Consider the following 56234-nt stretch of genomic DNA (forward strand, 5'->3'; position numbering starts at 1 on the left):
TTGACAGCCGGACCGCCGACCGGAAGGCCAAGGTCGCCGAGCGGCTCGCGCACCGCGCGTGCAACAGCCGCAAGGGCGCGGTCAAGGTGGTCATCACCTGGCCGGACCGCCTGTACGTGGCCGAACCCGCGCCGCTGATCACCGTTGCCGCGAGGCTGGAGCGCAAGGGCGGCCGCGAGATGGTGGGCCGTTGTCCGACCAGGCAGGACGCCCAGGAAGCGGCGGATTGGCTGGTGGACCGGTTCTCCCGACTGGCGCCGGGGCTGCCGGTGACCGCCGACATCGAGGCGGGCGGCGGCCAGTTCCTCGTCATCCTGTCCACCGGCCGCCGCTGACCGGGGACCACCAGCGCACACTCGCGTCGAGCTGAACCGTCGGCCCACATCGACCCGCCCCGACGAAGGCTGACCCACGGGCGCGTGACGGGCTGCGACTGCTCAACCGGCGGGCGACCCAACCGAGCGAGCCACCCCCGCGCGGGCGGAGCGGATGCTGGCGCCACCATGGCGATGGCACTCGACGAGAGCGCCGAACAGCAGATGAGTATCAGCGTCAATGTCAGCAGTGATCGCCATCATGGGGACATGAGCAACCCGAATCTGGCCACCGGCAGGGTCTGGCGGCTCCACCGCGGCGACCTTGAGGTTGCCCAGCTGGCGGTGACCGGCGCCGATTGGCCCTGGATGCACGCCGACGTCGAGACACTTCCCGGCTTTGAAGAGTTCCGTCCACTCTTCGCGGAGCAGGAGCGGGCCATCGACGAAGAGGACTGGGAGCAGATCGACGAGTGCTACTTCCGGATCCGCAGTGCGCTCACCATGACGTTTCCCGACGGAAGTCCCGTCGCTGAGTTCATGCTGCACATCCACGACGACGGCACCGCCGGCTGGCGATGGCACGACGAGCCCTTCGGCACGGTGAACCAGTGACGCGCTGGGTTCGCTGCTTCTGGGGTGAGGAGGCCGTCTGCTTCTACTTCGAGCTGGACACCGATGGGCACGTGATCCGGCAAGTCGAGTTGCAGGAGCCCGGAAGAAAGGCGCTGGCCGCCGCGTCGCTGGCCGAGTGGCAAGAAGCCCAAGGTGCCGGTCAGCTGGCCGAATACGAGAGTGTTTACGGTCTGACTGCGGAACTGCCCATCTCCCAGTGGGAGGGGCACGACCCGCAGTGGTTGGTGGCCGATGAGTTCGAGATCGTTTGGTCGACTGCCCGTCGGCAGCTTCAGCAGCGTCAGCGGCGACATCCTTCCTGAGCACCTCAACTGCTGCGGGCTCTGATCAGGAAACTGCCATCTTCAGTGCGAGACCGGGCGTCAAGCGTCTCGCCATCCTGACAACGCCCTGCTCAAGCGGCATCACCTCTGCCGTGATCGATGAGACACGTCATCAGCACCACCTTCGGGTCTTCCACAACGCCTTGTTACTCCATCAGGAAGTCGCCGGTCAACCTGTCACCCCGCAGGTCAACGGCCCCGCCTCTGCAAGATCTAATGAGGCTGGACAGGAGCTCACACCGAGTCATCCAGGTGATGGAAGGCCCCTTCGAACTCTCCCGAAGCAAGCAGCTCGGTGATCACGGTCACCATCTCCCGGATGCCGGGATCTCGAACGATCAGCCCGTCCGAGCACCAGAAGCTCTGTCCACCTGCCGCTTCTCCTGTCTCCTCCCATCTCTTCATCAACCGGCTGACCTCGGCGACGGTGAAGATCGTTGCGCTCCAGCGTGAGCCGTCGGGGAGGCGGACCTCGGTATCGACGTTGCAGACCTCGTCGAGTGCCTCATCGGGGTTCGGGAGGAAGGAAGCCTCGAAGCCATCGGTTCGGACGCGGTAGTAGGGGCCGTCCCATCCGGCCTCGGATCGCGGTTCCGTGCTCGTGTTGGTCACTGGGGGAGGGTCCCAGCGCATGACGCCGGGCACAACTGGCTTACGGGCAGCTGATCACACTGGTGACACCCCTGCCGGTGACCAGGTAGTTTGCGGGAGGACAGAGAGAAGAGTTCGCATGGACTCCCGGATCGCCCGCATCCGACGCAAGCTGGCCAAGGTGCCCTATGCCGCACTGCGAAGCCATTCCTTCGGTGAAGAGAAGCACGGGTTCCGCCTCGAACCCCCGTTGCCGGACGCGAAGGTCGACGAGTTCGAGGCCGATCACCACATCGAACTGCCTGATCCCTACCGCAGCTTCCTGACCACACTGGGCGGGGACGGAGCATCGCCTTTCTACGGCCTGCTGCCGTTGCCGTCATGTCGGCTGTTCACGATGGACCCGCAAGGCGAGCCCGGACGCCCTCGGGGGTTCACGTTCGCCGGCGGTCCGTCTCACCGAAGTGACCTTTTCCTGCACATCATCGAGGCAGGGTGCACCGACCTGGTGCTTCTCGGTATCACCGGTCCCCTGGCCGGCCGCGTCGTCACCGGAAACGCCGACGGCTTCTGGGGCCCCAACGTCTCATCGGCCACCGACTTCCTGGCCTGGTACGAACGCTGGCTCGACCACATGCTCGACGGCCGCGACAACCGTGACCTGGAACTGACCTCGCCCGCCCTGCGAGCGCCTCTCGACAGGGCCCTGAGGAAGCGCTGCGACCGAGAGGATCTGTCACGCAACCGAGAGTCCGGAGTCATGTCATCCGATTGAGAACGAGCCGGAGTCGCCGGCCGCCCCGCCGGTCCACCTCCGTATGGGCGGAGCGGACCTACTGGCCGATCCGTGGTATCCGGCACCGCCGGGCTGGATTCATGACGAGTGGATTCCTCGCCAGGTGGCGAGCCACTGGGCGTTGCCGCAGATCCTCGCCGGGCTGGGGTGGCCGTCGGTCGAGCGGCCGTGGAAGTCCGTGGCGCACCAGCTCGCGCAGATCCTCGGCGGCCACCACGGGGTGTTCGGTGAGGCGCTGTCCCCCGCTGCGATGGCCGATCCGCTGAAGGTGCTGCGCGGGCTGGGCGCGGACGGCTGGGCCGAGCAGCGGGAGGAGCCCGTCCGGGCGGTGTTCGGGCTCTGTGTATCGCCGACGGCGCCGGAGCGGCTGCTGCCCGCGGGTGCGGCGGCGGTGACCGGAGTGGTGGTGCCGGCGTGGAAGCCGATCGGATCGACTGCTGCGGACGGCGCTGTGGAAGCGTGCGCCGTCCCCATGCCCACCCCGAGCGCGGCCACCGAAGACGTCGCGACGGCCAAGGCTTTGAATTTCGCCTGCACGCGAAGAACACTTCCCGATTCCGGGGCCTCGCGATTCAAGCGATCCCCTGAACGACAGTATCGGGCCCGCCTGCCCGAGGCTGCGACGAAGTGACAAGTAGACAGCGGCGCTCCGCCCACGCTCGCGGCTCCCCTCTCGCCAGCGCGCACGGGACGCAGGCCGGACGCGCTGTCCGGTGCGCATCTCGGGCACCGCGGCGGCACGTCTCGAAGTGATGGAATATCAGTCGTCCTGCCGCCCGCCGACCGGGGCCTCTACGCCCCGCAGAGCAACCAAGTGACCTGGTATCTATGGGACATGAAAGATTGGAAAGAAGATCGGATCGCTGCGGCCGAGCGTGCTGAGAACCCCACGGTGCTGGCCCGGATGCGGACCGGCTGGGCTGTGATCGGCGACACGCAGCACCTTCCCGGGTACTGCCTGCTGCTGTACGCGGGCACTGCGAACCACCTGACGGATCTGCCCCGGGACGAGCGGTCCCGCTTCCTGCTCGACCTCTCTCTCCTGGGGGAGGCTGTCGAGGCTTCGTGTGGCAGGCGGGACCAGGCCTTCCGCCGGCTGAACTACGAGGTGCTCGGGAACTCGTGGGAGCACCTCCACGGTCACATTCACCCGCGCTACGAGTGGGAGCCGCCGCACCTTCTCCACAGCCCGGTGTGGCGTTACGGAGATGAGCGGACTGCCCCGAAACACCGTTTAGGTCCGCAGCATGAGGAACTGCGTGCGGAGATCGCCCACGCCTTGACGGGCATTCTTTCCGAGGCCTACGAGCAGGCGTAGCCCAAGCAGGCCGAATGGCCGGAGACAAAGTCCGCCGCCGAGACTCTGATCCGCACGGTTCGGCCGAGCACTGCCGACTGAACGCCGACCCATGAGGAGCCGGCACGACTCTGAGACTGGGATCGCCTGACACGGAGTGGGACAACCGGAGGTGTGCAGGTCAGGGCCTCGCCGGCTGACACCGGGGCCGACGAGGTGTAGCGGCGAGTGCGCGAGCACGCCCGTCCCGCCCGGCCGGTAGCCGCGCTGACCGGCGAGGACGGGGAGCTCCTCAACACCTGGTGGGACCGGCTCGGAAAGGCTGCCTGATGACACGCCCACGACCAGCGGCGTCGACCCGGCCCGCACCGCCCTGCGCGCGGCTCGCCCCACCACCCGCACGAACGGCGACGCCACAGGCTGCGTGCACGGCCAACCTTCTTTTTGTACGGGGGAGTTGGGAGTTGTGAGTGTGCGGTGGAGGCGATCGGGGCATGATCTGACAAATGCATGCCAGGTGTCGGCGGTGTGACCGCCTGGCGCCTCCCCTCCCCGAGGAGTCCTCTTGGCGAACACCTTCCTGCGGCGGCTGTCCTTACCCGCCGCGCTCGCCGTCCTGACCGTGGCGGCTTCGGCCTTCGGCGCCGGCACGGCCCACGCGGCCGAACCGGGCGGCCCGTGCGACCCCCGCGTGGACCGGTACGGGCTGTACGAGGTCTCGACCGCCGTCGTCGACCCGGTGCTCACGCACTGGAAGGGCATCACCATCGCCCCCGGCACCACCGGCTCCATCGAGACCACCGTGACCGAGGTCCAGAACGTCAGCACCACGTTCAACGCCTCGACCGAGATCAACTCGGAGGTGGGCGCGTTCTTCGCCAAGGTCTCCATCAAGGTCGGGTTCTCCGTCCAGAACACCAAGTCCAGCACCAGCACGTGGTCCCAGAAGGTCACGCTGAACTTCTCCCGCCCCGGCGACTACGCGGTGTTCAAGGGCACAAACCGCGTCCAGGGCAAGGCCGACGCGTACGTCTGCCTCCCCCGCTACCCCCCGAGCAGCGACCCCGGCGACGGCTACTGGGCCTACGCCTTCGGCTCCCACCCCACCTACAGCACCTTCGACGCCGAGATCGAGGGCACCGTCTCCTGCGACACGCCGGTCTCCCCCGGCACCGTCCAGGAGCTCGCACGCAACAAGCTCGTCTGCCACTGAGCGCCCCGGGGCCGGCCACACCCCCGGCCGGCCCCGGGCTGCGGCGGCGCGCGTGATCGCGAGGTCGGCCATGCGGTGCAGGACGACGGAACACTCGGAGGCCGGCCGGCGGCTGGAACCTGCCTCCGCCCAGCCCCGTGAATCCGATGGGGCAACTGCCGTTGTGCACGAGCACTGGTGTGCTGCCCGCCAGCACGTAGCAGGCGTGGACGGTTTCGACGGGTGATGTCGTACGCGGGCTGGGAGCTCTTCCCGCCCGCCTGCTGCCCAAGCTCGATGCCCGCCGCCGTCGCCTGCTGTGCCGATCCCATGGCGATCTTCTGACGGTCAGTCATAACGTTTTGGTCGCAAGGGGAACAGGGCGCGCCCTGCTGCCGTCCTATAAGGATGCGGAGCACTCGCGTCGGTTCGATCCTAGGGGGAATCGCTGTGGTGGAATCCTGGTTTGCGGTGGAAGCAGGCGGGCCCGATGCTGTCCTCGACCTGCGCGACTGGCTGGCCGACGAGCCGGCGTTCCGCGGCCGGGTTCGCGTCGTGGCGGCGACGCCCGGTCCGGGCGAGCTAGGGTCCTGGTCCGACACCCTCGTCGTGGCGTTGGGGGCGGGCGGCACGCTCACCACTCTCGCCGCCTCGCTCAAGGTGTACCTGAGCCAGCCCCGCACCAGCAGCATCAAGCTCAAGACCGTGAATCCGGACGGTACCCGCACCGAGGTGACGGCCGAGCACGTCGCGCGTGCCGATGTGGAGTCGGTGCTCAAGGCCGCCCTGCACTCCGGCCGGCGGACCGACGACGTCTCGGACTGACCGTGTTCCGGCTTCCCGACGCCTCTCGCTCGTGGGCCGTGCTGATCGGCACCACGCACTACTCGCACCAGGGCGGGCCTGCGGACGTACCGTCGATCACGAACAACGTGCTGGACTTCCGAGATGTCCTGATCGAAGGACAACCAGGCGCGTTCGCACCCGAGCGCAGCATCACCGTGCTGGACCCGCGACAGCCGAGGGACCTCGGGCTGCCGCTGCTGAACGCGGCGGCAGCCGCCGAGGACGTGCTCCTGGTCTACTACTCCGGCCACGGCCTGATCGGGTCCAAGAAGGGGGAGCTCTACCTCGCACTCACCGAGACCGACCAGAGCATGCCGTCCCTGACGGCCTGCCCGCTCGATGTCATCCGGGAAGCCTTCCAGGCCAGTCCGGCACGCGTCCGGGTACTCATCCTCGACTGCTGCTTCTCCGGCCGCGCGGTCGCGGGCGGGCTGTCCGGGGGCACCCCGCCGGTGGCCGAACAGTTGGAGATCGCCGGCGCGTACACGCTGGTCTCGTCGCCGCCCAACTCGCCCTCCCGCTTCGAGGAGGGCAAACGGCACACCGCCTTCACCGGCGAGTTGCTGCGCGCGCTGCGCAACGGGGTCGACGACGCCGGTCCCGAGGGAGTGTCGCTGGGCGCGCTCTTTCCCCACCTGAGACTCGCGCTGCGCTCGCGGGGGTGGCCGGAACCGGAGCAGTGCGGCACCGACACCGCCGCCAATCTGATCCTCAGCCGCCCGCGGACCAGACGCCCCGCTCGGGTGGGCCCGGGCGAAGCCGCCGACAGCCGCCGCGGACCGGTCACGGAAGGCCAAGGGCCGGTCACCGAAAGGCAGCGCTTCCAATCCCTCGTGCAGGCCGGGCGGCGACTCGGCCAGGGCGGCCACGCGCGGTCCGCCGCCTCGGAACTGGGCAACGTCCTCGACGAGATGACACAGATCCTGGGCTCCGACGATCCGGACACCCTGGCCGGGCGAATCGAGTACGCCCAGTGGCTGGGCGCCGCCGGCCAGGTCCGCGAGGCGCTGGACCTGTCCACGGCGGCGGTGGGCGCGTTGACCCGGGTGCTCGGCGTCGACAACCGGGTGACGCTCGTCGGCCGTGCCCAGCTCGCCCACTGGACCGGGGAGGCCGGGCAGCCGGTGGAGGCGGCGCGCCTCACCGGCGAGGTGGTCACCGATCTGGTCCGCGCCCTCGGCCCGGACGACCGCGAGACACTACTGGGCCGGGGCCGGCTGGCCCACTGGATAGGGGTCTCCGGCGACACCGGCTCCGCCGCCCGGCTCACCGACCTCCTGGTGACGGACCTGCACCGGGTCTTCGGAGCGGAGGATCGCGACACGCTGGTCGGGCGGATCAACCAAGCCCAGTGGACGGGACGGGCCGGCCAGACCCGGCAGGCCGTCCGCCTGCTCGACTCCCTCGTCCCCGACCTCTACTGGCTGCTCGGCGCCGACGACCTGCACACACTGATCGGCCGGGCCCGGCTCGGCCAGTGGACCGGCCTGTCGGGTTCGCCCAAGGGCGCCCGCGGGCTGTTCGCGGCGGTGGTGCCGGACCTGAGCCGGGTCGCCGGGCGGGACGCCCGCGAGACGCTCCTCGCACGCAGCCAGCACGCGCACTGGACCGGGGAGGCCGGCGACCCGCGCACGGCGATCGCCCTCTTCCGGCAGCTGCTCGACGACCTGGACTGGATCCTGGGAGAACAGGACGAGGTGGCGCTGGTGAACCGCGCCCGGCTCGCCCACTGGACCGGTGCGGACGGGGACGTCCGCACCGCGCTCCGCATCTTCCACGAGGTACTGCCGGACCTGCGCCGGACACTCGGCCCCGACCACCCCGAGGTCCGCGCGAACGAGGCTCTGCTGGCCCGCTGGCGCCGCCGGGCGGACCGGCGGCTCAGGTCGGAAATCCTCTTCGGTCGCGGACACCGGACCACCGACCGACGCGGTTTCGGGAAGTGGAGCGATGGCTGAACCCGACGACCGGACCGGCATGCCCGACGGGCTGGCGCCGCTCTCCTCCAGGGACCGCCGGGAGCTGGGTGCCTACCGGCTGCTGGGCCGCCTCGGTGCGGGCGGCATGGGGATCGTGTACCTCGCGCGCTCGGCCACGGGCCGGGCCGCGGCGGTCAAAGTCCTGCGCCCGGAACTGCTGAGCGAGCCGGAGGCGCAAGAACGCTTCCGGCGCGAGATCGCCGTGGTGTCACGGATCCCCGAAGACTTCACGGCGCCGCTCCTGGACGCGGAGGCCGACGAGAACGGCGTCTGGATGGCCACGGCCTTCATCCCGGGGCTCTCCCTCCAGCAGAGCGTCAACGCCTTCGGCCCGTTCCCGGCCGACTCGCTGTACGCGCTGTGGTACGGACTCCTCAGGGCCCTGCACTCCGTGCACGAGGCCGGCGTGGTGCACCGGGATCTCAAACCGTCGAACGTCCTGCTCACCGCGCAGGGCCCGCGACTCATCGACTTCGGGGTCTCGATCACGGCCGACTCGACCAGGCAGACATCGACCGGAGTGATCATCGGAACCCCGGGCTACCTGGCCCCGGAACAGGTCACGGGACGGCCCGTGCGGCCCGAGACCGACGTCTTCGCCCTCGGAATCGTGATGGCCTTCGCAGCGACCGGATCGTCGCCCTTCGACGGGGACAACCTCGTCAACGTGATCTACAACGTGCTCCACGGCGAGCCCCGGCTGTCCTCGCTGCCCGCGGACCTCGACGGCTGGGTCCGTACCTGCCTGAGCAAGGACCCCGCCCACCGGCCAACAGCCGAGGGCCTGCTCAGATCGCTCTCCGACCGCCGAATCACCACCGCACAGCGGCAGCTCGCCCACGGAGACTGGCTACCCGACGCCATCTCCCGCGCCACGCTGCGGCGCGCACAGCTCGTCCTCGACCTCGACCGCCCGTACCAGCTCTCACCAGACCGGGCCCTGGAACCGCCGCCGAATCTCGCCACGGCCGAGACACTCCTGCGACCCGCTCCAGGAGGGCCGACCGTACGACTCCGACCACTCGGCATGCCGACCGGGGCGGTCCTGCCCGTGCCACCTCGGGACACCACGACCGTGCGCCTCGGCACACACAGGTATCCGCAGCCCGCACCGCAGCCCGCACCGCGACCCGAGCAGCCGCCCGCGTTGCCGGCCCCCCCACCGAACCCCCCGCCGAACCCCCCACCGATTCCCCCCTCTGCCTACCTGCCCGCATTGCTGCCGCCGCCGCCCGCGGAGCCGCCGGGTGGGCCAGGCTCAGCCTCCGAGGTCCTTCTGCGCACCTTCGCCTCCCCCATGGAGGCCGAACTTCCGCCGCCTCCCCGCACCGGCCTGCGCCGCCGCTGGTTCCGCCGCCTGTCTGCCTGGCGCGCCCGAGGATGACCGCCCGTCCCGCTCGACGTCCCGCTCGACATCCATGCCGACAGCCCATGAACCGGCACGACCAGGTCTGAGCATGACGAACGCCCCGTACCAGACCGGTACGGGGCGTCGCGCTGCGAACGTCAGGCGGGGCGGATGTGCTCGGCCTGGGGGCCCTTCTGGCCCTGGGTGACGTCGAAGGTCACCTTCTGGCCCTCCTGGAGCTCACGGAAGCCCTGCGAGTCGATGTTGGAGTAGTGGGCGAAGACGTCAGGGCCGCCGCCGTCCTGCTCGATGAAACCGAAGCCCTTCTCGGCGTTGAACCACTTCACGATGCCGGTGGCCATGTGCTGCTCCCTGGTCGGGGACGGGATACGCGCTGGTGCGTACCCCTGGGGTTGAGGTGATCGCCCTGGTCCTCCGACTGCCGATGCTGCGGTACTTCGGATCCACGACTGCTGACTCAAACGATACCCACGACAGCAAGGATCATGCAGCCGATCGCCCCGCGAGATCGCCGGGGCAGTGGTGCTACTTCTGCCAGCCGATGGTCTCGGGCAGCGGGCTGTAGAAGATGGTGGCACCGACGTTGGCGAGGCCCTTCCTGATGCCGTAGGTGGAGGGGCCGCTGTAGAGCGGCAGGAAGGCGTACTGCTGGAGGGCCTTCTGCTCGACCTTGTTGACGGCCGCGATCTGCTGGCCGAGGTCGGCGATCTCGCCGGTGGCGCGGATCTCCTTGTCCAGCTCGGGAGTGCCGGTTCCGGTGATGTTGGAGTCGCGGTCCGAGCAGTAGAAGTCGCACAGGTAACGCGCGCCGAAGGGGTCCGTCGAGCGGTTGCCGGAGATGAACAGGTCGAAGCGGCGGTCGCTGAGCACCTTGGAGAAGTCGTTCTCGGAGACCTTGTTGACGTTCACCTTCACGCCGACGGCCTTGAGCATCGCGGTGAACGCTCCGGCGGTGGCCTTCTCGATGGGGTCGTCGCCGAGCAGGGTGTAGCCGAGTTCGAGTTGCTTGCCGTCCTTGGCGCGGATGCCGTCGGCTCCGGGCTTCCAGCCGGCCGCGTCCAGGGTCTTCCGCGCCTCCTGCGGGTCGTACTTCAGGACAGCGGCGACGTTGTCCTGGTAGCCCTGCTGGAAGCTGTAGAGCACCGCCGAGCCGGGCAGCGGCTCCGTGTAGTCGAGGCCCTGCAACCGGATCTTCGTTATCTGCGGACGGTCGATGCTCTCCTGCACCGCCTTGCGGACCTGGACGTCACCGAGGAACGGGGACTTGGCGTTGAGGTACAGCGCGTACTCGAAGGGGCTGCCGCCGCTGCGGATCTCGGCGTCCTTGACCGTCTTCACCTGCTTGAGGTTCTCCGCGGTCCCGACGGGGGCGTAGTCGAGTTCGCCGTTCTTGAAGGCGTTGATCGAGGCGGCGCTCTCCAGGTTGACGTAGACGCGCTTGTCGAGCTTGCCCGGCCGGCCCCACCAGTTGGGGTTGCGTACGAAGGTGATGTTGCCGGAGTGGTCGTCCCAGGTGCCCACGGTGTACGGTCCGGTGCCCCATTCGGGGTGGGCCGTCTTGACGTACGCCTTGTTGAAGTTGTCGACGGTGGCGGCCTGGGGGTGCAGGAAGGTGGTGAACAGCGCGGACCAGGAGGCGTTGACGCCCTTGAAGGCGATGACCGCCTGCTTGTCGTCGGCGCCCCGGGTGACGGAGGTGATGCGGTCGTAGCCGTCGGTGGAGGAGGCCGCGTAGTCCTTGTCCGAGCCGTTGTCGGCCTTCCAGGTGGCCTCGATGGCCCGCCAGTCGATGGGGGTGCCGTCGTTGAAGACGGCCTTGGGGTTGAGGGTGATGACGACCTTCTGGTCGCCGCCCTCGACGGAGACCTTCACGTCGCTGTAGTAGTCCGGGTTGTACTGGACCTCGCCGGTGGGCGAGTAGGTGATGGCGCGGGCGTTGTACCAGGACCAGATCCGCGAGGCGTTCAGGGTGCCGTTGACGTTGAAGGGGTTGCCCTGCTCGTCGAAGGTGCCCGCGGTGGTGTAGGTGCCGCCGTCCTTGATGTTCTCGTACGGCTGGGGGTTGTAGTCGGTGACCGAGGACGCGACCTTGGCGGCGTTCGTGGCGTTCGTGGCGTTCGTGGCGTTCGGCCCGGAGGATCCGGCGGAGGACGAAGAGGAGGAGGACGAGGAGGAGCACGCGGTGGCGGCGACCGCGACGGCTGCGGCGAGCGCGAGGGGCAGGGCGAGCTTCCGGCGCATGGGATGTCCTTGGTGGGAATCGGTGAGAAGGGGGCGGGGCGGGGCAGGGCGGGTATCAGACCGCGTGGCAGGCGTACTGGTGGTCGGAGGCGTCCGGGGCACCGACGGTCGCCGGCCGCTCGGTGCGGCAGCGGGTCCGTACGCTCTCGTCGGCCTCCCGGTACAGCGGGCAGCGGTCGACGAACACACAGCCCTCCGGCAGCCGGGTGGCACTGGGCTGCTCGCCCGCGAGGACGATGCGCTCGCGGTGGCGCTCGCGCTCCGGGTCGGGCACCGGGATCGCCGACAGCAGGGCCTGGGTGTACGGGTGCCGGGGCCGGGCGAAGATCTCCTCGGTGGCACCGGACTCGACGATGTGCCCGAGGTACATCACCGCGATGCGGTCGGAGACGTAGCGCACCACGGCCAGGTCGTGGGCCACCAGCAGGTACGCCAGGCCCAGTTCGCGCTTCAGCCGGGCGAGCAGGTTGATGATCTCGGCCTGCACGGAGACGTCCAGCGCGGACAGCGGCTCGTCCAGGGCCAGGAGCTTCGGCTCGCGGGCCAGGGCGCGGGCGATGCCGACGCGCTGGCGCTGGCCGCCGGACAGGGCGGCGGGGAAGCGGTCGCCCATGGTGCGGTCCAGGCCCACCAGGTCCAGGAGACGGGTGACCCGGGCCTGGATGGCCGTCCGGTCGGCACCGGCGGCCTGGAGCGGTTCGGCCAGCAGGTCGAAGACGGTCAGGCGGGGGTCCAGGGCGTCCGTCGGGTCCTGGAGGACGATCTGGACGTCGCGCCGCAGCTCGCGCACCTGGGCCGCCGACCGCAGCGTGGCGACGTCGGTGCCGGCCACTTCGATGCGGCCGCCCTCGGGGGCGCGCAGCCGCAGCACCTCGCGCAGCGTGGTGGTCTTGCCGCTGCCGGACTCCCCCACCAGGCCCAGGGTCTCGCCCGCGCGCAGTTCGAAGCTGACGTGGTTGACCGCGTGCAGGGTTCCCACCCGGCGCTTGAGGAGGGCCCCCTTGGTGACGGGGAAGGTCTTGACCAGGTCCTCCACGCGCAGGACCACCTCGCCCGCGGTCCGCTCTCCGGCGCGGGCCGGCGGCACGGCAGCGGCGTGCCCGGCCGGGTCGAGGGTTCCGTCGGCGATCTCCCGCGCACGGTGGCAGGCGACGTGTCCGATGTATCCGATGTGTCCGACGTGTCCGTGCTGCCCGCCCGGTACGGTCAGGGCCGGTGCGGTCAGGGCCGGTTCGGTGGTCCGGCACACGTCCAGGGCCACCGCGCAGCGGGGCGCGAAGGGGCAGCCGCCGGGCAGGCCGACCAGGGAGGGCGGCTCGCCGCCGACCGGGATCAGGGGCCGTTCGACGCCGCTGTCCACGGTGGGGACGCTGGCCAGCAGCCGGGCGGTGTAGGGCATCGTGGGACGGCGGAAGAGCTCGTCGACGCTCGCGTGCTCGACGATCCGCCCGGCGTACATGACGGCGACGTCGTCGGCGTGGCCCGCCACCACGCCCAGGTCGTGGGTGATCAGGACGAGGCCGGCGCCGGTCTCGCGCTGGGCCAGGCGCAGCACGTCGAGGATCTGCGCCTGGACGGTGACGTCGAGCGCCGTGGTGGGCTCGTCGGCGACGAGGACCGAGGGCTTGTTGGCGATGGCCAGGGCGATGACGACACGTTGGCGCATGCCGCCGGAGAACTCGTGCGGGAACGACTTGGCGCGTTCGCGCGGGTCGGGGATGCCGACCAGGTCGAGCAGTTCCACCGCCTGCTCCCACGCGTCCTTCTTCGACAGTTCCCGGTGCACGCGCAGGGCCTGGGAGAGCAGCCGGCCGACGCTGAAGATGGGCGTGAGCGCGGACATCGGGTCCTGGAAGACCATGCCGATGTCCTTGCCGCGCACCTGGGAGAGGCCCTTGTCGTCCATCGCCGCCAGGTCGCGGCCGCCCAGCAGGATCCGGCCGCCGAGGCGCGCGGTGGGCGGCAGCAGGCCCATGACGGCGAGGGCGGTGGCGGACTTGCCCGAGCCGGACTCGCCGACGATGCCCAGGGTGCGTCCGGGCAGCAGATCGAAGCCGATGCCGCGCACGGCCTCCACCGGTCCGGCCTCGGAGGGGAAGGAGACGCGCAGGTCGCGTACGGACAGGACGGGTGCGGGCTCGGTGGGCCCGGCCGGGGAGCCGGCCACGGGCCCGGTGCGGCGGTCGGGTGCGAGGGTCATCGTCGGCCTCCTGCCGCGGCGGTGGTGGACGTGGGGTCGAGGGCGTCGCGCAGGCCGTCGCCGACGAAGGTCATCGAGACGGTGAGCAGGACGGTCAGCCCGGCGGGGAAGGCGAAGAGCCAGGGGGCGCTGGTGATGGTGCCCGCACCGTCGGCGAGCATCGTGCCCAGCGACACGTCCGGGGTCTGCACGCCGAAGCCCAGGAAGGACAGCGCGGTCTCGCTGAGCACGGTGGAGACCACGCCCAGGGTGAGGTTGACGATGAGCAGGGAGCCCAGGTTCGGGATGATGTGGCGCACCACGATGCGCAGGGGGCGCACGCCCATGAACTCCGCGGCGCGCACGTAGTCGCGCTCGCGCAGGGACGTCGACACCGACCAGACCACGCGCGCGGTGGACATCCAGCCGAACACCGTCAGCACGAGGATGAGGACCCGCCAGTCGCCCGCCAGCCGGTGCGAGACCAGGGCCAGGATGAGGAAGGAGGGCACGATCAGCAGGAAGTGGACGACGGCGAGGGTGGCCTTCTCCACCCGGCCCCCGAAGTAGGCCGCGCCCGCGCCCACGACCGCGGCGATGGCGACGGTCAGCACGGACACGCTCACCGCGATCACCAGCGAGCGCTGGAGGCCGTGCACGGCGGCGGCGTAGACGTCGTTGCCGCCCTGGTTGGTGCCGAACCAGTGCTCGGCGCTGGGGGCCTGGGTCAGTGCCGAGAAGTCGGCGTCCGCGTAGCCGTACGAGGTGAACAGGTCGCCGAGCGCGCTGAACAGCACGAGCAGCAGGAAGATCACCACGCCGGCGACGGCGATCCGGTTGCGCAGGAAGCGCCGCAGGTAGAGACGGCGCCGGCCCAGGTAGTGCCCGTCGTGCCCGTCTTGCACGTCGCGCACGTCGCGCACGTCATGCTCAGCGTGCCCGGTGGGCCCGTCGTGCCCGGTGGGCGGCGGATCGGTGGCTCGCGCGGGTGCGGTGGCGAGTACGTCTTCGGAGGTCGCGTCGGGACTCACAGGGGTGCCCATCTCAGCTCACCCGCACTCTCGGGTCGAGGAGAACGGTGGCGATGTCCGCGAGGATCGCGCCGATCGCGGTCAGGGCGGCGGCGAATGCGGCGGTCGCCACGGTGCCGTGCACGTCGTTCTTGCTGATGGTCTGGATGAAGTACTGGCCCATGCCGTTCCAACCGAAGATCGTCTCGGTGAGGACCGCGCCGGTGAAGACGGCCGGGATGCTGAAGGCCACGGACTGTGCGGTGGGGATCAGGGCGGTGCGCAGGGCGTGCCGGCGGATCGCCTGGGCCCGGGTGAGCCCGGTGGCCCGGGCGGTGCGCACGAAGTCGGAGCCGATGACGTCCAGCAGCAGGGAGCGCTGGGTGAGGTGGTAGCCCACGTACCCCGTCAGGGTGAGCGTCAGCGTCGGCAGGATCAGGTGCAGCAGCCGGTCACCGGCCGTCGCCCAGAACCCTTCCACGCCGGGCGAGTTCTCCCCCGCGACGTACAGGAAGTGCCAACCGGCCTGCTCGTTCAGCTGGATGGCCAGCAGCACCAGGGCGAGGGCGGCGATGGACACCGGGACGTTGAACAGCGCCATGGAGAGGGCCTGGGCAGCCCGGTCCCTCCAGCCGTACTGGTGCGAGGCGGTGTGGACCGCGAGGGCGACACCGACGACGACCGACAGGACCGTCGCGCCGATCACCAGCTCGGCGCTGACGAGGGAGCGGTAGCCGATCTCCCCGTTCACCTGGACCCCGACCGGGGAACGGCCCCAGTCGAAGTGCAGGACCACGCTGGTCAGCCAGTCCCACCAGCGGTGGAGCAGCGGCTCGTGCGGGTCGAGGTTGTAGGGGGCCAGGGCCCGGGATATCTGCTCCTCGGTGCGGACCGGGCGCAGTTCCTTGAAGTTCGAGCGCGGGTCGAGGAACCAACTGGCGAGGAAGTACGTGGCGTTGGTGGCCATGGCGATCACCAGGAACCAGCCCGCCGCCCTGCGTGTCACGTACCGGAGCACGGACGGCACCTCCCCACCAGGTGCGGCGGGTGCGCCTGGGGAACGCCGGGTCTGGGGGGGGTACGCATGCCCGTAGAACTTCCTGGGGTGAGAGTCGAGTGCACGATCGTGCAGATGTGAGTCTGTGCACGACTGGTGCGCGACGCCAGTGATCTGGGCATATGGACATGGGAACGAAACACCCCCGCAGCAAAGAGGCGTTGAATCCGCTCCCCCGTTCACATTCGCAGGGGGGGGTGCCCTCGCGGAGGCGTGTCAGGGGGCGGGCCGGGTACGCAGGGTGCGGTCGGCGAGGGTCGTCACTACCAGGACGACGCCGACGCCGACCATGATCCAGGCGATGAGGTGCATGCCGGGGTCGGAGACGCGGGTACGGAAGACGATGCCGGTGGTTGCGGAAGCGGCGATCGAGCCGAGGTAGCCGAAGGTGCGCAGCAGGCCGGAGGCGGTGCCGAGTTGTTCGGCGGGGGCGTGGTCGTAGAGGGCGATCTGGTTGCCCGCGCCGGACGTGCCCATGGCGACGCCGAAGACGAGAGTGACCACCACGACCCATCCGATCCAGCCCGAGGCGCTGAGCAGCAGTACGCCGGCGGAGCCGATGAGGCAGGCCAGGGCCGCTGCTACGACCGGTCCGCGCACCCGGTTGCGCCGGGAGACGAGCGAGATCACCAGGCCGGACACGAGCGTCATGGGCAACAGGAGCAGTCCGGCTTCGGTCTCGGACAGGCCCCGGACGCTCTGGGCCCACTGGGTGACACCGTAGAGCACGACGTACGCGCAGAACAGGACCAGGCCGTAGCGAAGATAAGTACTGGTCAGGGCCAGGTTTCCGGCGAGCAGGCGCAAGTCGAGGAACGGAGTCCTGGCCCGCAGCTCCCACAGCACCAGGGCGATCCACAGCACGGCGGAGATCGCCAGCAAGTACCAGCGGGCGTCGGGCAGGGCGAACAGGAACAGCAGCAGCGCGATCATCGCGGCGGCGAACCCGGCGATCCCGATGACATCCAGGGCGGCCGCGATGTCACGAGCGCGTCGGCTGCGGTCCGGTGGGCTGTCAGGTCGGCTGTCGGGTGGGACCCAGGCCAATGTCGTGACCAGCGCGACGAGTGCGACCGGAACGTTGATGAAGAACACGGAACGCCAGCCCAGCACGGCCACCAGGACACCGCCCAGGGGCAGCCCGAGGGAGGCGGTCGCGATGCCGGCGATCTGCAGGCCGCCCAGCACTCCGCCCGGCGGCTTGTCCAGACCGGCGTCCTCGGCGCGGCGGCGGATCAGCAGCATGGCCGTCGGATAGGCGCACGAGGTGCCCAACCCGAGCAGTACTCGACTGATCAGGAGGGTCGGAAGGCTGTGGGCGGAGCCGCCCATGAGTCCTCCGACGATGACGAGTCCGATTCCGGCCAGGAACACCCGTCGTGGGCCGAACACCTCGGCGGCCTTGCCTGCGGTGGGCTGGGCGATCGCGCTGGCCAGGTACAGGGCCGTGACCAGGGCGGCGGTCCGCCCGATCGACACGCCGAGTCCGTGGGCGATCGGTACGAGGGCCGTGGCGATCAGCGAGCTGTTGATCGGGTTGAGCGCCGAACCGACGAACAACGGGGTGACGAATCGCCACGAGAACGGACGCCCGGGCGGTATCCCGTTCACCGGCGGGGCGTTGGTCGTCGGCCCGGGGGCAGGCATCAGCATCTCCAGTACGTGGTGGTCGCAGAAGTGCGCGGCCGTCCTCGACCGCCTCACCTTCAACGGCACCATCATGGCGGGGCGGCCGCCGAGGCCGGTCGGTTTGCCGGGACCGGCATCGCGGTGGTGCAGCTCGGCGTGGATGGCGGCCGCCGGAGGACCGCGCTACCGGGGTCGGTTCGTCGGGCCCAGGCCTGGCAGCGGTGTGGTCCACCAGCGGGCCTTGTACAGCTCGGTTCCGGTCAGGGCGAGCGTCCCGTCGGGGTGGTGGAAGGTGACGGCGGAGGTGCACCAGGAGCAGGGACCCGCGTGATCGGGCGTGATGGTGAGCAGGCGACCGGTAGCGGGCTCACTGCCCACGCTCTTGATCCCGCGGGCTGAGTCCTCCGCGCCCAGGCCGACGGCTTCGAAGCGGTCGAGGTGTGAGTCGTAGCGCCACAGGCGGTCGCCGGTGCTGAGCCAGAACGTCCCCGGCGCGGAGCGCACAGCTGCGAGGTCGTGTCCCCCGACTTCCGGAAGGGGGATGCTGCGTTCGGGGGTGAGGGACGGGATGTCGGGCGTGCCACCGACCCGAAGGGCCAGCAGGGTGTCGTCCCCGAGCACCCAGAGCAGCTCCGCGCCCTCGTCCCACTGCACGGCGTGGGCCCCGTCGAGTTCCTGCTCGGTATAGGTGGTGCTGCGAGGCCCCTCCGAGGCCGCGTACAGCCGCACCCATCCGGCGGTGCTGGCGACCACGGCGACGTTGCCGTCCGGTAGGAGCTCCGCACTGTGGGGGTTGACGGAAGTGCCGAGGTCCGTGGCCCAGATCGGCGTGCCGGTCGCCGTGTCGACCAGGGCTGCCAAGCCGCCCGAGGCGGTGACCAGGAGGGATCCTTCACCGTCGAGCACCACGTCCCTGGCCTCGGTGGGCCTGGCCCAGCTGCGGGCCGGCTCCAGGTCGGCCAGCCGATCGTCGCCGTCAGCGGTCCACGACCACACCACCGGCAACCGGTCGGCCTCGGGTCCGGCCTCGGGTCCGGCCTCGGGTCCGGCCTCGGGTCCGGCCTCGGGTCCGGCCTCGGGTCCGGCCTCCCGCGCCGTCTCGCCGTCCAGGACGAGAACCTGCCGGGACGCCTGATCGACCGCGACGATCAACGCACTGCCCCGAACGCCGGCCGGCCCGGACCCCGGATCGGCCGCATCACCCGACGCATCACCCGGCACGGCTGCCTGCCCGGGCGCCTGATCAGCCGCGATGACCACCGCACTGCCGCGAGGCTCTCCGCCGCTGCCGTCCACGGCATGCGGGGCGGGGGTCGAACACGCCGTCAACATCAGGCCGCCCAGGACGGATCCCAGCCTGAGGCCCGCTCCGGCTCTTGCGCACACTGCCACGTCCCCTTCGCGCCATTATTATCGGACTATCTACTCTGCGTCCCGGCGCCCCGGCCCGGCGCCATCCTCGTCGCAGCGTCCGGGTGAACTCGTCCGCACGGGGCTGTGGGAGGGCTCGCCCCTGCGGGCCGGGCGAAGCAGCCGCACGCCCCACTCGGCGAGCTCCCGTACCCGTGGTCAGCACCCGCATCCGCGCGCCGGCCCTGACACCGCGCGCCCGACGTGCCGCCCACGGCTGGAGCCCGCCACCTGGGGAGGGTGGCGGGCTCCTTCGCGTTCGGTTTCCCCGTGCGCGCTCAGGCCCGGCGCAGCACCCGGCGCAGCCAGAGGGCGCCGGCCCCGGCGGCCGTCAGGGCAAGACCGCCGACGGCGAGGCCCGCGGTGTGGTCGGCCCCGGTGGAGGCGAGCTGGACGGACGACGGCGCGGCAGGCTGCGCGGCGTCGGCGGCGCGGGCCTGCGGGGCGGACGGCGCGGTGGAGGTGGTGGACGGGTCCGCCGGAGCCGGGGCGCTCGGGGAGGACGCGGAGACCGGCACGGCGGCGCCGGCCGGGGCCGAGGACACCGGGGCCGACGGGGCGGAGGAGGCCGATGGGGCCGAGGAAGAGGACGGGGCCGAGGAGGAGGAGGACGGGCTCGGCCCGGACGTCTTCGTGGCGGCGGGCAGGACCTGAATCGTCGAACGGGCAGCGCACTTCGTGGTTCCCCAGAACGGCAGGCCCTCGTTGACGAACACGCACGGGCCGAGCGTGGTGGTGCCCGCCGGAGTCTTCGCGTCGTACGACACCCGCACCCGGGCGACGACCTTGCCACCCGACCGGAGGCCGGAGTCACGGCCCTGGAGGTACACGCCGTAGGGGTCGTCGGGCGCGATTCCGGCCACCTTGTCCAGCGTCCGCCAGGCCCCGTCCGCCGTACGCACCTGCACGGTCGCGTACCGGTCCACGAACAGGACGTTACCGAGGTTGGTGTAGTCGGACGGCGTGGGGTTGTCGAGGATGGCGTCGAACTCGACCGGCGCGCCGCCCGCGACGGCGGTGGCGGGAACGTGGTCGAGCGAGCTCGTGATCGAGGTGACCTTGATCGTGCTGGTCACCTCGGCCTGCGCCGCCTCGTGGGGGTCGACGACGACGGCGGAATGCAGGGCGATGGACCGGAAGCCGCCGTTGGTGGCGCCGTCGTGGGGCAGGCCCATCGGCGCGCCGATCCGCAGGTCGACCCTGAGGGTCCGCCCCGCCGGGACGGTGAGCCCGGGCACCGTCCCGTCGTACACGACACTTCCGGAGGTGTAGGTCATCCCCAGCGGCACCGACTTCCACGTACCGTCGGCCGGGTCCCTGTAGTCGATGACGATCGCGTCCGGCGGCGTTCCGACGTCGGTGACGGTCTGCAGCTCCAGGTGGTAACCAGTGCTCTCCTGGCCCGAGTTGGTGATGTTTTCGGTGAACTCGACCGGCCCACCGGCGAATCCGACCGAGGCCGGGGCCTGGACGGAGAGCGAGGTGTGCGACGGCTCCCCCGCGAAGGCCACCGGGGCGGCGGCCACGACCGATCCGCAGACTGCGGCTACGCCGAGGGCAGCGGCGACGACGATGGCACGACGGGTACGACGGGTGCGACGAACATGAACGATGGTGGACACAGTTCTCCCCTGAAACCGTTCTGCGGGCAGGCCGCAGCAGCGCGCTGATGACTGATGGCTGAATGACTGAATGACTGATGGCGAGCGGGCCGCAGCAGGTTTGTGTGCGGCCGGGGGGGCGACCATGGCCCCGCTTCTCACTGTCATAGACGTGGAGCCCGGCCAGGGGTTGCAGGCGATCGGAAAGAAATTTCTCCCCGTCTCCGAACACCCGCCGACGGCGGACGCCCTCGGCGCAGGAGAAGGCGCCTGGTGCCCACGCGCCCGCAGATCCGTCACGCCCGGCCCATCAGCCGAGCCCGGTCACAGCCGGGCCGTCAGTCCCAGCGGGCGGATCCCGACAAGCCCCTGACGCATCCTCAAGTTACTATCAGGTATTTTTAAGGGGCCTTTCAGGTGAACATTGCCACTTCTTGAAGGATTACCCGTGCTTCGTCACCCGTCCCACCGCCTCGGCCGCGCCGCCCGCACCACGCTCACCGCCGCTCTCACCCTCGGCACGGCGCTGGCAGCACTGCCCGCCACCCCCGCCTTCGCCTCCGCCTCCGCCTCCGCCGACACGCAGATACCTGCCCCGGCGGCGCCCGCGGCCACCGACACCCCGCACCTGGACGCCGTCGAGCAGACGCTGCGTCAGGTCTCACCCGGCCTGGAGGGAACGGTCTGGCAGCGCACCGGCGGCAACAGCCTGGACGCCCCCGCCGGTGACCCGGCCGGCTGGCTGCTGCAGACCCCGAACTGCTGGGGCGACCCGAACTGCACCGACCGGGCCGGCAGCGAGAAGCTGCTGGCCAAGATGACGGCGAACATCGCCGGCGCGACCCGCACCGTCGACATCTCCACCCTCGCACCGTTCCCCAACGGCGCGTTCCAGGACGCGATCGTCGCGGGCCTCAAGGCCTCGGTGGCGGCGGGCAACAAGCTGACCGTACGGGTCCTGGTGGGAGCCGCCCCGCTCTACAACATCACCGCGCTGCCGACCAGTTACCGAGACGACCTGCTGGCCCGGCTCGGCCCGGCCGCCGCCGGCGTCACGCTGAACGTCGCCTCGATGACCACCTCGAAGACCGCCCTGTCCTGGAACCACTCCAAGCTGCTGGTGGTGGACGGCCACAGCGTGATCACCGGCGGCATCAACAACTGGAAGGACGACTACATCGACACCACCCACCCGGTGTCCGACGTCGACCTCGCGTTGACCGGCCCCGCCGCCGCCTCGGCCGGCTCCTACCTCGACACCCTGTGGGGCTGGACCTGCAAGAACACCGGAGTGCTGTCGAGTGCCTGGTTCGCCTCCAGCAACGGCGCGCCCTGCCTGCCGAACCTGGAGAAGGACGCCAACCCCGGCCCGGTGCCGGCCACCGGCAACCTGCCGGTGATCGCGATCGGCGGCCTGGGCGTCGGCATCCGGAGCGTGGACCCGGCCTCCACCTACCAGCCGGACCTGCCGGCCGCCGCCGACGCCAAGTGCGGCCTGGTCGCCCTGCACGACAACACCAACGGCGACCGCGACTACGAGACGGTCAACCCCGAAGAAAGCGCGCTCCGGGCCCTGGTGGCCGGCGCCACCAGCCACATCGAGATCTCCCAGCAGGACCTGAACGGCACCTGCCCGCCGCTGCCGCGCTACGACCTGCGCCTCTACGACCTGCTCGCCGCCAAGCTCGCCGCCAACGTGAAGGTGCGCATCGTGGTGAGCGACCCGGCCAACCGCGGCACGGTCGGCAGCGGCGGCTACTCGCAGATCAAATCCCTCGCGGAGATCAGCGACGCGCTCCAGGCCCGGCTGGCGGCCCGGACCGGCGACGCGTCCGGCGCGAAGGCCGCCATGTGCCGGAACCTCCAGCTCGCCTCCTTCCGCGCGGCGCCGACCGCGAACTGGGCCGACGGTCACCCGTTCGCACTGCACCACAAGGTCGTCGCGGTCGACGGCTCGGCGTTCTTCGTCGGATCGAAGAACCTCTACCCCGCCTGGCTGCAGGACTTCGGCTACCTGGTGGAGAACCCGAACGCGGCCGCCCAGCTCGACGCGAACCTGCTGGCACCCGAGTGGCACTACTCGCAGGCCGCCGCCACGGTCGACTACACCCGCGGCATCTGCCCGAACTGAGCGCGTTCTCCATCCGCCAGGATCTTCCGGGCCCGCCCATGGTCTCGCGGGCCTCGGGGCGCTGGACGGTCCTGCCGACGTCGTAGCGGGGTGCCCGGTGTCCGTTCTCGGCACCGGGTGGCCGTTCTCGCAGGCAGGTGCCTTCCCACATCGCCTCGGGACCTCGGTGCTCCAACTCGGCGATCAGCCGGCGGCCGGCCGCCGGGGGTGGGCGGTGGCGACCGTGTCCTCGGCGGCCATGTCCACGAGGTCCTGCGGTGGGTGGCTGCTGCTCCTCCTGTCGTCCTGGGACGGTACCCGGACTCGCGCGCCGAGGTGCCGTGAGCAGCCGAAGCCTCGGGGGGGCTCGGCCCCGGCCGCCGGTCAGATGGGCAGGTTCCAGGTGGGGCCTTCTTCGGTGCCGATCCACACGCGCTGGCCGTCGCCGTCGACCGTGATGCCGAAGCCCTCCTGGTGGGGGGCGCCGTGTTGCTGCCAGGCCCGGATGGCGGCCTCGGCCTGGTCCCACAGGCGCAGGGGCCCTCGCTGGGTGACGGTCCAGCCGCCGTCGGGGTTCGGCGTGGTGCGGGCGTGGGAGCCGGTGGCGAAGTCCACGAGGATCTGCTGGTCTCCGGCGCCGATGATCTCGGCGGAGGGGGCGGCGAGTTGGGCGACCCACTTGCCGGTCCAGTCACCCAGGATCGCCGGGTCGATCTCGCTGGGCCGTTCGTCGCCGGAGAGCAGGGTGACGGGCTGGCGCGGGGGCCGGTCGTGCGGCCGGGCGACCATGAAGTTGACGTAGCCGGGCAGGAAGCGGCCGCTCGCGCAGCCGGGCCCGGTGACGGTGAGGAGTGCGAGGCCGAAGGCGAAGCTCCACCCGGTGAAGGTGGCGAGGATCCTTCCGCCGGGCCTGACCTGGTGGAGCCACGGGAGGGGGAGGTGGCGGACCGAGCAGGTCGCGATCAGCCGGTCGTACGGTCCGCCGTCGGCGTACCCGGCGAGGCCGTCGCCGATGACGAGGGTGGGAGAGTAGCCCGCGGCTTTGACCGCCTCCGCCGCCCGCACCCCGATTTCCGGGTCGACTTCGACACTCACGACGTTCTGTTCCCCGAGGCGGTGTGCGCCGAGGACGGTGGAGTAGCCGGTACCGGTGCCGATCTCCAGCACACGGTGGCCGGCCTCGACATCGAGCTGCTGCCACATCCCCAGCACGAGGGAGGGGAGGGTGGAGGAGGACGAGGGGGCGCCGGCCACCGGCCCCTGGACGTCGGAGGGGCTCAGATGGCCGTCGAGCTGGGTGACCAGCGTCTGGTCGCGGTAGACCCCCTCCAGGCGGCCGGGGTTGTCGCACAGGACTGGAACGTAGGCCGTGGGCGCGCTGGCGGGCACGGGCAGGAAGTACTCGGGGACGAAGGTCTCGCGCGGCACGGCGGCTGCGGCCGCGCGCCAGGCCTGATCGGTGAGGGCGCCGTCGGCGGTGAGCCGGTCGACGAGGGCGGCGCGCAGTTCGGCGGGGGTGCTCACGGGTTGGTGCCTCTCTGGAGTCGGTCGGCCAGGGCCTCGGCGATCAGGTCGGTCATCGGCGGCGGGAACCACGCCCACTGACCGTTCGGGTTGCACTCGAAGAAGTTCCAGCACTCGGCGGTGTCGACGGCGAAGTCGAAGGCGCCGAAGACCAGGCCGAAGGCGCCGAGGTAGCGGGCCACGGCAGCGGCGACATCGTCGGGCACCGCGACCTGGGTGTAGGTCAGGAGGTTCTGCCGGCGGCGCCAGTCGAGGTCGGGGCTGTCGATCCGGACCGCGAACAGCCGTGTCCCGACGGCGGTGAGGCGCACGTCGTACGCCTTGTCCACCTTGGCCTGGAACAGGTGGGGGCAGGCCGCGACCGCCTCGGTGATCTCCTGCGGCCTCACCTCGGACACCCACGCCTGCGCGGCGCGGCCGTCCTCTCCCCGGTACGGGCTGTTCCACAGCGGCTTGTAGACGGCGCCGCCGACTTGGGCCCGGCAGAACGCGCGGGCCTGGTCCGGGTCCGTCGTGATGACCGTGGCCGGGACGGTGAAGCCGCTGGTGAGCGCGGCATGGAGCTGGACGGGCTTGTGTTCGGCCTCGCGGACCCGCCAGGGGTGGTTCACGTAGTGGGCGCCGGGAAGCGCGGCCAGAATGCCGCCGACCCCCCAGTGGGCCTGGGCCCGGCAGAACGCCGCGTCCTGCCCCTCCATCCCGGCCGGGGCCTCGTACGTGGAGGGGCGGCGGTACCAGACGGATCCGACGCGGCCGAGGTCGAGGACCCGGGTGGCGGTGGTCAGGGTGCCGCGCTGTCCGTCCTTTTCGTAGCGGGTGGTCAGCGCGGCGCCCTGCTGGAGATCGGCACCGGGATCCGTGCGGACGACCGGCACGCCCCGCTCGGCCAGGATGCGGAGCACCACGTCCGCCGTGGCGTCGTAGGGGTTGGTCAGGACCAGCACGGTCCGTGGCCGATCTCCGGTCATCAGCCGGTGCCCTGGTCCTGATCGTTGCTGGTGATGCTGTCCATGTCGGTGGGCGCGGCCTGGCCCCCGCTGTTCCCGTCGCCGCCGCCCTGACCGGTGCTGGTCGGGCTGCTGGTGTCGGTGCTGGTGCCGTGCGCACCCATCGTGACCTGCCGACCTTCACCGTCGAAGTAGACGGCGACCTGGGTCTCCGGATCGATCACGGCGATCAGGCCGGGAACGGGCTCGGTGTCGGGGTAGGGCCTCATACGGGTGGTGCCCCACGGCGGTTCGGGCGATCGGGTCATCCCGGTGTACCTCCTTCACGGGCCGCGGCCGTACGGCCGTCAGCACAAGCAGGTTCCCACAGTACGTAGTTGAGAGAATGCTTACCGTAACGCGCATGCCGTTCGCCAGGGGTCCCGGCCAACTCGCGTGGGCCTGGCCGTGTTGCTCGCAGCGGGCGGGCGCCGGTCGAGGACTCCCGGCGAGAACCGGTGCGACGACGCGTCGCGTCCCGCGCCGACCTGCTGGACACCCGGGCGGCGGTGACCGGTGCCGAGCACCTGCGGCTGCATCACGCCCTGGGCACCGTCGCCCGGACACTGACCGCCCGCCTCGGCGCTGCCGCCCGCGCGTACGAGGGCTGAGCCAGGGACGGGGGCGCCGGGCAGCTCTCCCGGCTGGTGTGACCAGGCGGTGCGCAATGAAGCCGGGGTGTGGGACGTGACGGAAATGTGTTCGCCAGCGGGGGGTGTCGTTGCTATACGATCACTCGGCCGACCGTCGTGAAGCCGCGGCGGGCCCACCCGTGTTTCAGATCCCGAGGGACCGTTGAAGATCCGTCATTCGCTCGCTGCCGTCCTCCTTGCCGCGGCCGCCGCACCCGTCGCCCTGGGCGCCGCCCCGGCGTTCGCCGACACCGTCCCGGCGGGGCAAGGGCAGACCGACCCGGCCGAGACCAAGGCGGACGAGGAGAACCGGGCAGCGATCGAGAGGCTGCTCGTCTACCCGAACGACTACCTGCTCACGGCTCCGAGCGACTACCTGCGCGAGCACGCGGGCCAGGCCCTCGCCGGCACCCCCGCGGACCGGGCGCGCTTCCTCGCGGTGGAGGCGGACAGGATTCGCCGGGACGACGCGCGGATCGCGATCCTGTGGACCATGAACGCCGCCGGCCCGGCCGTCAAGAAGGCCGCCAACACCGTGTTCGGCTCGAACGACCTCGACGTGTTCCGCGCCTACCTGAACGTCGGCCAGTACACGGCCCGGGCCGAGGACGAGAACCGCGCCAAGGTGCAGCAGCTCCTCGACGACCCGAACAGCGGACCGGGTGTGCGCGAGGGCGCCCAGCAGGCACTGGCGGGAACCGCCGCGGATGTCGAGCGCTTCCTCAACACGGGGCTGAAGACGGCCGCCGAGCACGACGACCGGGTCCTGCTCAGCCAGATCATGTCCCGCGGCGGCCCGGCGGTGAAGAAGGCCGCCAACGCCGCGATGTCCGGCACCATCGAGGACGTCCGTGCCTTCCTGAAGACCGGCCAGTACGTCGCCCGGGCGGAGGACGAGAACCGCGCCAAGGTGCAGGACATCCTCGCCGACGCGGGCACCGGCCGCCACGTCCGGGAGGCGGCCGAGAAGGCGCTCGCCGGCAGCGCGGCGGACGTCGAGCACTTCCTGAAGGAGCAGTTGGAGCCGCTGCGGGCGGGTGACGACCGGATCCACGTCTCGCAGCTCATCGAGGCCGGGGGGCCCGAGGTCCGCAAGGCCGGCCTCGCCGCGCTCGACGGCGGCATCGCGGACGTCCGGGCCTTCCTGAAGGAGGGCCAGTTCACCGCCCGGGCCAAGGACCAGGCCGCCGCGAAGACCACTGCCGAGACCGCTAAGGAGACCTCGCGGGGCGGCTCCGGCACCACCCAGGCGGTCGCCGCCGTGACCCCCGACGCCGCTGTCGCGGCCGCCTCGGCCACCACCGGGACGACGACCACCGGCACGACGACCGCCGCCACCACCACGGACGGCCGGAGCACCGCCGGTGGCTCGCTGGCCGCCACCGGCACGACCGCCCCGCTCGGGCAGCTCGGCGCCGCCGCCGGCGCGGCCGTCGTGCTGGGCGCCGGCGCGGTCGTCGCCTCGCGCCGCCGCTCGCAGGCCTGATCACCCTCCTCCGCCGGCCGGCCCGCACCTCACACCGGCCGGCGGAGCGTTTCGCCCACACCCACGCCCCCAGCCACACCTACGCCCACGCCCCCAGCCGGGCCGACGGCGGCTGGTCGACCCGGCCGGGCCGCCGGCGTTGAGGCGCGGCGTGTCCGTGAGGCGGAGCAGCGGCGGTACCGGGGGCGCCGTGATGCCTTTGGTTGCCGGGGAGTTGGCGGCTTGGGCAGGCTCGGGCGCCCCGTGCGCGCCTCGGGACGCTCGTGAACGCGACGGTCCCTGCCGGCTGGCCATCGTCCGGCCGGTGTGAGCACGCCGGTCGGCCTGCCTGCATTGCCGACTCCCGGAGTCCTGCGGTGACTTGCGTTCCGGCGGCAGCCGAGGCCTTCCCCATCGAGGCGAGCCTTCGCGGCACTTCGTCTGTACTCGGCCGCAGCCGTCGGTGGGGACGGTCAGGGGCGGGCTGCGGGGACGGTCGTCGCGGGGCTGCGGCGTTGGGGAAGGGTGATGCCCTGGTCTTGGGCGGTCGGGCCCGGGCGGAGGGTCCATGGCACCTGGTCGGTGCTGGTGAGCCATCCGTTCGCCACGAGACGGTGCACGATGAAGAGGTTCACCTCGCGCAGGTCGGGGCGCGAGCCCAGCCCCTTGCAGAGCTGTCTGAACGACGGACCGTGTCCGTGCTCGGCGCGGAAGGCCACCGTGAACTGCGCGGCCTGCGGCCCGCGGTCCGGGTGCGCGTCCTTCCACCGCTTGTACGCGGTCTGGCTCCTGCCGTCCAGGGAAGGCTGCTGTGACGGTCGGGGCGGGGGCAGCGTGAAGGCCATCGCGACCCGTTCCGGGCCCAGCGCGCACAGGGCGCAGTACTCGACGCTCTCCGCGTGCCGCCGCAGGGCGGGCGTGGCCGCGTCCTTCCATTGCGTCCACGCGGCGGCGTTGAAGTCGAATCCCGGAGTCACGGTCGTGCTGGTGCCGGTGCCGGCTTCGGGGTCTGCCGCCTTCTCCTGGGCGGTGGGCGGACGCATGCCCGCGAGGTGGCCCACCTGGGGATCCAGGCGGTAGCGCCCGTCGGCGAGTTCGGCGAGGAAGCCCTTGGCCAGAAGGTCCGGCAGGGCGGCCCGGCAGGCTTCGGGAAGGTCGGGCGGGATCTGTCCGAGGAGCGTGGAGGTGCTGTGTGCGGCGGCGAACAGGGCCGCCAGCCGGGCGGCCGGCGGGAGTTTGCGGACCGGCTTGGCCGACAAGGCCCGTGTGGTCCACCCGGATACGCGCGAGCGCACCGCTTTTCCGAACGGCAGGGGGTGGTCGGCCTCGCGGGCCAGATCCGGAACGGTGACCGGCGTCGCAGGTGCGACCGGGTCGCTGCTGAAAATCGTGTCGCCCATCAGCCAGCCCAGGCCGCGGAGGGCATCGACCACTTCGCGGGGATCACCCAGCCGCAGGGCGGACAGGTCAGTACCGGTGAGGTTGCCGGTGCCGCCGCGTGCGGCCCGGATCGCCACCACGACGGCCAGGAGCTGCTGGCCGGGATCCGGCAGTGGCAGGGCGGCCACGTAGCTCAGCAGCGTGCGCGCCGCCGCGCCTTGCTGGAGTGTCAGGAGGAAGGGCAGCGCCTGGGGTTTGCCGGCCGGAACGGCGGTGGCGTTGCTGAAGCTGGGGGTGGATGCAGACTGTGGCACGCCTCCCCCAACGCGCCGCACCGGCTGAGGTTACTGCCCGGGTCCCGTCCGGAGCAGCCCGCCGCCCGCCGGGCCTCGCAGGCGCCGACGTGGTGGGAGACGGCTGCGGCCGCGGCCGCGGCCGAACGGAAGGGGTCGACGGTTCCGTGCGCGGACTGCCGAGCCGAGTACCGCGATCTTCCTGGGACGCATGGGAGTCCCTTTCGCCGGAGGCCGCCAAGAGCCGTCCAAGCGCTCGGACCCGGTGGAGGTCCCACCATGCGAGCCGCTCTGGTTGTCCATCAACGAGAAACCGGCCAAACGCCAGGTGAGCGGCGGACGATCCGGTTGTCTGCGGACAAAGCAGGGGACGCGGGGTGAGTGTAACGCCGGCCGAGCTCGCGGGCGGTGACCCCCGACGTCACCTCCCGCACGAACCCGGCCAGGGCATCCGCCTGCTCGGTCTCCCCCTTGAGCCGCCCCTGCGGACGTCCAACACCAGCCACCCCAAGCCCCCTTGTCCTGTCCGCGGCCAAACCGGGTTGTCCGCCGCCCACCTGGCCTTCGGCCGGGTTCTTGTAGATGGACAATCAAACAGGCTGCACTGTGGAGTCTCCACCGGTTCTTCGGACAACTTGGAGGGTCCCGTGACACGGCCGTCTCCGCGTACGAACACGACCGGCCGGACCACCGGGAAGCCGCTCCCGCCGCGCCGGGAATAGCGCGGTGTTGCGGAAGAAATGGGCGTCGGCGGTCGGTCGTATTTGTAAAACCGTTTCGGCAGGAGCCAAGGGCTCCTCACAAATCGTCCGGAGCGCTACGTGTGGAAAGCATTGCAGACCACAAGATTGACAAGAAAGAGGAAGAAAATGCGCAAGAAGTTCGCGCTGGCCGCGGCCAGCGCCATCCTGATGACCGCGTCTGCGGCCGGCACCGCCTCGGCCCAGGCGGCCGTCGGCGAAAGGAGCGACGCTCCTGCCGTGATCTACCCGATCGCCGCCAGCAGCGAATCCCTGGCGACGGTGTGGGACAACTGCATCCACACCCAGGCATGCCTGTTCTCGGACACCAACGGCGGCGGCCAGATCTGGGTGGTTCCCAGCTCCGGGCGCTGGAGGCTTGCCAACTACGGCATGGACTCCAGGACGAGCTCCTTCTGGAACAGGAGCGGCGGCACCCTGAGCCTTTACGAAGGCGACAACTACCTGATGGGCTCCGCCCCCTACGGCCCGCCGGTGAACGTCCCGTGGGGAATCAACGACAAGGCGACCTTCGTCAACCTCTTCTAGCAGCACCGCCGTTCAGCCAGGGCGGCGCCAGGGCCGTCAAGGGCTGGTGGTGAGCATGGCGATGCTGATGGCGGCCTTGTAGGCAGTTCGGTCGATGGCGGGTCCGCGAGTTTTGCATCGGGAGACCGCTCGTTCAACGATGCGCTCTTCTGCGCGGACCCGCCATTCGGCCAGGAGCCTCCAAGGAGGTCTCCCAACTGTCGATCGATGGATCAACGGCCCGTCAAGCAAAGGAAACCCGCACCACAAACCCCGTAGCAACCGCCACTGGGTCTCCGAACAGAAATCACACGAGAAGGAGCATCGAATGATCAAGCGACTCGCAGGAACAGTGGTACCCGTCCTCGCAGCAACAGCACTCCTGACCGCCAGCCCGGCCAGCGCCGCCGGGACCGGCTGGTCGAGCTGCGACCGAGGCCTGTGCGACTACGCCTACGTGGAAGGCGCGATCGGAACGATCACGGACGACAGCGACGACGGAGTCGGAGCTGCCCTGGACCTCTATCTTTCCAGCGGCGAACACACCGGCATCTTCATGATCGCTATGGGACCCAAGGCGAAAACCTTCAAGTACCCCATCAAGCAGGCCCGGATCTGCAACTGGAACGGCAGCCTCTCGTCGTGCGGTGCCTGGAAGTACTTCCAATAAGCTCGCCGGCCGCGAGCAGCCGGTCCAGTCGGCGGCGAGAGCGTGGTCAGCCTCGGGGCCGAACCGGCGCCAGATGGAGTTTGCGTGGCGAGAGCCCGCCGGGCCGGGACCCGCAGCCCGATCGGTGATTCGCCCCCGGCCGGTTCGTCGCCGGATCAACGCGAACTCGCGAACAGAACACGGATGTTGCGGCACCGGAGCGCGGCTTGCGGCCGGATCCTGGGGGACGAAGGACAGGTGTCCCGCTATGGTCGGCTGGGCACTCAGGATCCGGGGTGCCGGTCATCAACGGAAGCGGGGCTGGAATCGGCATGGTCAGGTCTGTGGTGCGGTTGATCACCGGGGCACCGGGGGCGGGCAAGTCGACACTTCTGGGCCGGCTACGGGAACGGCCCGTCACGGTGGTCGACTTCGACGAACTGCCCGACGAGGACGGTCGGTTGCTCGGTATCGACATCACCTCCCCGGACGCGTCCGGGGTCTGGCCCGACTACAACCGCCTGTGGGTGCGGATCGCGGGCATGCTCGCGCGAGGAGGCGGGCCCGTCCTGGTGTCCTGCCCCCTCACCCCGGCCGAGTGGGAGGCCGCCGCGGCCGATGTGCCGGACGCCCCGGAGGTCGTCTGGGCGCGGTTGGACTGCGCGGACCACGACCGCCGCGTCCGTTTGGCCGCCCGCGGCTGGAGCGCGGAGCAGGTCGAGGAAGCCCTCCAGGACGCCGACGAACTGCGCGAACTCGTCCCCACGGCCTTCACCAGCTCCGGCCGCGCCCCGGTGGAGGTCGCCGAGGACGTCCTGCGGTGGATCACCGACTCCCCCGACGCCTGACCCGGCGACGATCGGAGCCGACTCCCCCTCCCCCGGACGGGCCGACCACGGCGACCGCTGCCGGCGGCCACACGACCGGCGCCGGTGACCCCCGGCAGCCGGCCGTCGGGTGTCGGGTTGACGAGATCGTTCGCACTCGGGAGCATGTGTCGCCGCGTGCGTGCGCGGGTGTGTGCAGACCGGATTCGTGGGGTGTGGGGTCATGAAGTTCGTGGTGTCCGGGCGGTGCGTGGGAAGGGTCGGGCTGGCCGTCGGCGCGGTGCTGGTGTTGGCGGCCTGCGCGGCAGGCGGGGGCGATGGGGCGACGGCGCACGGCCCGGCACCCACCGAGGCGGTCGACTCCGTCGGCTCCGTCAGGGCCGTCAGCGCCGTCAGGGCCGCGTTCGGCAAGGCTGTCGGGACCGAGGACATCACCGGGCTCGGTGCTGTGTCCGGCCCGGTAGCCGGGGTCCGGCAGGCCGGTGCGCCCGCGACCGCCCTCTCGATCACGGAGGGCGAGGTCGGCGAGGTGGGTCCGCACGGGACGATCACCTATCCGTCGGTGACCAGTTGCCTGGTCGTCACCGTCTACCTGCGGGACGGCGGCAAGGTCGGCGGCCATGTCAGCCTGTTCCAGGTCCCGGGGAAGTACTACTCGGACGAGGTCCTGCCGGCCATCAGGCGTGCCGTCGGTGGCCGACGGGTGGCGGCCGTCGACGTCAGCGGGGCCGTCGGGGCCTGGAACCCCTCGTACCTTCGGAAGGCCATCGAGCGGTACACCGACGGGTCGGTCCCCGAGCCGACGGGCGACGCGAAGGGGATCGGTGACGTGGTGGCCAAGATCCTGGGCCGACAGGGCAAGGAGGTCACCGTCCGGGATATGCCGGACGGCGACATCACCAGGTGAGCACCACGTCGACGGCCCGGCTCCGCTCAGAGCGCCAGTTCGACGAGGCCCGCGAGCAAGCCGACGACGATGCCCAGGACCGCCACGGCCGCAAACCCGATGAAGAGGCCGACCACCAGGGTCATGACCTCCGGGGCCTCACCACGCCGGACTCCGACGAGCAGCCAGCCGGCCGGCACGGCGCCCAGTACGAGGACCGCGCCCGCGCCGGTGCCGTACTTCACGGCGGGCGCCGACGACGGCTCGTAGGCCACGCCCCGCACCAGCCGCACCGGGAGCCGGGTGCCGGCCCGGTGCTTGCCGGTCGTGCCGTTCACCACGATCGGGCGGGCGTCGCCCGCGGAGGCGCCGGCCGGCGTGAACCGCCCCTGGCAGTTGGTGCCGTCGCTGTTGCCCTCGCTGTCGGACACCTCGTAACAGCGGTCCACCAGCACCACGCCGTCCGGCGGGCCCAGCCCCATGGCCGCGCCCATCCGCTCCGCGCTCAGCCACCAGGCCAGCCACACCGCCCCGGTCAGGAACGCCACCGCCAGCATCCCCGCCACCGCTCGCACCGCCACACGCGCTGCCACACCCCACACGCCGCCTCCCCGCGTACGCACCACGACCACCGCCCCCGTTGTTGCTGCTGCGCCCACCGCCCCCGCCGCGCTCGCCGCGCTCGCTGCGCAGAGCCTGCCCGACGGACCGCCGGTACCGATACGGCCAACTGAGGATGACAGCAAGGAAGTTGGCGTGCAATGCCCCACCCTGGCCCGGCAGCACCCGATGCCGGTGAGCGGCGCGGTGCCGGGCGGGCGCGCCCGTGCGCAGGTGGAGGCGGCGCCGACGTGGCGGAGGCCGCAGTCCGGTCCGCTCTTCTCCTCAGCTCGGCGCGGGCGCCGCACCGTCGAGGACGAGGTCGACGTCGAGGCGGATCTCTCCTCGTTCCACGCCGCGCCGTAGGACATGGTTCATGGCATTCCGGCGGGGAGTGACGATCTCCTCGAAGTAGCGGCTGTGCAGCCGCGGGAAGGTTGCGGCCTCGGCGTTGAGAGCGCGCAGCATGCTGCTGGCCCGTTCGTCGACGACGCGCTCGGCCAGGGCTCGGAGAAGGACCGCGAGGTCGGCGCGGGTGTCCGCGCGGGTGTCGGCGCCGGCCGGCAAGAGCCGCGGTTCGTTGATCGTCTCCAGCACGTCGAGGTAGAGCTCGTCCTTGGTCTTCCGGCGCCGGTAGACGCTGTTGCGCGAGATTCCGGCCTGCTTGGCGATGGTCACCAGCGACAGGCCGGTGAGGGTGGCGCCCGAGGCGACCATGCCGAGGACCGCATCGATGATGGCCGTGTCGGTGGCGGGGCCACACAGGACCGCGGGACGGTGTCGGTGACCTACGACCCCGGCACCACGGATCCAGCCGCGTTCGACGTCCGGCGCTGCCGCGGCATCGTCTCGCGCGCGCTCGGCCTGGCGCCGTCGCACTTCACGCTCACCGGACACCGGCCCTGGCAGATGGGCGGCTGGCTGGCCGACTCCTACCGCGCCGGCCGCGTCTTCCTGCTCGGCGACGCGGCCCACGTCACCCCGCCGACCGGCGGATTCGGCACCAACACCGGCATCCAGGACGCCTGGAACCTCACCACCAAACTCGTCTCGGTCCTGCGCGGCCACGCCGACCCGCGGCTGCTGGACGACTACGAAACCGAGCGCCGCGCGGTGGGCCGGATCACCGTGGACCAGGCACTCCTGCGCGCCCGCGACCGCGCCCGGGCCCCGATCGAGGACCGCCCGCTGCTCAGCGAGGCGGCAGTGGCCATCGGCTACCGCTACCCCGTGCCCGGCGACGACCCGGCCGCCGCCCACCCGGCGGCCGACGAGCCGGAACACTGGCACGGCGAGCCCGGCACCCGGCCGCACCTGCCCCTGCCCCTGCCCGGCACGGACCGGCCCCACTCCACGCTCGACCTGGTCCGCGCCGGCCGCTACCTGGTCCTCGCCGGACCCCAAGGACACCCCTGGATCCGGGCCGCACGCGAACTGGATCCGCACAACGCCTTCCTCGACACGGCACTTCTGCCCCGCCGGATCGCCCCGGCAACGGAATGGCCCGCCGACACCTGCGGCATCGGCGACCACGGCGCCCTGCTGGTCCGTCCCGACCACGTGATCGCCTGGCGCACCGCCCACGCCGCCCCGGCCCCCCTCACAGCCCTCGGCGCCGCCACGCGACAGGCGTTGGGTGGCTCTGTCCACGAGAACCGACAGCACCTGTACACGAGTTCGGGCAGCACTCGAAGCTCTGCAGAAATCGAACAGTTCTGACTTCAGGCAGCACGGGCCCCTGCCGAGAGTTTTCGGCAGGGGCCCACGGTGCAGAGATCTGTAGACGGCCGGGACCTGCCGTCGACGAGTGGCAGGCCGGCCGACATCAGCTACCGTCAGCCGCCGGTCTGACGGCCCGGCCTCACCTCAGGTGTCGGGTGAAGAACTGGGCCGCGGCGTCCCCGGCGAACTGCGGGACACCGGTGTGCCCGCCCATGTTGGCGTGCAGGGACTTCTCCTTCGAGCCGAAGGCGTCGAACAGGTCCAGGGCCGCCTGCCGGTCGTTCCCTTCGTCGTCCCACTGCAGCAGGACATGCAGCGGAATGGTGACCTGCCGGGCCTCCTCGAACATGGAGCGGGGCACGAAACTTCCGGCGAACAGAACGGCGGCCGAGATGCGCGGCTCGACCACCGCCAGCCGGACGCCGATGGAGATCACTCCCCCCGAGTACGCGACCGGGCCGCCGATGTCGGGCAGCGTGAGGAGGGCGTCCAGGGCGGCCTGCCATTCCGGGACCGCCTTGTCGACCAGCGGGAGGACGAGGGCGTCGACGATCTCGTCGCCGACCGGCTCGCCGGCCTCCATCGCCCGGCGCAGGTCGGCGCGGGCCTGCTCCACGGCGGGCCAACGAGGCCGGTCACCGCTTCCGGGGAGCTCGATGGTGGCCGTGGCGAAGCCATCCGCCGCGGCGTGCCGGGCCCGGGCCACCAGTCGGGGGTACATCCTGCGCAGTCCGAGGGGAGGGTGACCGAGCAGGATCAGCGGCGCCGGCGCGGATACGGATCCGGGCGTCCACAGGATGCCGGGGATCTCGCCGAGGGTGAACTCGCGCTCGAGGACACCGTCGTCGAAACGCTGTTCAGAAGTGAAGTGCATGGTCGTGCCTTTCGGGAGGGCTCTGAAACGGCGCTCCCGGACGACCTATCGCCCGACCGTGACCCCGGAGGAGAGCACCCATGTGAATACTGCGTTCACGGGTACCACCTCCTCGTTCTCTCGCACGGCCTCCGAAAACATAGCAGCGGTCACCTCGCCCACCAAACGGGTTTTTGCGGAGCGCTCTACCGGTCGCGCCGAACGCCGGGCCTCGTCGGACGGCTGAGCGCCACGGCGGCCTGGACGGTGTTCGCCTGGTGCTCTGCCTGGCGGGCGACGGGCAGCCAGAGCGGCTGGAAGCGCTGCTGGTACTGGGCGCACCAGTCCTGGAGGAGGTGGTCGAGTCGGGCGGTGGCCGGTGTGGTGGGTGCCTTGGCCGCCTCGACGGCGCGGCGGAGCAGCGCGGCCGCGCGGACCGGGATCCGGTGGGCCCACAGTTCGATGCCGGCGAGTCTCGCCTCCGTCATGGGCGTCGGGTGGAGGAGGCGCTGTCCGGCGGCCTGCGGGTCCCATTCGTGGGCCAGTTGCCGCGATGCCGTCAGCGGCGTGTGCGCGGCCCGGAGCAGGGGGCTGTCGTCCAGGTGGGGCAGAACTTCGTCCATCAGGTCGGTGACCAGGCGTCCGCGCTCCCGGACCTGGCCGGCGCAGGCGGTCAGGCGCGCGTAGGGGTCGTCGGCCGGGCGGGTGTCCCCGAGGTGGGCGCTGGCCCAGACCGGCGTCTCGACGATGACCGTCTCGCCGCCGTAGCGCTGGGGGGCGAACCAGGTGGTGGCGCGGACGCCTCCTGTCTCCTGGTGCTGATCGGGGTGAGGTTGGTCGGGGTGAGGTTGGGGTTGGCCGGGGTGAGGTTGGTCGGCGTGAGGTGGCGCCAGCATTCCGGTGCTGCTTTCCTGCTGGTCGATGTGGTGCGGCGCCATCATGAAGACGCCTGGGCCCGCTTCGCGCAGCCAGAAGGCGTCGTAGGGGCCGGTCTCGACCGGGATCCCGAGTCCGGCGGCGGATTTTGCGAACGGCTCGGCGAGGCCGGCCAGATCGCAGGTCGACTGGAGGAAGGTCCCGCCGACGTCGGCGCTGTGGAGGGAGAACTGGAGGGACGGCCGGAGGTCGTCGATCAGGTCGAGGAGGATCCGGCTCTCGGGCAGTCTCCCGCCGATCGCCGGCGCCCACTCGGGCTGTTCCTCGGCGGCGGGGCGGAAGTAGTGCTCGAAGTACTCGGGCAGGCTTCGGGTGCCGGCGCCGGCCTCTGCGAGGCGTGCCCCGTCGGGGTCGAGGCAGAGCAGAAAGTTCCAGGTCACCGCCTCGTGCAGAGACGGCTGCGCGAGGACCCGGTGGGCCAGTTCCACGATGCCGGCGCGGCCGGAGAACTCGTCGGCATGCGCACCCGTCACGATCAGCACGCTGTCGGTGGCGGTGGCGCGGCCGATCGTCAGGAGCACCAGCGGCTGGCCGGCGCGGGAGGTTCCGGCGGTGCGCACGTGGCAGAGTTCCGGGTGCCTGGCGGCCAACAGGTGTGCTGTGTCGGCGAGTTCTTCCAGCGTGGGGTGCCGGTCGTGAAGCAGGATCGCCCTGCCGGCGCTGGTCGACGTATCGGTCAACATCGGTGCCCTCCCTTGTCTGCCCGCCAGTCTCGCGCCAACGGCGGCGGCCTGCACCTCCTGGTGCAGGCCGCCGCCCGGTGTGCGCGGTGTTGTCCGGCCGCGGTCCTCAAGGCCCGCCGCCGGCCCCGGTTCGCGTCCGGGTGAGCTGGTCGGTGAGCGGTTACCAGCTTCCCTTGATGAGCGGTTACCAGCTTCCCTTGAGGGGGATCCAGCCGGGGTTGCCGAACTTCGTCGTCACGGCGGCGGTGCTGTTGTCGTTGCTGAGGTAGAACGTCGCGGTGGCCGGGTCGTAGCCGCCGACGCTGTCCTTGCCGGAGCCGTTCCAGTCGCCGACGAGGGGCTTCCAGCCGGGGTTGCCGAACTTCGCGGTCACGGCGGTGGTGCTGTTGTCGTTGCTGAGGTAGAAGGTCTGGGTGTTCGGGTCGTAGGCGCCGATGCTGGTGACGCCGTCGCCGTTCCAGTCGCCGACCAGCGGGGTCCAGCCCGCGTTGCCGAACTTCGCCGAGCCCGCAACGGTGCTGTTGTCGTTGCTCTCGTAGAAGGTGGCGGTGGCCGGGTCGTACGCGCCGATGCTGTCCTTGCCGTCCTTGTTCCAGTCGCCGACCAGCGGGATCCAGCCCGGGTTGCCGAACGTCGTGGTCACGGCGACCGTGCTGTTGTCGTTGCTGAGGTAGAACGTGGCAGTGGCGGGGTCGTAGGCGCCGATGCTGGTGACGCCGTCGCCGTTCCAGTCGCCGACCAGCGGGGTCCAGCCCGCGTTGCCGAACTTCGCCGAGCCCGCAACGGTGCTGTTGTCGTTGCTCTCGTAGAAGGTGGCGGTGGCCGGGTCGTACGCGCCGATCCGGTCCGAGTACGGCTTGGCGTGGTCGGTGCTCAGGCCCGCGTTGCAGTTGGGCCAGGCGCCGGGGCCCTGGCCGGCGAGGATCTTCTCCCCTACGAGGATCTGCTGCTTCTTGGTGGCGAGATCGGGCCGGGAGGCGTAGGCCAGGCCGCCGTAGGCCTTCCAGGTGGGCAGCGTGATCTGCAGGCCGCCGTAGTTGCTGTTGTTGGTGTTGATGCTCCAGTTTCCGGTGCTCTCACACTGGGCGACCCTGTCCCAGGTGCCCACCGAGGCGGCTTGGGCCGGTGCCTGGGAGGCGACGGACAGGACGGACGCCCCCAGGGCGACAGCGGCGAGCGAGCGGGTGCGACGGGTGTAACCGGTGTGACGGGTGGTCGACTTGTTCTCGGGCATGCTCGACTGACTTCCTTTCGTGTCGGTTGGGGGGCGGACTACCAGCGGCCGGCGATCGGGACGTCGCCGGGGCTGCCGTAGACGAAGCTGGCGGCGGTGGTGCTGTTGTCGTTGCTGAGGTAGAAGGTCTGGGTGCTCGGGTCGTACGCGCCGATGCTGGTGACGCCGTCGTTGTTCCAGTCGCCGACCAGCGGGGTCCAGCCCGCGTTGCCGAACTTCACCGAGCCCGCGACCGTGCTGTTGTCGTTGCTCTCGTAGAAGGTCTGGGTCGTCGGGTCGTACGCGCCGATGCTGTCCTTGCCGTCCTTGTTCCAGTCACCGACCAGCGGGATCCAGCCCGGGTTGCCGAACGTCGTGGTCACGGCGACCGTGCTGTTGTCGTTGCTGAGGTAGAACGTGGCAGTGGCGGGGTCGTACGCGCCGACGCTGCTGACACCGTCGCCGTTCCAGTCACCGACCAGCGGGATCCAACCGGGGTTGCCGAACTTCGCGGTCCCGGCAGCGGTGCTGTTGTCGTTGCTGAGGTAGAACGTCGCGGTGGCCGGGTCGTACGCGCCGACGCTGGCGACGCCGTCACCGTTCCAGTCACCGACCAGCGGAGTCCAGCCCGCGTTGCCGAACTTCGCCGAGCCCAGCGTGGAACCCGTGTTGTCGCCTTCGTAGAAGGTCTGGGTGGACGGGTGGTACACGCCGGCCTTCGTGGCCCGGGTCTGGACGTCGTCGACGATGTTCTTGTAGCGCAGGGCCTTGTACTCGCCGTTGGGGTGCGAGTCGAGGGTGCCGTTGATGGAGGCGCCGGTGACGTGCTTCACCGGGGTGGAGCCGAAGGAGTAGTACGAGAAGGTCGTGTGGGCGGCGTCGTCCCACTTCTCGAAGAGCAGGACGTGGTTGTAGTAGCTGTTGAGGACGTCGCCGGCCTTGAGCTCGCTGCGCTGGATCCCGTAGGTGTAGGAGTCCTCGATGGCCCGGGTGTCGGGGCCGGTGCCGGCGCCCAGGTGCCAGGCCATGGAGACGTAACCCGAGCAGTCCGTACGGTAGTTGCGGCCGCTGGAGTCCGGGTACGAGCCGCCCTGGTTGTAGGGGATCGACTTGCCCAGCCAGTACTGCGCCCGCTGGATGACCTCACTGCGGGTGATCTTGCCGTCGATCGAGGACGAGGCGGCGGTGACGGCGCTGGTCGCCGCGTGGGCCGCCGTGGTGGTGACGGCGGTCGCAACTATCGCACCGGAAGCGGCGAGGGAGGCCGCGAGGGCGACGTGGGCGAGCCTGGACAGCGTGGACGAAGGCATGGCGGAGCTCCTCATGCGGGTTACGGGCTGCGGGTTGCGCGTTGCGGGTTACTGGTTGCGAGTTCGAGACGGCATCGGATGCCGGACAGCGTCGTGCGGGTTCAGCGGCGGCGGTGCGGGTGCGGCGGTGGCGCGGGCGCAGCGGCGGCGCGGGTTCAGCGGCCGGGGGGCGCCGGTGGCTGGTAGCGCCGGCGCATCAGGGGTGAGGCCTGGTGGCCTCGGGCGATCAGGACGTGGGCCCGGCTCAGGGTGTCCTCCGCGACGGCGGGGTCACGGCTGGCGAGGTAGACGAGCAGGTCGACGCGGTCAGCCTCGCTTCGGACGGTGATGTGCTGGAGGCCGTCGTCGGGGCGGGCGTGGGCCCACAGGACGGCGCGGACCTCGGCCGCCTCACCTGCCTTGTCCACCTCGGTCACCTCAGTCACCTCAGCCGCCTCGCCGGCCGGGATCGGCCCGGCGCTCTGCCTGCGGTGCAGGGCGGCGTAGATGACGTCCATCCGCGGGTCAGCCGCCCCAGCCGAAGCTGGCGTTGACGGCGGTGTCCTGGGCGCTCACCGACAGGACCGCGGGGGCGGCGAGCAGCGCGCCCAGCGAGATGGCGATGGCCGCGGCGGCCTTGACGATACGGTTCTGGATCACGATCGGTTGTCCTCAACTGTTGCTGACACGAAGGGATTTCTCCGATCGGTGCGTCCCGCGGTCGACACGCCGTCCGGCTGCCGTCCGGGCTGACTTTCTGGCTGACTCCCTGGCGGCGATCACTAGCTTTGCCGGTCGGGGGGCGGCTCGGAAGGCCTTGCGGGTGTCGCCAACCGGCCTGTCCGACTCCGGACATACTGTCACGCACATGACAAGAACTGGATGGCGCGGCCTGCCGTCGAGGCCGGATATCCGACCTTGAGGGCGGTGTCATCCCATGAAAGGATCATGAAGCTTCGTGTGCTGTCACAGCCACGAGAGCTCACAGATCATCACACAAGGGGGACACCATGTTGCAGGCGCTTGGACTATCGGCCCGCGCCGAGCAGGTCTACCAAGCCCTGCTCGACCACCCCGCCGCCGACGTCGAAGCGATAGCCGGGCGCTGCGCGACCACCGCCACCCAGGTCCACGACTGCCTCGACGAACTCGGCGCCCTCATGCTCGTACGCGCCTCCGCCGACCACCCCGGCCGGATGCGCGCCGTCGACCCGGCCGTCGGCCTCGCCGAGATGCTCGCCCGCCAGGAAGCCGACCTCGCCGCCCGCCAGGCCGCCCTCGCCGCGTCCCGCGCCGCCGTCACCCGCATGGTCGCCGAACGCGCCGAACACCACGCCGCCCACGGCGAACGCCTGCTGGGCATGGACGCCGTCCACCACCGCCTGGAACAGATGAGCCGCACCACCACCACGGAAGCCCTCAGCAGCCAGCCCGGAAACCAGCGGCCCGAAGACCTCGACTCCTCCCGCCCCGGCGACGCCGGCGCCCTCGCCCGCGGCATCACCATCCGCACCCTCTACCAGGACTCCACCCGCCACCAGCCGCACGTCACCGGGTACGCCCACTGGCTGCTCAGCCAGGGCGGCGAAGTCCGCACCGCCCCCACCATCCCCCAGCGCATCGTCATCGCCGACCGCCGCGAGGCCCTCGTCCCCATCGACCCCGAGGACCACCGCAAGGGCGCACTGCACGTCACCGAACCCGGCATCCTCACCGCCCTGCTCGACCTCTACGAACAGGCCTGGAACACCGCCGTCCCGCTCGGCGCCACCGCCCCCGGCGACCCCACCACCGGACTCACCGCCACCGAACGCGAACTGCTGCGCCTGCTCGGCACCGGCCTCACCGACGACACCGCCGGCCAGCGCCTGGGCATCTCCTCCCGCACCGTCGGCCGCCACATGGCCTCCATCATGGAGCGGCTCAACGCCAGCAGCCGCTTCGAGGCCGGCATCAAGGCCGCCCAGAACGGCTGGCTCTGACCGGCTGGCTCTGACCGGCCCGAAGTACGCCGTGTCAACCCGCAGCTCCCCGATGGATTGTCACAGTCCGGTCCTCGCGATGTCCTGGTGATTGTGACGCCACGCGTGCCACCGAAAGGCACTGACCAACCGTCATGGTGGGTGTCCAGCAAGCCAGCACACATCGCCATCGGGGAGCCACCATGTCCGTCCGCCGCCGTCGCCCGCTGCTCGTCACCGCCGTCCTCGCCGTCGGGGCCGGTCTCGTCCTGACCGCCTGCGGGCCCGACAACGCCGACCCGGCCGCCGGCCCGAAGGCCTCCCCCACCACCGCGGCCGTCGCACCCGCCCCCACCGGCGCTGCTCCCGCAGCGGGGTCACCGACCGCCCCGGCCACGGGCGCGGCGTCGCACGCCCCCACGACCGCACCGCACACGCCGTCCGGCACCAGCCCCTCCACCAGCGCCCGACCCGGCGGCGGCAACGCCCCCGCCCCCACCGACGCCACCCCCTGCGACATCAGCAACCTCTCCATCCACGTCACCGCACGCCCCGGAGCACCCAGCCAGCGGGTCATCGACGTCCACAACACCGGCACCAGCGCCTGCAGCCTCAGCTCCTCCCCCGGCGTCAACCTCGGCAACTCCACCGCCCGCGACCAGAGCAACAACATCCGGCCCGTACTCGCCAGCGGCACCCTGCGTTTCCCCGTCCCCGCAGGCCAGAACGCCTACGTCGTCATCGACCTCAACCCCACCAACGCCACCACCGGCACCACCCCCGACATCAACGAAATCAACGTCCTCGCCGACCAGGACGACACCAACATGCCCCTCGCCGCCACCCACAACTTCCCACTCACCCCCGACACCCGCGTCCTCAACCCCCACATGGGCAACTACCGCGCCACCATCGCCGACGCCGTCACCTCCATGGCAGCCGCCGGCAAGTAGCCCTGGCCACACCACCATGGAGGGTGCCCGTCGGTCACGGGCCCGGTCGGCGCTCCGGCGCGACGGTGATCAGCGGGTGGAAGTGGGCGAGTTCGGCGGGCTCGTCGACTATCAAATGGCCCCGCCGGAACGGTCAAGCGTCTCGATGCACCACATCGCACCGCGCGACCCAGCGAATCGGCTCAGCGAATCGGGCAGGCAGGCAGGCCCGGGCCTGCTGACAGGCAACCCAGCACACGTCCCGTCAGGTCGGAGGGCAGGGACGGAGGGCAGGGACGGGAATTCGCCCGCGTCAGGCCCCGTATCGGTCGGCGAGTGCGCGGGCGGTCGCGGCCAGCCGGGCGCGCAGCTCCGGTGGTTCGAGGACCTCCACGTCGGTGCCCAGTCTCAGGAACTCGTTGTGGGCGTGGCCGAGGGACTCGATGGGCACGGATGCCCTGGTCCAGCCGTCCGCCTCGGCCACCCCCGAATCCGCGACCGCCCGGTCGAACGCGCGGCCGAGCTGCTCGCGGCCCCGGGCGACACCGCGCGGCGACAGGCGCACCGTCGCCTCCGCGGTGTGCAGTCGGGCATGGAAGTCGGCGAGCCCGTCCCGCCAGTGTGCAGCCAGGTCGAAGCTCGCGGGTATCTCGAACTCCTCTTCCAGCTCTCGCAGTTCGAGGATCTGGTTGACCCGGTAGGTACGCGGGGTGGCACCGCCCGCGGCAGCGACCAGATACCAGCGGCCGGCCTTGAGGACCAGCCCGTACGGCTCCAGTCGCCGTTCCACCTCGGTGGGCGCCTTCCACCGCCGGTAGCGGACCCACACCCTGCGCCGGTCCCAGAGCGCGGCCGCGACGGCCGCCAGGTGCGGCGTCTCGTCCACGTCCCCGTACCAGCCGGGCGCATCGAGGTGGAAGCGCTCCTGGATCAGCCCGGCCCGCTCGCGGAGCTCCGCCGGCAGGGCGGCCCGCAGCTTAAGCTGGGCGGCCGCCAGTACCTCGCCCAGGCCCAACTCGGCCGCCGGGCCGGGCAGCCCGGCCAGGAACAGGGCCTGCGACTCGTCGGCGGTCAGGCCCGTCAGCCGGGTGCGGTACCCGTCGAGCAGTTGGTAGCCGCCGCCGTGACCGGCCTCGCCGAACAGCGGGACCCCGGCGGCGCCGAGCGCTTCGAGGTCCCGGTAGACCGTGCGGACCGACACCTCCAGCTCGTCGGCGAGCTGCTGGGCCGTCGTCCTTCCCCGGTTCTGGAGGAGCAGGAGCAGTGAGATCAGTCGGCTGGCGCGCACGGCTGTCAGTATCCACTGACAGGAGGTGTCAGTGGACCGGTTCTAGCCTGCGGCCATGATCGATTCCGACTTCCTCCACGGTTCCCGGGGCATGGCCGTCCGCAGACTCACCGGGGTTCCGGCCGGCGGTGACGGCCAGGAGCAGGAGTTCTCCGTGAACGGCGGACACAGCCGGGTGCTCGACCGGGTCGCGGAGCTCAGCCGTGTCCAGTTGCAGGACGCCTCGTGAGCATCGTCGAACTGCGCCAGTACACCCTGCACCCAGGTGCCCGCGACACTCTGATCGCCCTCTTCGAGCGGGAGTTCGTGACCGGACAGCAGGCGGTGGGCATCACCGTCGGCGGCCGGTTCCGGGACCTGGACGACCCGGACCGCTTCGTCTGGCTGCGCAGCTTCCCTGACATGGCGTCGCGGGCACGGGCACTGCACGCCTTCTACTACGGGCCGGTCTGGCAGGAGCACCGGGACGCCGCCAACGCGACGATGGTGGACTCGGACGACGTCCTGCTGCTGCGCGGCCCGGGCTTCACCGCCCCGGCCGACGCCGGACCGGTCGTCGCGACCATCTGCCACCCCCTGGACCCCACCGCCTTCGCCGACCACTTCGAGCGGCACCTGCGCCCCGAACTGGCCGCCCGGACCCCGCCGTTGGCGGTTCACCGCACCGAAAACGCGGAGAACGACTTCCCCGCCCTGCCCGTACGGGTCGGCGAGGACGTCCTGGTGTGGTTCGCCACGGGCGACACCGCCCCCCTGCCGGACCTCTCGACACACCTGCACTCCGCCCCGCAGCAACTGCACCTCTCGCCCGTGCCGCAACCCTCCCGCTGAAGCCCGTCGCAGAGGGCCGTGGGTGGGCAGGCCGACGTCCGGCCCGACCTGCTGCTCCACCCGCCGAGAACGGGGTTGTGCGAGGTGGCGACGGCCCGCACCGCGCTGGTGCGGGCCGTCGCTCCCCGCTCCCAGACCGTTGGCCGGCGGGAATGGAGCAGTCCGGCTGGAGCACTACGAAGCGGCCGGTGGTTCCACCTGAGCGTGTGTCTCCGGCGGCACCGGGAAACGCCTCAACAACTCGTCCATCCAGGCGGCCGGATGGGTGGCCGTCGCCGCGCCGCCGGGGAGGGCCCGCGCTTGGCGGATGCCCTCGGTCAGTGCCTCGACGGCGGCCTGGGTGGTGTACCGGTCGGCGACCCACTGGCGGCCCGCCCGCCGCACCTCGTCCTGGCCGGGCAGGTCGAGCAGCTCAAGGGCCTTGTCCGCCAGCCGATCCGTTTCGAGCTCCGGGATCCGCCACGCGGACGGCGAGTCGAACAGTTCCGCTCCGCCGCCGGCGGCGTAACCGGTCACCAGGCAGCCGCTGGCCATCGCCTCGGCCAACGGCAATCCGAAGCCCTCGCCCTCGGGTGCTCCCAACGCGATGAACACCGACGTGTCGGACAGGACGCGAGCGACCTCCTCGTGGGGGACCGCATGGATGTCGTACAGGTCCACACCCTCGGACCGCGGGTCGGCGTGCAGCAGACGGCGGAGCAGCGTGGTCTCGATCGGACGCTTGCGGGACATCCACGCGATGCGCCGAACCCGCTCGGTCGACGCCGGTCGGAACAACTCGGTGTCAATGACGTTCGGCACCAGGTGCGGTTCGAACTCGGGCAGGGCACGGCGGAACATGTCGACGCCCGCCTTCGAGATCGTCCACAGAGCCGGCTGGTCCGACCAGCCCGGATACGGGCCGGGGTCGGGGCAGGTCAGGAAGTTGACGTAGTGCCCCTGCGAGTAGATGACCTTGTGGCCGCCGGGCGCCGGGTCGTGCCCCGGGACGACGCTGACCTCGTGCAGCACGAGCACGTCCTCGGGCCCGAGGTCCAAGGTCATGCCGGACAGCGTCGGCACGTCGTCGTCGAACCACGTGTAGCGGAACCCCGGCGTGGGCGTCCAGCGGAACGCCTCGACGCCGACGGCCCGCAGCAACGCGACCTGCTGGTTCAGCACCCGAATGCCGCCCAGCGGGAACTGGAACTCGAACGACGCGTAGATGACTCGGCCGGTCACCGTACCTCCCAGAGAAACAACGATCGGTGGGACCAGAGCGTGGGCAGTTGGGCCAGAGAGGCGGCGTCACCCTCCCGGGGCCGTGGAGCAACGTCCGTGCGCAGCAGCTGGGCCTGGCCCGTACTCATACGCCCAGGGTGGCAGCAATGCCCCCGCGTGTCACCGGCCCACAGCAGGACGGAAGGAAGCGGAGGCCCTGCCACCGGGGGCCGTACGCCGTGCAGCGACCGCGGATAATGGCCGTGGCCGCGGGCCGGCGGCGCCGGCGGCCTCGATCGATGGAGAGGCAGAGGACGGATGACCCTGAAGGAAGGCCGGCGCGTCAGGTTGGCCGAGGATCTCGGGATCGGTGAGGCGGTCGCCGGGGAGCCCGGGGCCGTCGTCGGGTTCCTCTCGCTGGGATCCGGGATGGAGGGCACCGTCGAGCGGGTGGACGGGGTACTCCCGGAGAGCCATGAGGTCCGCGAGTACCAGCGGCTCAAAGCGCTGTTCGAGGACTACGGGCACACCATGCCGGTGGCGAGCCGCGAGCGCCTGGAGGCGGAGATCGCCGTGCTGGAGCCGCAGTGGACCGCGCACCGGGAACGGGGGAACCGGGTGACGGTCCGGGTCCGGCTGGACAACGGCTTCGTCCTCGACGGGGCGGACCAGGACATCCTCACTCCACTGTGAGGGAGGACGTCCCGCAGCGGCGACAGCCCCGGCACTCGACTCCCGGGCCTTCGGCGGGACGGGCGGCCGCCCGGATGCTCGTACACCACGCCAACTGACAAACGATGGACGGGCGTTGCGAACGGTGCGGTGAACGGCGCGGGCCGCACCGTCCATCGTTTGTCTGTCGGCGCGGCACATCGTTCATCACGGCGCGGGACACCGCCCGCGCCACCCACCGAAGGCACACGGAATCGAGGGAACCATGCGTACCTCCGCACGCTTCGCGGCGTTGGCTGCGGTAAGCGCCATCGGGCTCGGCACCATCGCCACCGGCACCGCCCAGGCCGCCCCGGTCACCGCCCAGGCCACCGTCCAGGCGGCCCGGAGCACCACGGTCCACCTGCACAACGGAACCGGCTGCTCGCTCTACCGGACCGGCTACGCTCTGGCCCACGGCATCTGGACGCAGGGCCAGGAGCCGCCGCAGATCCTGGGGAACACCGGCGACGCCACCTTCCAGTCGGAGAGCAACGGGTTCCTGACCGGCACCGAGGGCTGGGCGACGTTCAGCACCTACGGCTGCGAGGAAGGCTGGCGCAACAACAACACCGTCCAGCTGCACTGGGCCAACCCCTACGCCGGCTCCAACAGCTACGACGAGAACGGCACCAGCAGCGTCTTCCGCACCACCCGTGAGAGCGGCTCCGGCGACAACGCCGACGTCTACTGGGGCGTGTGGAAGAACTGATCCCGGCCATCGGGCACCGCCAGGGTCGGACAAGCGCCGCCAGATAGTCCAGGATCTGTCCGGCCCCCGCCCCCCGGCGCCTGCGTCGGGTGATGCGGCGCCTGTACCGCCGCGCCGCTCGCCGCACGCCGCCGCATGAAAAGCACGAAAAGCACGAAAAACGGTGCCCCGCCACTGGGTGCCGAACGGCCCGGGCCGTTCGGCACCCGCCGGCCAGCACCACCGAGACGCCTCCACCACGTGCTCACCGCAGCAACCGCCGAGCGCCCCACCAGCCCCCTCCGGCCCGGTAATTCGATGGCACGATGCGCGCCGAACCCCGACCCTGGTCACCGTGCCAGAACCCAAGCATCGGATCCGCGCCCTCCACACGGCCACCACGGTGACCGTGTACCAGGCGTACGCTCCGGAGATCGGCCTGCCCGCCGCACAGGACGGCCACTTCCCGGCTGCCTGGAAGAGGGACCGAATGACGTGGATCAAACCGTCGTTCCTGTGGATGATGTACCGCTGCGGCTGGGCGGGCAAGGAGGGCCAGGAGACCGTCCTCGCGATCGAGATCACCCGTGAGGGCTTCGAATGGGCCCTGGCAAACGCCTGCCTGGCCCACTACGAACACGGGCTGCATCCTGACCGCGCCACCTGGAAGCGCCAGCTGAAGCGGGCCCCGGCCCGGGTGCAGTGGGATCCCGAACGCGATCTGCACCTTCAGCCGCTTCCCCACCGTTCCCTCCAGCTCGGCCTCGCCGGCGAGGCCGCCGAGCGCTACGCGGAGCAGTGGATCGTCTCGATCGACGACGTCACCGCACTCGCGCATGCGGTCCAGGCCCAGGTGAGGGACGGTGCTCCGGAGGCCGCCCGGCAGCTCCTTCCCGCCGAGCGCCCCTATCCGGCGGGCGACGCGATGCTGAACCACCTGCGCGGCTGAGCCGGTCCCGAGCGCTCGGGGCCGCGGGCTGCTCGTTCCGTCGCCGTCCGCCAGGGCGGCTCGCGACGGTCCGAGGCGTGGTGCACCGTCAGGTGACACCGGGGCCGGGGTGGCGTTGCCCGTTCCGTCGTCGTCGCGACCGGCGCGCGCACGCCGGCGACCGCGCCACGGGAGATCCGGCGGCCGCCTCACCTCGTCGGGGACGCACGAGCCGCCGGTGATCAGCCGTCGGCGGCGAGGCGGTTCAGCCACTCCCCCAACAGATGCTGCTCGGCGCTGCTGAGCTTCGTCTGTTCGGGCAGCGCGGCGCGCAGGGCGCGGGCGGCGCCGGCCGGGCCCGGCTCCTTCACGGCCGGCTGCCGGTTGGTGACGGCGGCGACCATGCACTCCCGAAGGGTGGTCAGCAGGGCCGGGTCGCGCCGGTCCTGGGGCAGGGACAGCCAGGTGAGCACGGCGCCGCGCGCCGTGGCGTGGATGATCTGGGCCGCGAGTTCCTCGTCGACGCGGAGCCAGCCGCCGGTGGCGAGGCGCCGGATGCGGCCCATCAGGATCTCCATGCCGGCTTTGAAGGCGGCCGAGGTGGTCCCGGTGGGTTCGGTGTACATCAGGGTGTACAGCGCGGGGTTGGCCAGGCCGAACTCGACCGCGACGTCCCAGCCGGCTCTCAGGTCCTCGATCGGGTCCCGGGGGTCGGGGTCGACGTGCTTGGTGGCGAGGAACGCGGCGAAGCCGTGCTCGGCCACGGCGTCGAGCAGCCCGTCCTTGTCGCCGAACAGCCGGTAGATGGCCGGCGGCTGCAGGCCCGCCGCATCGGCGACGGCGCGGGTGGTGACCGCGTCGCGGCCCCCGCGCGTCAGCAGGCCGATGGCGGCCTCGATGACCCGCTGCCTGGTCTGCTCCCGGGCCGGGGACGCGCTGGCGGACTCGATGGCGGTCCCGGACGCGGTGCCGGTGGCGCCGTCCCGGCCGCGTGAAGGCGATGGCATGAATCAACGATACCGCACCGCTGGTTCCATCGTTATTATCGGTGATACCTTAAACGTGTTTCCACTGGAACCACCTCGTCGCGACACGGGAGCACATCATGATCATCGTGACCGGAGCCACCGGACAGCTGGGGCGTCAGATCGTCGAGAGGCTGCTGACGCGCGTACCGGCGGCCCGCATCGGCGTCAGCGTCCGCGACCCGCAGAAGGCGCAGAACCTCGCCGACCAAGGGGTACGGGTACGCCAGGGCAGCTTCACCGACGCCGCCGGCCTCGCGCACGCCTTCGAGGGCGCCTCGCAGGTGCTCGTCGTCTCCGTCGACAAGATGGGCGAGGAGTGCGTCAGGCAGCACCGCATCGCGATCGAAGCGGCCGTCACGGCGGGCGCCCGTCGCATCCTCTACACCAGCCAGATGGGGGCCGGCGCGACGTCGCACTTCCAGGCCTGCCGCGACCACGCCGCCACCGAAGAGGCCCTGCGCACCTGCGGCGTGCCGTTCACCTCGCTGCGCAACGGCTTCCACGCCACCAGCGCGGCACACTTCCTCGGCAACGCGGCACAGTCCGGCCGGCTCGCGCTCCCCGCGGACGGGCCGGTCGCCTGGACCGCGCACGCCGACCTCGCGGACGCGGCCGCCGCCATCCTGGCCGACGAGGGCCGCTTCGACGGCCCCACGCCGCCGCTCACGGGCCGACAGGCGCTCACCTTCGACGACGTCGCCGCCCTCGCCACCGAGCTCACCGGCCGCCCCATCACGCGGACCATCGCCCCCGACGACCAGTTCCGCACGCAGCTGACCGGCCAAGGCGTCCCCGCGGAAACCGCCGACCAGTTGCTCGGCATCTTCGCCGCCAGCCGCGCCGGCGAGTTCGCCACCACCGACCCGACCTTGGCCGCCCTGCTCGGCCGCGAGCCCGTCACCCTGCGCACGGTGCTGCGCGAGCAGCTGTCCGAAAGCTGATCCACAGCGGGCGGCCGGGTGCCGGTGCCGGTGCCGGTGCCGGTGCCGGTGCCCGGTCCTGGCCGCTCGGCGCCGTCCGCACCCCGCCCCGGGTGTGCCGGCCTGGGCCCTGTCCGGCCGATCTTGCCGGACAGGGCCCAGCGGAGTCGCCCGGTCAGGAGACGCGCTTCAGCTGCCAGGCGTTGTTGTTGAAGCTCGGGTTCGACCAGGCGACGCAGCTGCTGGTGTAGTACGAGCCGGTCTGGACCCAGCCCGCCGGCGGGTAGGTGGTGGAGCAGGCCTGGACCACGGTGCCGACGGGCAGCCCGGTGAGCTGCTTTATCTGCTTGATGTTCGGGCTGAAGCTCTGCGTGCCGCAACTGCTGCTGTAGCCCCAGCTCACGTCGACGAAGCCGGCCGGGGTCAGAACGCTTCCGCACGAGGTCGTGACGTCGCCCGGGGCGGCCTGCGCGGGCGCGGCGGCCAGGGCGAACATCGCCGCGGCGCCGGCGATGGTCATACAGGTACGAAGACGGATCATGGGTGAGGGCTCCTTCTGATCGCGGGTGGGTGGCCGGTCAGGCCGTGGAGCCATTCCTACGGTTTGATCACCGGCTTCGGATAGCAACTTTCAGGCCTAATGGCCCCCCGGGCAGGACGGCGGCCGGGTACCGGAACGACGGCGAGGCAGGGGGCGTTGCGGTGGACGCCGTCGGGCGGGACTGCGGGGAGTTGCGGATCCGCTTCGCCGCAGGGGTCCGGGCGCTCCGGGCGTCGGGATTTCTCCTGCAGTATGCGAACTTGTGCGGTCGTATCCGAACTTGATGCGATTTCCTGCCCTTCATCTGTCACACACACCAGTGAATGCGCCCCGAAACCAGGACGTGGACGACCGGTTGTCGCTCTCCTGGGGGTCCTGTCCGGATCGGGCAGATGTCCGCCGACCATGAGAGTGGGGATCAGGTGGGGACGAGAAGGAGAAGGAAGGGCGTCGCGCGGGCCGCGGTGCTCGCCGCCGCGCTGTGCGGGGGCGGGGCGCTGACGGCGCCGGCGGCGTTCTCGCAGACGGAGGACGGGACGGTGACGGTCCGGGTGATCCGGGCCGTGGACTCCTCCGGGGTGTGGACGCCCGCGCTGGAGCCGGGGCTGGCGGGCGTGAAGGTGACGCTCACCGGCGAGGAGCGGGCCCACGTCGAGGGCACCACCGGGGCCGACGGGACGGTCACGCTGGCGCCGCCGCGGAGCCGGGAGCACGGCGGAACGTACCGGGTGCAGGTGGTGAATCCGAGGCCGGGCGTGCTGTTCCCGGCGTTCGCCTCCCGGCAGGGGCTGGACGGCGCGCCGAACCAGCTGAGCTCCAACGAGGAGTTCGTCGACCTCTCCGGCGGCAGGAACGTCTCGTACACCACCGGGCTGTGGTACCCGGGGGACTACTGCCAGCAGAACGCGCCGCTGGTGACGACCTGCCAGAACACCACCTTGGGAGGCGGCGCGCAGCGCACGCTGGTGTCGTTCCCGTACCGCGCGCGCGGCCAGGACGGCGTGGACGTCAACGTCACGAACCTCGCCACCGACGCGCAGACGGGCACGCTCTACGGCATCGCGTGGAACAAGGCCGACCGGCGGGTGTTCTCCTCGGCGTCGGCCAAGCGCACCACGGACTACGGTCCGGGCGGCGCCGGCGGCATCTACGTGACCGACCCGGCGCAGGGGCGGACCACGCTGTTCACCACCGTCCCGGACGCCGGCGGCACGGCGCACGGGCCGGGGACGGACGACGCGTTCCTCGTCGCGCCGGGCAAGGAGAGCCTCGGCGGGCTGAAGGTGACCAACGACGGCCGGGACCTGTTCGTCGTCAACCTCAACACCCGCGCGCTGTACCGCTACGACGCGACCGCGCCGACGGCCGCGCAGCCGAGGGGCGTCTACCCGATCCCGGACCCGGGCTGCGCCTCGGCCGGGGACTGGCGGCCGTTCGGCCTGGGCCTCCAGGACGGCGTCGGCTACCTCGGCGGGGTCTGCTCGGGCGAGTCGACGGGCAAGGCCTCGGACCTGCGGGCGGTCGTGCTGCCCTTCGACCTGGCCACCGGCCGGTTCCGCACGGCCGTGCTGGACCAGCCGCTGGACTACCCGCGCCAGTCGACCGTCGGCTCGGGCCCGTGCGACGGCGCAAGCTGGTTCCCGTGGACGAACACCTACCCGACCACGCAGAACGGCCAGACCTGCGCCGGTTTCCGCGCCCAGCCGGAGCCGGAGCTGGGCGAGGTCGGCTTCGAGACGGACGGCTCGATGCTGCTGGCCTTCCGCGACCGCATGGCCGACCGGGCGACGGGCCAGTCGGGGTCGGGCGCAGCGGTGGGCGAGGTGCTGTCGGGCGGTGACCTGAACAAGGCCTGCCTGAGCGGCGGCACCTACGTGCTGGACGCCAACACCGGCTGCGGGCTCTCGCCCCGGGGCGCCCGTTTCTTCGACACCAGCCGGATGGGCGTCCACCACAACGCGGCCTACGCCGGGATGGCGCTGTCCAAGGTCGAGAACACCATCGGGACCTCCGGGTTCGACCCCAACAGCACGGCCTTCGGCTACGGCACGTCGTTCGTCCAGCGCGACGGCAGGCAGGACCCGGCGTTCGGCCTGCGGCTCAACCCGGCGAACGTGCCCGCGCCGTTCGGCAAGGGCGCCTCGATGGGCGATCTGGAGGTGCTCTGCGACCAGGCGCCGCTGCAGATCGGCAACCGGGTCTGGTACGACGCCGAGCACAAGGGCATCCAGAAGCCGGGCCAGCGCCCGGTGGAGGGCGCCACCGTCCACCTGTACGACGGGCCGGGGAAGCTCGTCGGCACGGCGCGGACGACGGCGCGCGGCGAGTACTACTTCGACGACTCGAACGTGGACGGCGGGCTCAAGCCGCACACCAAGTACACGATCCGGCTGGACAACCCCGCCGACTTCGCCCAGGGCGGCCCGCTGTACCAGTGGGTGCCCACCCGGCACGACGTCGGCGACAACCCGTTCATCAACTCCAAGGGCGTCGTCCCGCCGGGCGCAACGTACGCCGAGCGGGAACTGACCACCGGCGGGCCGGGCCAGGACGACCACACCTTCGACTTCGGCTTCCGGCCGCAGGAGGGCACGCTGACCCTGGTCAAGCACGACCAGGACGGCAAACCGCTGGCCGGGGCGACGTTCCAGCTGTGGCGCTGGAACGGCGGGCCCAGCTGGCCGCAGACCACCGGCGAGCACAAGGATTCGCCGGTCGGCGATCCCTGCGTCACCGGGGCCGACGGCATCTGCCGGACCGTCGTCGGACCGGGGACGTACTACTGGGTGGAGGTGAGCCCGCCCGACGGCTACGCGGCGCCGGCCATCGCGGTCTTCGGGCCGCTGGTGCTCACCTGCGAGACCCTGGACGACGGGATCACGGTGACGGTCGTCAACCGGCTGCTCCCGTCGGTCGGTTCGGGCGCGGCCCCGTCGTCGCCGCCGGGTGCGGTCCCGACTCCGACCCCGTCGCCGAGCCTGTCGTCGTCCTCGGCAGTGGCGGTGGCGGCGGTGGCGTCCCCGCCGCCGCCGTCGCCGAGCGCCGGGCCGTCCTGGCCCGATGAGCGGCCCGGCGGCGCGCTGCCGACCACCGGGGCGGGCAGCGTGCTGCCGCTGGGCGTGACCGGTGCGGCGGCGCTGCTGGGTGCGGGCGGCGTGCTGATCGTGGTCGCGCGCAGGCGCGGCGCACGGCACGCGTAACGGCACGCGTAGCGGAACCCGGCCGGGCCCGTGGCGAGTTCGACGGCCACGGGCCCGGCCGGGCGGCCCGTACGGCTTCACCCAGGGCAGAACGCCACTCCCTTCCCCCGACGCCCCGGATCCCTAGGCTGGAGGGGTGAGCACTCATGCGCCGAACGAAGCCCGCGTCATCCCCCTGCGCCCGCACACCTCGTCGCCCGGTTCCGGCGGGGCGACCCGCGCCCCGCAACGACCGGCGGGAGCGCCACCGGCGCCGGCGCCCGCGCCGAGGGAACCCCTGTGGCGCGACCTCGTCGGCGATGCGATGCGCCGCGAACGGCTCGCCCAGGAACGGACGTTGAAGGACGTGGCGGAGGCGGCCCGGATCTCGATCCCGTACCTGTCGGAGCTGGAGCGCGGGCGCAAGGAGGCCTCCTCCGAGGTCCTCGCGGCCGCCGCCCGGGCCCTCGGACTCGGCCTCGCCGACCTGCTCTCGCTCGCCCAGGACGAGCTGACCCGGCACACCCGGAGCCAGGTGGGCCGGAGCGGGGTGGGCCGCAGTCAGGTCAGCCGAAGCCGGTTGGACCGGAGCCGCACGTCGCCCACGGGGCAGTACGACGGGCTCTGCCTCGCCGCCTGATCGGGCCTGACCTGACCTGACCTGGCCTGACCCGGCCGACGGCCGGTACGACGGTGGTGCGCCCCGCCGTACCGGCCACGGCTGCGCGGAGTCAGCCGAACGCGAGCCGTCGGCTCAGCACCTCGTCGGCGAGCCCGTAGGCGACGGCCTCCTCGGCGGTGAACACCTTGTCCCGGTCCATGTCCGCGCGCAGCGTCGCCACGTCGTGCCGCGTGTGCCGGGACAGCACCTCCTCCACCTGCGAGCGGGTGCGGACCATCTCCTTCGCCGCGAGGCTGAGGTCGGACACCGTCCCCTGCCGGCCACCGCTGGCCGGCTGGCCGAGCAGCACCCGTGCGTGCTGGAGCACGAACCGCCGCCCGGGGTCTCCGCCGGCCAGCAGCACCGCCGCCGTCGACGCCGCCTGACCGACGCAGAACGTGGAGATCGGCGCCTGCACGAACGTCATCGTGTCGTAGATCGCCATCAGCGAAGTGAACGATCCACCGGGCGAGTTGAGGTAGATCGAGATCTCGCGTTCCGGACTCTCCGACTCCAGGTGCAGGAGCTGCGCGATGACCACGTTGGCGACCCCGTCGTCGATCTCGGTGCCGAGGAAGATGATCCGCTCGTTCAGCAGCCGGCTGAAGACGTCGTAGGAGCGCTCGCCCTGCGCGGTCCGCTCGATCACGTAGGGAACCGTGTACGACCCCATGTCACAGCCCCATCCGTCGGCGCGACGCGGCCGGGCGGATGTCGGCGACCGACTCCACCACCCGGTCCACGATCCCGTACTCCCTGGCCTGCTCTGCCGTGAACCAGCGGTCCCGGTCGCCGTCGCGCGCGATCGTCTCCTCGCTCTGCCCGGTGTGCTCGGCGGTGATCCGCTCGATGGCCTTCTTGGTGAACTGGAGGTTCTCGGCCTGGATCTCGATGTCGGCGGCGGTGCCGCCGATGCCCGCCGAGGGCTGGTGCATCATGATCCGCGCGTTCGGCAGCGCGAGCCGCTTGCCGGGCGCCCCCACGGTGACCAGGAACTGGCCCATGCTGGCGGCGAACCCCATCACCAGCGTCGAGACGTCGTTCGGGATGAGCCGCATGGTGTCGTAGATGGCGAGCCCCGCGGTGACCGACCCGCCGGGGCTGTTGACGTACAGGGCGATGTCGGTGCGCGGGTCCTCCGCCGACAGCAGGAGCAGCTGCGCGCACACCCGGTTGGCCGACACGTCGTCGACCTGGGTGCCGAGGAGGACGATCCGCTGGGCGAGCAGCTGCGCCGCGAGGTGGTCGTCGAAGCGGCTGGGCGGCGTGCCGCCCTCCTCCGCGCGGGGCGCGAGCGTGGTGAGGGGAGTCATCCGGTCTCCTTGTCGAGATGCCGAGGTGTCGAGGTGTCGAAGCGTCGAGGTGCTGAGGCGGGCTTGCCCTCGACTCCACTCTTGACCCCGGGAGACCTCCGGATGCGTTTTCTCTGCCCGCCGCAGATTCGCCACGGGCAGAGGCGACGGCCCGCACACGGCCGCGTCCCGCTCGGAGCCCTGCTCGGGGCCCAGCCGGAGCCGGGCCCCGAGCGGGGCGGAGGCGGGACGGTCAGACCGGCAGGCCCTGCCACCCGCCGAAGG

General features: G+C 71.3%; 56 protein-coding genes (1 of these 56 running past the window's edge). 28 read left to right on the forward strand and 28 right to left on the reverse strand.

Annotation, left to right across the window (positions count from 1 at the left end; translation table 11 throughout):
* The 3 genes from AB0R04_RS22215 to AB0R04_RS22225 form a co-directional block, all read left to right on the forward strand.
* Positions 1–335 (forward strand): hypothetical protein (locus AB0R04_RS22215; protein WP_363373721.1); only part of this gene is annotated, 335 nt, incomplete at its 5' end.
* Positions 336–503: 168 nt separating this feature from the next.
* On the forward strand, positions 504–929 hold the full coding sequence (locus tag AB0R04_RS22220; RefSeq protein WP_363373724.1) for a hypothetical protein: 426 nt from the start codon (positions 504–506) through the stop codon (positions 927–929).
* Complete coding sequence (locus tag AB0R04_RS22225; RefSeq protein WP_363373727.1) at positions 926–1252, forward strand: hypothetical protein; 327 nt, start codon at positions 926–928, stop codon at positions 1250–1252. Before AB0R04_RS22220 ends, AB0R04_RS22225 begins: the two co-directional genes overlap by 4 nt.
* A gap of 255 nt (positions 1253–1507) precedes the next feature.
* On the opposite strand, the gene AB0R04_RS22230 is transcribed toward AB0R04_RS22225, so the two are convergent.
* Positions 1508–1906 carry a hypothetical protein gene (locus tag AB0R04_RS22230; RefSeq protein WP_363373730.1) on the reverse strand — a complete coding sequence of 133 codons (399 nt, stop codon included), beginning with the start codon at positions 1904–1906 and terminating at the stop codon, positions 1508–1510.
* A 97-nt stretch (positions 1907–2003) separates the two neighbouring features.
* Here AB0R04_RS22230 and AB0R04_RS22235 point away from each other — a divergent pair, with 97 nt between their 5' ends.
* The 7 genes from AB0R04_RS22235 (at position 2004) to AB0R04_RS22265 (ending at position 9358) form a co-directional block, all read left to right on the forward strand.
* Positions 2004–2639, forward strand: a complete 636-nt coding sequence (locus tag AB0R04_RS22235) for an SMI1/KNR4 family protein (RefSeq protein WP_363373732.1) — start codon at positions 2004–2006, stop codon at positions 2637–2639.
* A gap of 43 nt (positions 2640–2682) precedes the next feature.
* A complete protein-coding gene (locus AB0R04_RS22240) occupies positions 2683–3291 on the forward strand; it encodes a hypothetical protein (protein WP_363373735.1) in 609 nt (202 codons plus the stop codon).
* Between the two features lie 204 nt (positions 3292–3495).
* Positions 3496–3978, forward strand: coding sequence for an HIT domain-containing protein (locus AB0R04_RS22245; protein WP_363373738.1), 483 nt, complete (start codon positions 3496–3498; stop codon positions 3976–3978).
* Positions 3979–4522: 544 nt separating this feature from the next.
* Complete coding sequence (locus AB0R04_RS22250) at positions 4523–5170, forward strand: hypothetical protein (protein WP_063352637.1); 648 nt, start codon at positions 4523–4525, stop codon at positions 5168–5170.
* A 450-nt stretch (positions 5171–5620) separates the two neighbouring features.
* A complete protein-coding gene (locus AB0R04_RS22255) occupies positions 5621–5974 on the forward strand; it encodes a hypothetical protein (RefSeq protein ID WP_363373742.1) in 354 nt (117 codons plus the stop codon).
* Positions 5975–5976: 2 nt separating this feature from the next.
* The gene (locus tag AB0R04_RS22260) at positions 5977–7953 is read left to right on the forward strand and encodes a tetratricopeptide repeat protein (RefSeq protein ID WP_363373745.1); all 1977 of its coding nucleotides are present in this window, start codon (positions 5977–5979) and stop codon (positions 7951–7953) included.
* Entirely contained in the window at positions 7946–9358 is a 1413-nt protein-coding gene (locus AB0R04_RS22265; protein ID WP_363373748.1) for a serine/threonine-protein kinase, read from the forward strand. The genes AB0R04_RS22260 and AB0R04_RS22265 overlap by 8 nt, the downstream gene beginning before the upstream one ends.
* A 122-nt stretch (positions 9359–9480) precedes the next feature.
* Here the strand turns inward: AB0R04_RS22265 and AB0R04_RS22270 are convergent, their stop codons facing one another.
* The 8 genes from AB0R04_RS22270 to AB0R04_RS22305 all read right to left on the reverse strand — a co-directional run bounded on the left by AB0R04_RS22270 (position 9481) and on the right by AB0R04_RS22305 (position 20491).
* Positions 9481–9684, reverse strand: coding sequence for a cold-shock protein (locus AB0R04_RS22270; RefSeq protein ID WP_063352633.1), 204 nt, complete (start codon positions 9682–9684; stop codon positions 9481–9483).
* A 184-nt stretch (positions 9685–9868) separates the two neighbouring features.
* Positions 9869–11584 (reverse strand): ABC transporter family substrate-binding protein, encoded by a 1716-nt coding sequence (locus AB0R04_RS22275; protein WP_363373751.1) that lies wholly within the window; start codon positions 11582–11584, stop codon positions 9869–9871.
* A 55-nt stretch (positions 11585–11639) separates the two neighbouring features.
* A complete protein-coding gene (locus tag AB0R04_RS22280) occupies positions 11640–13784 on the reverse strand; it encodes an ABC transporter ATP-binding protein (protein ID WP_363373754.1) in 2145 nt (714 codons plus the stop codon).
* Positions 13781–14677, reverse strand: a complete 897-nt coding sequence (locus tag AB0R04_RS22285; protein ID WP_363373756.1) for an ABC transporter permease — start codon at positions 14675–14677, stop codon at positions 13781–13783. Before AB0R04_RS22285 ends, AB0R04_RS22280 begins: the two co-directional genes overlap by 4 nt.
* 130 nt (positions 14678–14807) lie before the next feature.
* A complete protein-coding gene (locus tag AB0R04_RS22290) occupies positions 14808–15791 on the reverse strand; it encodes an ABC transporter permease (RefSeq protein ID WP_063352825.1) in 984 nt (327 codons plus the stop codon).
* A 255-nt stretch (positions 15792–16046) separates the two neighbouring features.
* Entirely contained in the window at positions 16047–17534 is a 1488-nt protein-coding gene (locus tag AB0R04_RS22295; RefSeq protein WP_363374018.1) for an MFS transporter, read from the reverse strand.
* A gap of 108 nt (positions 17535–17642) precedes the next feature.
* A complete protein-coding gene (locus AB0R04_RS22300) occupies positions 17643–18611 on the reverse strand; it encodes a DUF6528 family protein (RefSeq protein ID WP_363373760.1) in 969 nt (322 codons plus the stop codon).
* Between the two features lie 536 nt (positions 18612–19147).
* Complete coding sequence (locus AB0R04_RS22305) at positions 19148–20491, reverse strand: hypothetical protein (protein ID WP_363373762.1); 1344 nt, start codon at positions 20489–20491, stop codon at positions 19148–19150.
* 427 nt (positions 20492–20918) lie between these two features.
* Here AB0R04_RS22305 and AB0R04_RS22310 point away from each other — a divergent pair, with 427 nt between their 5' ends.
* Positions 20919–22601: a phospholipase gene (locus AB0R04_RS22310; protein WP_363373765.1), complete on the forward strand. Its 1683-nt coding sequence runs from the start codon at positions 20919–20921 to the stop codon at positions 22599–22601.
* A gap of 363 nt (positions 22602–22964) precedes the next feature.
* On the opposite strand, the gene tgmC is transcribed toward AB0R04_RS22310, so the two are convergent.
* Genes tgmC through tgmA form a run of 3 tightly spaced genes read right to left on the reverse strand, consistent with a single transcriptional unit; the run spans position 22965 to position 25359 of the window.
* The gene (gene tgmC / locus AB0R04_RS22315) at positions 22965–24104 is read right to left on the reverse strand and encodes an ATP-grasp peptide maturase system methyltransferase (protein WP_363373768.1); all 1140 of its coding nucleotides are present in this window, start codon (positions 24102–24104) and stop codon (positions 22965–22967) included.
* Positions 24101–25072, reverse strand: coding sequence for an ATP-grasp ribosomal peptide maturase (gene tgmB, locus AB0R04_RS22320; protein ID WP_363373771.1), 972 nt, complete (start codon positions 25070–25072; stop codon positions 24101–24103). The genes tgmC and tgmB overlap by 4 nt, the downstream gene beginning before the upstream one ends.
* A complete protein-coding gene (gene tgmA / locus AB0R04_RS22325; protein WP_363373772.1) occupies positions 25072–25359 on the reverse strand; it encodes a putative ATP-grasp-modified RiPP in 288 nt (95 codons plus the stop codon). The genes tgmB and tgmA overlap by 1 nt, the downstream gene beginning before the upstream one ends.
* A 189-nt stretch (positions 25360–25548) precedes the next feature.
* Here tgmA and AB0R04_RS22330 point away from each other — a divergent pair, with 189 nt between their 5' ends.
* Together AB0R04_RS22330 and AB0R04_RS22335 are read left to right on the forward strand one after the other, a co-directional pair.
* Positions 25549–25701 (forward strand): hypothetical protein, encoded by a 153-nt coding sequence (locus tag AB0R04_RS22330; RefSeq protein WP_363373774.1) that lies wholly within the window; start codon positions 25549–25551, stop codon positions 25699–25701.
* Between the two features lie 184 nt (positions 25702–25885).
* Entirely contained in the window at positions 25886–27208 is a 1323-nt protein-coding gene (locus AB0R04_RS22335; protein WP_363373776.1) for an ALF repeat-containing protein, read from the forward strand.
* A 452-nt stretch (positions 27209–27660) separates the two neighbouring features.
* Here the strand turns inward: AB0R04_RS22335 and AB0R04_RS22340 are convergent, their stop codons facing one another.
* The gene (locus AB0R04_RS22340; protein ID WP_363373779.1) at positions 27661–28881 is read right to left on the reverse strand and encodes a hypothetical protein; all 1221 of its coding nucleotides are present in this window, start codon (positions 28879–28881) and stop codon (positions 27661–27663) included.
* 848 nt (positions 28882–29729) lie between these two features.
* Between AB0R04_RS22340 and AB0R04_RS22345 the strand changes: the two genes are divergently transcribed.
* The 4 genes from AB0R04_RS22345 to AB0R04_RS22360 all read left to right on the forward strand — a co-directional run bounded on the left by AB0R04_RS22345 (position 29730) and on the right by AB0R04_RS22360 (position 32511).
* Complete coding sequence (locus AB0R04_RS22345; protein WP_363373781.1) at positions 29730–30149, forward strand: peptidase inhibitor family I36 protein; 420 nt, start codon at positions 29730–29732, stop codon at positions 30147–30149.
* A gap of 307 nt (positions 30150–30456) precedes the next feature.
* The gene (locus tag AB0R04_RS22350) at positions 30457–30798 is read left to right on the forward strand and encodes a hypothetical protein (RefSeq protein WP_363373783.1); all 342 of its coding nucleotides are present in this window, start codon (positions 30457–30459) and stop codon (positions 30796–30798) included.
* 311 nt (positions 30799–31109) lie between these two features.
* Complete coding sequence (locus AB0R04_RS22355) at positions 31110–31625, forward strand: hypothetical protein (RefSeq protein ID WP_363373786.1); 516 nt, start codon at positions 31110–31112, stop codon at positions 31623–31625.
* Between the two features lie 202 nt (positions 31626–31827).
* A complete protein-coding gene (locus AB0R04_RS22360; protein ID WP_363373789.1) occupies positions 31828–32511 on the forward strand; it encodes a hypothetical protein in 684 nt (227 codons plus the stop codon).
* Between the two features lie 26 nt (positions 32512–32537).
* Here AB0R04_RS22360 and AB0R04_RS22365 read toward each other — a convergent pair whose 3' ends face one another.
* Entirely contained in the window at positions 32538–33083 is a 546-nt protein-coding gene (locus AB0R04_RS22365) for a hypothetical protein (RefSeq protein ID WP_363373792.1), read from the reverse strand.
* 292 nt (positions 33084–33375) lie between these two features.
* Entirely contained in the window at positions 33376–33807 is a 432-nt protein-coding gene (locus AB0R04_RS22370; protein ID WP_363373795.1) for a TetR-like C-terminal domain-containing protein, read from the reverse strand.
* Between the two features lie 66 nt (positions 33808–33873).
* On the opposite strand from AB0R04_RS22370, the gene AB0R04_RS22375 reads away from it, so the two are divergent.
* Positions 33874–34809 (forward strand): FAD-dependent monooxygenase, encoded by a 936-nt coding sequence (locus AB0R04_RS22375; protein ID WP_363373797.1) that lies wholly within the window; start codon positions 33874–33876, stop codon positions 34807–34809.
* 142 nt (positions 34810–34951) lie between these two features.
* Here AB0R04_RS22375 and AB0R04_RS22380 read toward each other — a convergent pair whose 3' ends face one another.
* The 6 genes from AB0R04_RS22380 to AB0R04_RS22405 form a co-directional block, all read right to left on the reverse strand.
* Entirely contained in the window at positions 34952–35686 is a 735-nt protein-coding gene (locus AB0R04_RS22380; RefSeq protein ID WP_363373799.1) for an alpha/beta hydrolase, read from the reverse strand.
* Positions 35687–35871: 185 nt separating this feature from the next.
* A complete protein-coding gene (locus tag AB0R04_RS22385) occupies positions 35872–37284 on the reverse strand; it encodes a M14 family zinc carboxypeptidase (protein ID WP_363373801.1) in 1413 nt (470 codons plus the stop codon).
* Between the two features lie 184 nt (positions 37285–37468).
* On the reverse strand, positions 37469–38518 hold the full coding sequence (locus tag AB0R04_RS22390) for a transglycosylase family protein (protein ID WP_363373803.1): 1050 nt from the start codon (positions 38516–38518) through the stop codon (positions 37469–37471).
* Positions 38519–38556: 38 nt separating this feature from the next.
* The gene (locus AB0R04_RS22395; RefSeq protein ID WP_363373804.1) at positions 38557–39807 is read right to left on the reverse strand and encodes a VCBS repeat-containing protein; all 1251 of its coding nucleotides are present in this window, start codon (positions 39805–39807) and stop codon (positions 38557–38559) included.
* A gap of 155 nt (positions 39808–39962) precedes the next feature.
* Complete coding sequence (locus AB0R04_RS22400; RefSeq protein ID WP_363373806.1) at positions 39963–40304, reverse strand: hypothetical protein; 342 nt, start codon at positions 40302–40304, stop codon at positions 39963–39965.
* Between the two features lie 7 nt (positions 40305–40311).
* Positions 40312–40446: a hypothetical protein gene (locus AB0R04_RS22405; protein WP_363373808.1), complete on the reverse strand. Its 135-nt coding sequence runs from the start codon at positions 40444–40446 to the stop codon at positions 40312–40314.
* A 350-nt stretch (positions 40447–40796) separates the two neighbouring features.
* Between AB0R04_RS22405 and AB0R04_RS22410 the strand changes: the two genes are divergently transcribed.
* Together AB0R04_RS22410 and AB0R04_RS22415 are read left to right on the forward strand one after the other, a co-directional pair.
* The gene (locus tag AB0R04_RS22410; RefSeq protein WP_363373810.1) at positions 40797–41768 is read left to right on the forward strand and encodes a LuxR C-terminal-related transcriptional regulator; all 972 of its coding nucleotides are present in this window, start codon (positions 40797–40799) and stop codon (positions 41766–41768) included.
* A gap of 182 nt (positions 41769–41950) precedes the next feature.
* Positions 41951–42700 (forward strand): DUF4232 domain-containing protein, encoded by a 750-nt coding sequence (locus AB0R04_RS22415; protein ID WP_363373812.1) that lies wholly within the window; start codon positions 41951–41953, stop codon positions 42698–42700.
* A gap of 292 nt (positions 42701–42992) precedes the next feature.
* Here AB0R04_RS22415 and AB0R04_RS22420 read toward each other — a convergent pair whose 3' ends face one another.
* Positions 42993–43967: a WYL domain-containing protein gene (locus AB0R04_RS22420; RefSeq protein WP_363373815.1), complete on the reverse strand. Its 975-nt coding sequence runs from the start codon at positions 43965–43967 to the stop codon at positions 42993–42995.
* A 55-nt stretch (positions 43968–44022) separates the two neighbouring features.
* Between AB0R04_RS22420 and AB0R04_RS22425 the strand changes: the two genes are divergently transcribed.
* Entirely contained in the window at positions 44023–44196 is a 174-nt protein-coding gene (locus AB0R04_RS22425) for a hypothetical protein (RefSeq protein WP_363373818.1), read from the forward strand.
* Positions 44193–44798, forward strand: a complete 606-nt coding sequence (locus tag AB0R04_RS22430) for an NIPSNAP family protein (protein ID WP_363373821.1) — start codon at positions 44193–44195, stop codon at positions 44796–44798. Before AB0R04_RS22425 ends, AB0R04_RS22430 begins: the two co-directional genes overlap by 4 nt.
* Positions 44799–44972: 174 nt before the next feature.
* On the opposite strand, the gene AB0R04_RS22435 is transcribed toward AB0R04_RS22430, so the two are convergent.
* A complete protein-coding gene (locus tag AB0R04_RS22435; protein WP_363373824.1) occupies positions 44973–46019 on the reverse strand; it encodes a glycosyltransferase in 1047 nt (348 codons plus the stop codon).
* Between the two features lie 297 nt (positions 46020–46316).
* Here AB0R04_RS22435 and AB0R04_RS22440 point away from each other — a divergent pair, with 297 nt between their 5' ends.
* From AB0R04_RS22440 to AB0R04_RS22450, 3 genes are all read left to right on the forward strand, one after another.
* The gene (locus tag AB0R04_RS22440; RefSeq protein WP_363373826.1) at positions 46317–46691 is read left to right on the forward strand and encodes a hypothetical protein; all 375 of its coding nucleotides are present in this window, start codon (positions 46317–46319) and stop codon (positions 46689–46691) included.
* A gap of 244 nt (positions 46692–46935) precedes the next feature.
* Positions 46936–47421 carry a hypothetical protein gene (locus AB0R04_RS22445; RefSeq protein ID WP_363373827.1) on the forward strand — a complete coding sequence of 162 codons (486 nt, stop codon included), beginning with the start codon at positions 46936–46938 and terminating at the stop codon, positions 47419–47421.
* Between the two features lie 334 nt (positions 47422–47755).
* Entirely contained in the window at positions 47756–48349 is a 594-nt protein-coding gene (locus tag AB0R04_RS22450; protein WP_363373830.1) for a DUF4291 domain-containing protein, read from the forward strand.
* Positions 48350–48570: 221 nt separating this feature from the next.
* On the opposite strand, the gene AB0R04_RS22455 is transcribed toward AB0R04_RS22450, so the two are convergent.
* Positions 48571–49335 (reverse strand): TetR/AcrR family transcriptional regulator, encoded by a 765-nt coding sequence (locus tag AB0R04_RS22455; RefSeq protein ID WP_363373832.1) that lies wholly within the window; start codon positions 49333–49335, stop codon positions 48571–48573.
* Between the two features lie 98 nt (positions 49336–49433).
* Between AB0R04_RS22455 and AB0R04_RS22460 the strand changes: the two genes are divergently transcribed.
* Positions 49434–50297: an NAD(P)H-binding protein gene (locus tag AB0R04_RS22460; protein ID WP_363373834.1), complete on the forward strand. Its 864-nt coding sequence runs from the start codon at positions 49434–49436 to the stop codon at positions 50295–50297.
* A gap of 154 nt (positions 50298–50451) precedes the next feature.
* Here the strand turns inward: AB0R04_RS22460 and AB0R04_RS22465 are convergent, their stop codons facing one another.
* Positions 50452–50817 carry a hypothetical protein gene (locus tag AB0R04_RS22465; protein ID WP_063352607.1) on the reverse strand — a complete coding sequence of 122 codons (366 nt, stop codon included), beginning with the start codon at positions 50815–50817 and terminating at the stop codon, positions 50452–50454.
* Between the two features lie 392 nt (positions 50818–51209).
* On the opposite strand from AB0R04_RS22465, the gene AB0R04_RS22470 reads away from it, so the two are divergent.
* Positions 51210–54017, forward strand: a complete 2808-nt coding sequence (locus AB0R04_RS22470) for an SdrD B-like domain-containing protein (protein ID WP_363373837.1) — start codon at positions 51210–51212, stop codon at positions 54015–54017.
* A gap of 136 nt (positions 54018–54153) precedes the next feature.
* Positions 54154–54636, forward strand: coding sequence for a helix-turn-helix transcriptional regulator (locus AB0R04_RS22475; RefSeq protein WP_363373838.1), 483 nt, complete (start codon positions 54154–54156; stop codon positions 54634–54636).
* A gap of 91 nt (positions 54637–54727) precedes the next feature.
* On the opposite strand, the gene AB0R04_RS22480 is transcribed toward AB0R04_RS22475, so the two are convergent.
* From AB0R04_RS22480 to AB0R04_RS22490, 3 genes are all read right to left on the reverse strand, one after another.
* Positions 54728–55330: an ATP-dependent Clp protease proteolytic subunit gene (locus tag AB0R04_RS22480; protein ID WP_063352604.1), complete on the reverse strand. Its 603-nt coding sequence runs from the start codon at positions 55328–55330 to the stop codon at positions 54728–54730.
* Between the two features lies 1 nt (position 55331).
* Complete coding sequence (locus tag AB0R04_RS22485) at positions 55332–55970, reverse strand: ATP-dependent Clp protease proteolytic subunit (protein ID WP_363373840.1); 639 nt, start codon at positions 55968–55970, stop codon at positions 55332–55334.
* A 232-nt stretch (positions 55971–56202) separates the two neighbouring features.
* Positions 56203–56234: the 3' end of a PIG-L family deacetylase gene (locus AB0R04_RS22490; RefSeq protein WP_363373842.1), read on the reverse strand. It continues 1903 nt past the right edge of the window; only the last 32 of its 1935 coding nucleotides appear in the window; its start codon lies off the right edge, out of view; it ends in the stop codon at positions 56203–56205.

The organism is Kitasatospora sp. NPDC056731, from assembly GCF_040687675.1.
Taxonomy (GTDB): Bacteria; Actinomycetota; Actinomycetes; order Streptomycetales; family Streptomycetaceae; genus Kitasatospora.

What these genes read in the sequence shown, in the direction of transcription:
- AB0R04_RS22355 (WP_363373786.1), top strand. Translation starts at nt 31,110, where the DNA reads ATGGTCAGGTCTGTGGTGCGGTTGATCACCGGGGCACCGGGGGCGGGC.
- AB0R04_RS22380 (WP_363373799.1), bottom strand. Translation starts at nt 35,686, where the DNA reads ATGCACTTCACTTCTGAACAGCGTTTCGACGACGGTGTCCTCGAGCGC.
- AB0R04_RS22235 (WP_363373732.1), top strand. Translation starts at nt 2,004, where the DNA reads ATGGACTCCCGGATCGCCCGCATCCGACGCAAGCTGGCCAAGGTGCCC.
- AB0R04_RS22230 (WP_363373730.1), bottom strand. Translation starts at nt 1,906, where the DNA reads ATGCGCTGGGACCCTCCCCCAGTGACCAACACGAGCACGGAACCGCGA.
- AB0R04_RS22280 (WP_363373754.1), bottom strand. Translation starts at nt 13,784, where the DNA reads ATGACCCTCGCACCCGACCGCCGCACCGGGCCCGTGGCCGGCTCCCCG.
- AB0R04_RS22240 (WP_363373735.1), top strand. Translation starts at nt 2,683, where the DNA reads ATGGGCGGAGCGGACCTACTGGCCGATCCGTGGTATCCGGCACCGCCG.
- AB0R04_RS22395 (WP_363373804.1), bottom strand. Translation starts at nt 39,807, where the DNA reads ATGCCTTCGTCCACGCTGTCCAGGCTCGCCCACGTCGCCCTCGCGGCC.
- AB0R04_RS22350 (WP_363373783.1), top strand. Translation starts at nt 30,457, where the DNA reads ATGATCAAGCGACTCGCAGGAACAGTGGTACCCGTCCTCGCAGCAACA.
- AB0R04_RS22415 (WP_363373812.1), top strand. Translation starts at nt 41,951, where the DNA reads ATGTCCGTCCGCCGCCGTCGCCCGCTGCTCGTCACCGCCGTCCTCGCC.
- AB0R04_RS22400 (WP_363373806.1), bottom strand. Translation starts at nt 40,304, where the DNA reads ATGGACGTCATCTACGCCGCCCTGCACCGCAGGCAGAGCGCCGGGCCG.
- AB0R04_RS22425 (WP_363373818.1), top strand. Translation starts at nt 44,023, where the DNA reads ATGATCGATTCCGACTTCCTCCACGGTTCCCGGGGCATGGCCGTCCGC.
- AB0R04_RS22485 (WP_363373840.1), bottom strand. Translation starts at nt 55,970, where the DNA reads ATGACTCCCCTCACCACGCTCGCGCCCCGCGCGGAGGAGGGCGGCACG.
- AB0R04_RS22220 (WP_363373724.1), top strand. Translation starts at nt 504, where the DNA reads ATGGCGATGGCACTCGACGAGAGCGCCGAACAGCAGATGAGTATCAGC.
- AB0R04_RS22370 (WP_363373795.1), bottom strand. Translation starts at nt 33,807, where the DNA reads ATGGTCGCCTCGGGCGCCACCCTCACCGGCCTGTCGCTGGTGACCATC.
- tgmB (WP_363373771.1), bottom strand. Translation starts at nt 25,072, where the DNA reads ATGACCGGAGATCGGCCACGGACCGTGCTGGTCCTGACCAACCCCTAC.
- AB0R04_RS22470 (WP_363373837.1), top strand. Translation starts at nt 51,210, where the DNA reads ATGTCCGCCGACCATGAGAGTGGGGATCAGGTGGGGACGAGAAGGAGA.
- AB0R04_RS22270 (WP_063352633.1), bottom strand. Translation starts at nt 9,684, where the DNA reads ATGGCCACCGGCATCGTGAAGTGGTTCAACGCCGAGAAGGGCTTCGGT.
- AB0R04_RS22465 (WP_063352607.1), bottom strand. Translation starts at nt 50,817, where the DNA reads ATGATCCGTCTTCGTACCTGTATGACCATCGCCGGCGCCGCGGCGATG.
- AB0R04_RS22445 (WP_363373827.1), top strand. Translation starts at nt 46,936, where the DNA reads ATGCGTACCTCCGCACGCTTCGCGGCGTTGGCTGCGGTAAGCGCCATC.
- AB0R04_RS22275 (WP_363373751.1), bottom strand. Translation starts at nt 11,584, where the DNA reads ATGCGCCGGAAGCTCGCCCTGCCCCTCGCGCTCGCCGCAGCCGTCGCG.
- AB0R04_RS22385 (WP_363373801.1), bottom strand. Translation starts at nt 37,284, where the DNA reads ATGTTGACCGATACGTCGACCAGCGCCGGCAGGGCGATCCTGCTTCAC.
- AB0R04_RS22390 (WP_363373803.1), bottom strand. Translation starts at nt 38,518, where the DNA reads ATGCCCGAGAACAAGTCGACCACCCGTCACACCGGTTACACCCGTCGC.
- AB0R04_RS22360 (WP_363373789.1), top strand. Translation starts at nt 31,828, where the DNA reads ATGAAGTTCGTGGTGTCCGGGCGGTGCGTGGGAAGGGTCGGGCTGGCC.
- AB0R04_RS22265 (WP_363373748.1), top strand. Translation starts at nt 7,946, where the DNA reads ATGGCTGAACCCGACGACCGGACCGGCATGCCCGACGGGCTGGCGCCG.
- AB0R04_RS22440 (WP_363373826.1), top strand. Translation starts at nt 46,317, where the DNA reads ATGACCCTGAAGGAAGGCCGGCGCGTCAGGTTGGCCGAGGATCTCGGG.
- AB0R04_RS22345 (WP_363373781.1), top strand. Translation starts at nt 29,730, where the DNA reads ATGCGCAAGAAGTTCGCGCTGGCCGCGGCCAGCGCCATCCTGATGACC.
- AB0R04_RS22455 (WP_363373832.1), bottom strand. Translation starts at nt 49,335, where the DNA reads ATGCCATCGCCTTCACGCGGCCGGGACGGCGCCACCGGCACCGCGTCC.
- AB0R04_RS22410 (WP_363373810.1), top strand. Translation starts at nt 40,797, where the DNA reads ATGTTGCAGGCGCTTGGACTATCGGCCCGCGCCGAGCAGGTCTACCAA.
- AB0R04_RS22460 (WP_363373834.1), top strand. Translation starts at nt 49,434, where the DNA reads ATGATCATCGTGACCGGAGCCACCGGACAGCTGGGGCGTCAGATCGTC.
- AB0R04_RS22480 (WP_063352604.1), bottom strand. Translation starts at nt 55,330, where the DNA reads ATGGGGTCGTACACGGTTCCCTACGTGATCGAGCGGACCGCGCAGGGC.
- AB0R04_RS22245 (WP_363373738.1), top strand. Translation starts at nt 3,496, where the DNA reads ATGAAAGATTGGAAAGAAGATCGGATCGCTGCGGCCGAGCGTGCTGAG.
- tgmA (WP_363373772.1), bottom strand. Translation starts at nt 25,359, where the DNA reads ATGACCCGATCGCCCGAACCGCCGTGGGGCACCACCCGTATGAGGCCC.